This window comes from Variovorax sp. Soil_C_33 (assembly GCF_057656935.1).
Window position 1 is genome coordinate 113758 of record NZ_JBDGJK010000015.1, and the last position, 51359, is coordinate 165116.

A 51359-nucleotide genomic window follows, 5' to 3' on the forward strand; every position below is an offset into this window, starting at 1 on the left:
CTCGATGCAGTTTTGAAGAACGAACCCCGATCCAGCAGCTCGGGCACGGATCTGGGCGCAGTCGACCCTCCGCGAAGCTCCTCAATGAAGGCTCGGATTGGCCCGACACTTCCAATGATCGCGCAGTTTTGGCGCCGAGGGAGGGGCTTGGCGCATTCCGTGCATTCGCCGTGGTCGCCCCCGTGGGGAACTGGACGCCGATCCTGCGCCGAGTCGCCGAAAAATTGATCGGGTGCGGAAAGCGAGCCACGCCGTGGCCGCCTCGGCGGTTTGCAGATTTGGGCGCGTTCGACTATCAATGACCCAGGGCGTCACCCAATGCCCGGCGTTGTTCGCGCGCCACTCGCCTGCAGCGCACTTCCAAGGTGCCGAAAGGGGACGAACATCATGCTTTTCATCGGCCATTGGCGCATTTCCTCCGGCAATCGCAACGCTGTCATCGAGCGCTTCGCGAAAACGGGTGGACAGCCTCCAGTAGGCGTCAAGCTGCTCGGGCGCTGGCACGACGTGGCGAACGGCACGGGCATTAGCATCAGCGAGGCAGACGACGCTTCCGCAATAGCACGTTGGGTTCTCGAGTGGTCCGATCTGATGGACATGGAAGTGCATCCAGCCCTGAACGACGAGCAACTTGGCGTAGTGCTCGGCGGACTGCAACGCAAGTAGCGGGTTCGAGGCCCCAATGATCGAGTCCATCAGTCGATACGGCAGCTCTTTTGCTGGAGTTGGAATTCTCGAACCGGAACTCGGTTGACGCCACCTTCTGTAGCCTGCAGCTCGCTGACAGCGACCCGACAGCAGTCTTGCCGGCCACCGTATGCGAGATCTCGTACTCGCCTCCTTGCAGGGCATGAATGTGATGGTTGTGTCGCAGGTTGTTGAACCCAATCCGTAAGCAGCGTTGCCCACCCCAGGAGGGGAACTGCCGGTGCTAGCGTGGAGAGGCCCGGTCGTAGCGGCAACGACGCCCAGGACGTGAGACTTCACCTCCCTTACAAAAAGCACCTGAATACTCCGCATTCGGTTACGGGGATGAGTCTCAAAATTCGAGCGGGCGCAGAAGAAGGTGTCTCGACCAACTTGGAGGTTCCCATGAAAGCACTGGTTTCCTCACGTCTTGTACGCGCCACTGCGCTTGGACTGGCATTCGGTTTGGTCACGGCACTGGTTGCAGCTCAGGAAACTCTTCCAGCAGGAGTGGCGTGTAGTTTCCCCCTGCAGTTTCAGGTCGCCGGCACGCCTCCGGACACCAAAGTGTTCACGGACAAGGAGGGCAACCCGGTGAAGTCAATTACGGCCGGCAAGGGCGTACAACTGACATTCACCAATGTCATCAGCGGGGCCACTCTCAGCTTGAAAGCGAACGGGTCGGTAACCAAGCAGACCTTCAACCCGGACGGCACTACGACGTTTGTTACCACCGGGCATAACGTGCTCATACTTTTTCCGAGCGACGTGCCGCCCGGCCCTACAACTACGCTGTACGTGGGACGGGTCGTCTTCACAGTTGACAATGCCGGCGTTTTCACACTGTTAGGGACGAGCGGGAAGTCGACGGATATTTGTGCCGTCTTGTCAATTTGAGAGGCGATGCATTGCGCGCGCGCCGTGACGAGCCCACGCACCGAAGTTCTTGACTAAGCACGAAGGTGCCGAACGTCCGCCGGTGGTCCGCATTCAGCCCTTTGGAAGCCGTGTCGCGTAGGCCGTCTCTCCCATCAACGGGACGCGATTTCCAGCAACTGAAAAGGCGCGTCGAATTGAGCGGGCCATACCTGACCATGATCAATCGGCCGCGCGTCGTCCATGCACCTGTCACAACCTCGCCCGCTTGCAGCTCAGCACCCCGGGTGCGCTGCCGCAACTCTCGCACGAAGTGAGGCAGCGCGTGCAAGGGGCCGTCCAGCACGTTGATCCCCGTCCACTCGTCCTTGAGCTGTTAATTTCCATCTAGAAGTGATCCACTGTGGAGTATCCCCCTCGGGATGGCGAGGTCGGGCGTTGGGCATTGCGAACTGCTGTGCTTCAAGCAGCGCCTCACGCTCGGCGTCGAGCAACTGGGCCACAGCGTCTTCGGCTGCTGCTCGCGGTCCAGGTCTGACTCGAGCTGCTTCGCCGTCTGGCGCGCGCGGTCGACGTCAGCGAGCATGCGTTTTCCCTGGGCGGCATGGCGCGCCTTGCGCAGAGTTGGTGGCAAGCCCGTAGCCTTCGGGCAAGTCGAACAGCATCAGGCTGCCCACGTGCATCGGCTTCTCTGGCGTTTCCAGGTGCAGGAACGATGCGTCCATACTGCTCAGGTGGTCCGTTTGCCTTGTTTCCATTCCTGGGTGTGTTGGTTCTAGCCCTGAACATTCTTGGGCGTCTTCGCCGAACGCACCGCGAGCAGCAGGATGATTCCCGAGAGCAGGTACAGCGCAATCACCAGATACATGCTATAGACCGGGCTTCCAGTGCGCGCAGTGATCGCGCCTGTGACGGCGGGACTCGCTGCCGCACCCAGGTTGCCGAGGCTGCTGATGAGGGCAATGCCCGCGGCCGCACCGACCTTCGATAGATACTCGGTCGTGATCGTAAAGAACAGCGGCGTTGCAGCAGCGATGCCGATCACGGCAAGCGACAGGGCGGCAAGCGACGCACCGAGGTTGCCATGCGTCAACGTCGTGATGCCAAGTCCGATCGCTGCGATGGCCACGCTGCCGGCAAAGTGCCAGCGGCGCTCGCCGTGCTTGTCGGAGTTGCGGCCGATCAGGACCATGCCGAACACGCCGATCAGGCTGGGCAACGCCGAGTACAGGCCGATTTTCATCAGATCGGCGACACCCCAGCTCTTGATGAGGGTCGGCACCCAAAAGATCATCGTGTAGGTCGCGCCGAGCAGCAAGAAGTAAACCAACGCCAGCACGTAGACCTTGCGATCGCGAAGCATCTGGCCCAGGCTCGCGTGCGAGCCGCCGGCGACCAGGCCGTGGTCGTTCTCGAGGTTGGTGCGCAGCGCGGTCTTTTCAGCAGCGTTCAGCCAGCGCGCGTCTTCGGGGCTGTCCTGCAGGTAGAAGTACGCCACGATGCCGAGCAGCGACGCGGGCAAGCCTTGAACGAGGAAGAGCCACTGCCAGCCAGCCCACCCGTTCACGCCGTCCAGGTACTTCATGATGCCGCCGCACAACGGGCCGGCAATGACGCCCGCAACGGTGGTGGCAGCCATGAAGACGGCGATCACCTGGCCGCGCCGCTTCGACGGATACCAGTACGTAAGGTACAGGATGATCCCGGGGAAGAAGCCGGCCTCGAAGACGCCGAGCAGGAAGCGCAGCACGTAGAACTGCGTCGGCGTCTGCACGAACATCATCGCCGCGGCGACGATGCCCCAGCAGAACATGATGCGCAGCAACGTTTTGCGCGCGCCAATCCTTTCGAGCAGCAAGTTACTCGGCACTTCGAACAGGAAGTAGCCGATGAAGAAGATGCCGGCGCCCAGGCCGTACACCGCATCGCTGAACGTCAGCACCTGCTTCATCTGCAGTTGCGCGTAGCCGATGTTGATGCGGTCGAGGTAGGCGACCATGTAGCAGACGATCAACAGCGGAATGATCCGCCAGCTGACCTTCGAGTACAGCGCGTCGACGACGTTGTCCTTCGGAAGCGAAGCCTGCGTTTGTGGTGCACGCGCCAAGTGGGTGTTCATCGATGTCTCCGGTGGTGTGGTCGATGGCGTGAAACTGCCATCGAGTGCCGGAGACTTTATCGACGACCCCGTATGCGCGGGTTCGGAATACCGGGCTGTCCCCGCCGGTGGCTCGCGCGCCTACTCCGCCCTGCAGAGGCTGCATCTCAAGGCGTCGCGCCGGTCGAAACTCAAGGTTATTGGCGAGGCGCTTGTTCGGATCTGGCGAGCGAGCTAGAGGCGCGCCCCGAGGGCTGGGGCTGCGACGGCGCCGACAGCGTCAACTGACACTGACGCTCGAGCTCCACGGCCCACGCCCTGGCTGTAGCCTCATCGGCATTCACCAGCAACAGATAGCGCCTTCCGCCAAAGGCCGAAAGGAACAGCGTGTGCACCGTGTGCGCCGACGGCGGCTGCGGCAAATCGGCGCAGGCGTTCAGCGCTTTCGACCAGGCCGCGAGGATCTCGTCATGCACACGCCGGTGGTGTTTGAGCTCGGCGATCTGATGCTCGAGGCCGAGCATCTTGGCGTCGTAGTAGGACACCTCGGGCGCGTCGATGCCGAGCGTCAGCCGCAACAAGTGGTGCAAGCGTTCCTGCCACGGCGCATCGACGGCCTGCACGACCTGCTTTTCGATTGCCGCGAGCAGCACGTCCATGCTATGGCGCACATAGCCGGACAACAGCGCCTGCTTGTTGGGAAAGTACTCGTACAGCGTGCCCACCGAGATGCCGGTCTCCAGCGCCACGGAGCGGGTGGTAAGCCGCTCCCAGCCTTGCGCCTGCCAAATCCGAACAAACGCGTCGTAAATTGCCTGCACCGTGAAGCGTGCGCGCGCCTGTGAAGGGCGCTTCAGTGGCTTGGCACGCGGTGCGCTTACCGGTGCGTGAGCGACATGGCGCATTCCGAACCCACGATGAGCCGGCCCCCACTACAGTGAAGCCACTGACCCTTGACGACGAAGTGAAGCACAACCATGAATGACACAACGATCTCCATCACGCGGCTGCTCACCGACAAGTTGGCATTGAACCACAGCCGCATCGAAGCGCGGGCTATTCCCCTGCCGCTTGCGCAGGGCGAGGCCTTGCTGAAGATCTCGCGCGTGGCGATCACCACCAACAACATTACCTACGCCGCCTTCGGCGATGCGATGCAGTACTGGGCCTTCTTTCCGACGAACGACGATGCGTGGGGCCACATGCCGGTGTGGGGTTTCGCCGATGTCGTCGCTTCCACCGTTTCGGGCGTCGCGATCGGCGAGCGCTTCTACGGCTACTTTCCGATCGCAAGCCACCTGATCGTGGCGCCGCAGCGAGTGACGGCGCGCGGCTTCTACGACGGCGCCGAACACCGCAAGCTGCTCACCTCGGCCTACAACCAATACACGCGCTGCAGTCAGGACGCGGGGTACCTGCCACAACGCGAGGACCATCAGATAGTTGTGCGGCCGCTGTTCCTCACCTCGTTCATGTTGGCCGACTTCCTGCAGGACAACGCGTACTTCGGCGCCAGGCAACTGGTCGTTTCCAGCGCGTCGAGCAAGACTGCTTATGGCACGGCGTTCTGCCTGCAAGGCGAGAGCGACATCGAGCTCTCCGCACTCACCTCCGAGCGAAACGCAGCCTTCGTCGAAGGCCTCGGTTGTTATCGGCAGACGACGACCTACGACGCGTTGGGGTCGATTCGGCGCGACGTGCCAACGCTGTATGTCGACTTTTCAGGTGACGAGTCGCTGCGCGAGCACGTGCACCACCACTTCGGAGACGCGCTGGTCTACGACTGCTTCGCCGGTTCGGCACAGAACACGAACTTCCTGCGCGACACCGACTTGCCCGGTCCGGCGCCGAAGTTCTTTTTCGCGCCGGTGCAGATCAAGAAGCGGAACGCCGATTGGGGACACGCGCTATTCAATCAGAACTTCAACACAGCACAACGCGGCTTCGTCGAGCGAATCGCCGACCGCGCACGGCCGTGGATGAGGGTGGTCGAAAGCAGGGGCTATGCAGCCGCGCAAGAGCTGATCGCCAAGCTACATGCGGGTGGCGCCGATCCACGGGAGGGACACGTGGTGGTGCTGGGGGACTAGACATTTGCCACGCACCCACGCGCGCAGCACCTGTGCGGACTTCGGCTTGAACAGCTACCTGAGGTCGCGTCGACCGCAACAGGCCTTGCTTGCAACCTGGCGCTCGATAAAGATGCCGTCAAAAACCAGGCGCGCATCGCCTTCGAGGTCGACAAAATCCACGTCTTGCTCGCGACATAGCGCCTGGGCTTCGGGCGTCAGATAGGAGGCGATGAAGACCGGCGTGGCATCTTGCGCCTGATGCGCCACGCAGCTGAAGCAGCGCGATCCGAACATGGCGCGGCGCGGCGCGGCGCGGCTGGCCATCGGACTTCACTTCGCAGAGCAGCGCATGGCGCCTGCCCGATACGTCGATGTGCGCCACGATATCGCCCTCGTGGCCCGGTGTCAGCACCTCACGTTCAATGTCCAAAAGCCTGATCGCGGCACCTGCTCCAGCACAGGCGGAGAGCGTCCGCCGCTTTGCGCTCCACGTTTTTCATTGAATCGAAGGCTTTCAGCAAAACGCTGAAATAGTCCTGATTGGTGAAATTCCGTACGCTGAGAAGCGCCGAGGCCGATCGCGCGACCTGCCTGCACCGGTCCGAAGGCGATCCTGCTCAACCCGCTTGAGCGAAGAGCGCCTGCAAAACGAAATGCGTCGGCAGGTACAGGCCGATCGGGAACGCCAGCATCAAGAATCCGAGCCAAACGAGCGGATGGACGCGCCGCTGCAACCTGCCCGGCCCGCGCACCCAGTTGATGTTCTCGTCCGAAGTCGTCGTCACCGCGTAGGTGATCGGCAGTACGAACCAGGCGAGCAGCGTCTGAGCGACAAGCGCGCGCGAGTCGTAGCCCAATTCGTGCAGCATCCAGATCAGCACGACGGACAACAACGTGTAAGAGCGACAACGCCCGCTTGAGGCTCACCTCCTCGCCCCACTCGCACAGGCGCTCAACCAGCTGGTCCTTGCGGAGCGGCCGCCTAGCGCGCTGCAGCAGCACCTCGAGCAGGCTCAGCTCCCGGGCGGACAGGTCCACCATCTTGCCGTCGAGCGTGGTCAATCGGCCAGCCTGATCGTAGACCCTGCGCGACGGGAATTTTCATAGTGGTCATTCTTCGATCCCCTGCCCCACACGCTCACGGAGTCGCACGAGCCGGCAACCAAGTGGCAGGCTGCGCCTTCGAGCTGCAGGCGAACGCGGATCGCATGGCGCGAAAGGCGCGATTTCATGCGCAGCTATTTGCGCACGGCTACTGGGCCCGGGTTCGCAGCTGCAACCTCAGGTCTACGGGCGACATGGTGAACGCCAGCCGCTCCTGCACCTCGGTGCGGTCGGGGGTGGACACATCCGCGATCTCGAATGCGCCCAGCAGCATCGCGGCCACCATCTTCATCTCCGACAGCGCGAGGTAGCGGCCGGGACATGTGCGGGGCCCCGCGCCGAAAGGCATGGCGACGCGCTTGGCCGAGCCCGCGGCCCGGGCCGGCCCATCGCCGGCGAGCCAGCGTTCCGGCCGGAAGGCCTGGGGATCGGGGAAATGCGCGGCGTCCACGGCTGCCGGGCGCATCAGGCACATCACCGGCGTGCCGGCAGGCACTGCCACACCGTCCACCACGGTATCGCGCACGGCCTCCTGGATGAGGAGCGGGGCGACCGGCTTCAGCCGCATCGTTTCGTGCGCGCAGGCTTCCACGAAATCGAGCCCGCCCAACTGCTCGTGGGTAGGATGGGATTGGTTGCCGAGCACGCGGCGAACTTCCTCGGCGGCCCGTCGCGCGGCCTCGGGATGGGCATGCAGCAGCCAGATCATCCACGCCAGCGTGTTGGCCGTCGTGTCCTCGCCGGCCAGCAGCATGGTCAACATGTTGCCCGAAACGTCCTCGTCGCTCAGCTCGGAGCCGGGCCGGTCGCGCTCGGCGATCATGGCTTCGATGAGGTTGCGGGGGCGCTCGCGCAGTTCAGGCTCGTCGGCGAGCCGTTGCCTCGCGGCGGCGATGAAGCCGTTCACGGCGCCGTGCACCGCCGCCAGATCCGCTTCCACCGCCCGGTCGCGCCGCGTCAGCCAGCGCGGCAGCGGCGACAGCACGCGCTTGGCCAACGCGGGCAGCAGCTTGTCCAGGTGCTTCTGGATAACCTCGTCGTCCGATTCCACCGTATTGATGTCGGTGCCGAAGGCGAGGCCCGCTGTCACGTCGACGGTGTAGCGCATCAGGTCTGCCTGCAGGTCGATCGCACGTCCTTCGTCAGCGGCCTGGCGCCAGCGGCGCTCGAAGCGCTGCGTGACCTTCACCAGCGTGGGATGGAAGGCCTTGATGTGGGTCGGGTCCAGGCCGCGCAGCACCATGGGGCGATGCCGCCTCCATTCGTCGCCGTTGATGGTGAACAGGCCGTTGAAGCCCAGCGAGCGGGCGGCCGTGTTGAGCTTGGCGCCGCGCTGGAATCCATCGGGCCGGTCGCGCAGCACTGCGGCGACCGTCCCCGGGTTGGAGATGACGACGAACTCACGGGAGGCGATGCGGAAGCGGTAGGTCTCGCCGTACTCGCGCGCCCACTGCTCGACCTGCTGGTGCAGGCGTTCGCGCTCGATCTGCAGGGCATTGCCCAGCAGAGGCAGGCCGCGCGGCCCCGGCAGGTCGCGAATGCGCCGCGCGGGTGCATCCGCACGCGGTCCATCGGTGGTGATCGCCATGTCGGTTCCTTCGTGCGCTGCGGCGCGCCAAAAGCGCGGCATCTTATCTCGCCGTGGGAGGCCCATCAGAAGCCGAACTGGAAGAGCTGGTTGTTCAGCCAGCGCCGCAGCACATCCACGGGTCGCAGCGCAGGCGCCTGCGGCAGCCGTGGGGCCACGCCACGTTCCATGCGAAGCACCGGCCGATCGGCGCCTTGCGCGCACGCGACGAAGCCCATGCGCTGCATGAAGCGGATCATCCGGTGGTTGGAAGAGGGTACCTCGCCGACAAGCCGACGCAGGCCGGCATCGCGCGCGGCCTCGAGCAGGCGATCGAGCAATGGCTCGGCCAGTCCCTGGCCTTGCCAGAAGTCGGCCACGACAAGCGTCAGCTCAGCGCAGTCACCATCCGTGCTGACGTCGTAGCGCGCCTCCCCGATGACCTCCTCGTCGTCGTCCAGCTTCAGCGTGGCGACGAAGGCAGCATGGCGGACGCCGTCCACGTTGACCAGGTCCAGCAGCATGGCCGGAGGGCAGGTACCGAAGCCGCGGCCGAAGCGCTCGCCGCGCGATGCGGCCGACAGCCTGGCGACGAAGCCGCCAAAGCGCTTCGCGTCGTCGGAACGCAGGGCGCGGATCTGGGCCGGCGCGCCGTTGCGCAGCCGAACCTGCCGCGGCACCCCGACGGCACGCCGCGTCGCGGCGATGGCTGCGGCCGTGGTGGTGTTCAGCTTGATCATGGCGCTCTTCCGTTGGCTTGTGAAAAAGGAGAGCCAAGCTTCTCGCGCCGCGCCCTTCCGGTCCTTAAGTAGTACTGAAGCGTGCTGAAACCCGCTTCAGGTGGCCTCCGGCCAGCCGAATTCAGGACGTTTAAGGGCTGCATTCATGACGCCGCCGCCGCCTTCGGCGACAGTCCCGGCACGGACCCGGCCGGGTCCCACCGATGCGCCCACGAACCATGGCCCTGAATGCCCCCCGTTATGTCTGCCTGTCCGACCTTCACCTCGGCGCCGCCTACAGCACCCTGACCTACGCCGACGCGCAGGGACGGCCCGATCCCCGCCGCCCCAGCGACACCCAGATCGCCTTCGGCAGCGCCTTGCGCAAGCTGCTGTCCACCATGGACGGCCCACCCCCGACACTGATCCTGCTGGGCGACGTGCTCGACATGGGCCTGTCGCCGATGGGCGACGTGGCAGCGGCGTTCCAGTGCTTCGTCGAGACGGTGATGCAGGATGGGGGCCGGCCCGTGTTCGCCCCGCGCGTGCTGTACGTGCCCGGCAACCACGACCACCATCTCTGGCGCATCGCGCAGGACCAGCAGTTCCAGGACGCGCTGCAGCAGGGCCGCGTCGAGGACGACCTGATCAAGCACACCGCACTTTTCGAGCCTGCGGGCGAGGAGGCCGGGGCCGCCCGGATCGGCTCGGCGATGCTGACGCGGCTCGCGGCCGGCTGTCCGGGCCTGGCTGACGCGCGGGTGGACATCGCCTACCCGAATCTCGGCCTGCTCGATGACGCGCGCCGCCGCTGCGTGGTGCTGCACCATGGGCACTACATCGACCCGATGTACCGCGTGATGAGGATCCTGAATGCGCAAGCCCCCGGCCGCAGCGCGGGACGCAACCCCGGCGCCGTAACGGTCTCGGACCTGGAGGGCCAGAACGGCGCCTGGGTCGATTTCATGTGGTCCGACCTCGGCAGCTCCGGCTTGACCGGCGCGGGCGCCGGCAAGCTCTACGAGGTGATGCGCGATGCCGCCGCATCGCACGACTTCTCTCAACGACTGGCCACCCTGCTGGTGGCCAAGCTCGACCAGAACTTCGGCATGAGCGGGAGCATGGACGTGTTCCAGGGCGTCACGGTCAGCCAGCTCGTCCTCGGCACGCTCGATGCCACGCTCGGCCGGGGCGCCGAGTCGCAGCGCGACGGCTATGCCGAAGTGATGAGTGCCGAAGACGTGGCGGACCTGCGCTGGTACCTCTCGGGGCCGGTGAAGCTGCAGCTCGAGCAGGCCGGGCTCAAGCCATCGGAGCTGGATTTCAGCTTCGTCTTCGGCCACAGCCACAAGCCTTTCGAGGACGAGCTGCCGGTGGCGGGCTTCAACCGGCCGGTCGGCGTCTTCAACACCGGCGGCTGGGTGATGGACCAGCCCACCATGACCACCACGCAAGGCGCCTCGGCCATGTTCATCGACGATGCGCTGAACATCGCATCGCTGCGCCTGTTCAACGACCCGGTGAACGGCCGCGTGCCCCCGGTGCACGCCCGTGGCGTCGGCGGCTTCCGCGACCGCGACAACCCGATGCTGACGGCGCTGGCCGCAGGCATCGAGCGCACGGCACCGGCCTGGGAGGCGTTCTCGCGCAACGCGCAGCACGCCACGCAGAGCCGCGCCACGCTGCTGCTCGACGAGTTCTTCACCGCCTCGGTCGCGGTGATGGCGGACGCGCGGGCCGAGATGGACGCCCGGACAAAGACGATGGCAGGGGCGAAGGCATGACGATGAAGCCCATTTCCCGCTCGCTCGATGAGATCGCCCCGCACTACAAGGTGGTCGTCGTGGGCTCCGGCTATGGCGCCGGCGTGGCGGCTTCGCGCCTCGCGCGCGCCGGCCAGACGGTCTGCGTGCTCGAGCGCGGTCGCGAGATCCTGCCCGGCCAGTTCCCGAACGACCTCGCCACCGCGCAGGCCGACATGCAGATCGACGGTGCGCGCGGCAAGCTCGGCGCACCCGACGGCCTGTACAACCTGCACCTGAGCGACGACATGCTGGCGATGGTGGGCTGCGGCCTGGGCGGCACCTCGCTCATCAATGCCAACGTCACGCTGGAGATCGATCCGCGCCTGTTCGACGCGACGCCCTGGCCGGCCGAGTTCCGGCGCGACCCCAAGCTGCTCGATCCCTACATCGCACGCGCGCGGCAGATGCTCGACCCCTCGCCCTATCCCGAGGATTCGGAAGACTTCCCGCCGCTGAACAAGCTGCTGGCGCTACAGAAATCGGCCGCGGCGATGAAGAAGCCGTTCAAGCGAGCGCCGATCGCGGTGAACTTCGTCGACCAGGTGAACCCGTTCGGCGTGACGCAGCCGCGCTGCAACCTGTGCGGCGATTGCACCAGCGGCTGCAACGTGGGCGCGAAGAACACCACGCGCATGAACTACCTGCCCGACGCCCACAACCACGGCGCGCAGATCTTCACGGGCGCGCAGGTCAGCCACGTCGAGCGCGACGGCGCGCGCTGGCGCGTGTACTTCGACGAGGTCGGCCTGCGGGGGCCGGACGGTCCGGCCGCGCAGGCGAGCGCCGGCCGGCGCAGCGTCAGCGCCGACGTGGTGATGCTCGGCGCAGGCGCCCTGGGTTCGACCGAGATCCTGCTGCGCTCCAAGGCGCACGGCCTGCCCTTGACGGACCGGCTCGGCCAGCGCTTCTCCGGCAACGGCGATGTGCTCGCGCTGGGCTACAACAGCTACTGGCGGTCCGGCACCGATGCGCAGGACCAGGTCGTGCGCAGCCCGATCAACGGTGTGGGCACCGGGCGCAACCAGGTCGCGCCGGCCGATCTGCCGGGGCCGTGCATCACCGGCGTGATCGACATGCGCCAGACGCCCGAGGTGGGTGACGGGCTGGTGATCGAGGAGGGCGTGATCCCGGGCGCGCTGGCCCCACTGCTGGCGCCCGCGCTGTTCTTCTCCGACGCGATGCTGGGCGGCGAGTTCGCGTACGGCGCCACGCAGGCCAAGCCCCGCCTGCTCGATGCCCAGGTCCTGGGCGAGGCGGTGCAGAACGACCCCGGCAGCCTGACCGGGCTCGCCTACACCGGCGCGGTGGCCCGCACGCAGACCTACCTGGTGATGAGCGTGGACGACGCGGCCGGCCGCCTGCACCTGGAGGACGACCGGCTGCGCATCGACTGGCCGGACGCCGGCGCCAGCCCCACGATCGCCAGGGACGAGGCGTGGCTGCGGGCTGCCAACGACGCGGTCCAGGGCCAGTTCATCCCGAATCCGCTATCGGCCGAATCGCTCGGCCGCAAGCTGATCACCGTGCACCCGCTCGGCGGCTGCGGCATGGGCGACAGCGGGCGCGATGGCGTGGTCAATCACCAGGGCCAGGTGTTCTCGGGCAACGAAGGCGAGGCGGTTCACGAGGGCCTTTACGTCTGCGACGGCGCGGTGCTGCCGGGTGCTGCGGGCGTGAATCCGCTATTGACCATCACGGCCCTGGCCGAGCGCGCCTGCCAGAACCTGTGCGACGCGCGAGGCTGGGTGATCGAGCTCGGCCTGAATCCGCGCCAGGTCTTGCCCGCGCGCAGCGCGTCCCCGGCTCCGGCCTCCCCTGCGACCTCCCCTGCGGCCTCACCTCCTTCGGGCCTGCTGGAACGGCTGAAGCGGGAGATCTCGTCGATCGCGCATGACGCCGAAGCGCTTCTCCAAAACGTGACCGGCCATCTCGAAGCGGGCGCCGTCGAATTGGCGAAGCATGCGATCAAGCTGCTCATCGAGAAGGATCCGGCGCTGCTCAGCCCGAGCTTCCAGTTCACCGAAACCATGCAGGGCTGGATCAGCACCGACGCGGTGGTCGCGCGCCCCGACGCGGCACGCCGCATCGCAGACGACTACGAAGTCGCCTGTGCCTGGGGCCGCATGCGCAACCAGACGATGCGCTTCGAGCTGACCATCCATACCCACGACCTGCACGCGATGGTCTCGGACCCGACGCACGCCGCGACCATCTCCGGCACCGTCACCTGCCCGGCGCTGTGGCACGAGCCGATGCCGGTGGCGAGCGGCGTGTTCCACCTGCTGCCGCCCGACGCGCAGCGGGTGGAAACCTGGACCATGACCTACGAGATGATGCTGCAGCGCGGCGACTCGCGGCTGCGCTTCAAGGGCCACAAGCTGCTGCACCAGCGTCCCGGCACCTCCCCCTGGACCGACACCACCACGCTGTTCGTGCGTGTGCACGACGTCGAAAGCGTCGATCGCCCGCTGGTCGCGCAGGGCATTCTGACGCTCGACCTCGAAGACCTGCTGTGGCAGGCGTCCTCCATCCGGCTGGAGCCGCCCGCCAACCTGCTGGGCGAGGTGGAGCAGCAGGTGCCGGCCGCGCGCGACGCCATCAACGCCGTCTACCTGGCCAAGTTTGGCGGCTTCTTCGCCACGACGCTGTTCCGCGCCTACGGCGGCCTGCTGGCGAACCTGAACAACTTCCCGGCGCTCGACCTCCCCCAGCTACAGCGGCGCGCGTTGCGCGCACCGGCGCCGGTGCCGCACAGCGTGGACGTCGGCGATGGCTTCAAGATCAAACTCACCCGCTATGCCGGCGGCGCGCGCGGGCCGGTGGTGCTGGCGCCAGGCTTCTCGGTGCGGGCGTCGTCCTTCGCCACCGACACGGTGGAGCAGAACCTGGTGGAAGCGCTATGCGCGCGGGGCTGGGACGTGTGGCTGTTCGACTACCGGGCCAGCCCCGATTCCGGCAGCCCGATCGCCCCCTTCACCATCGACGACATCGCCCGCGTCGACTGGCCGGCCGCGGTGCGCTTCATCCTGGAGGCCACGGGTGCACGGGACCTGCAGGCGGTCGCGCACTGCGTCGGCTCGATGAGCCTGCTGATGGCACTGCTCGACGGCATGACCGGCGTGCGCTCGATCGTCTCCTCGCAGCTGACGCTGCATCCGGTGACCAACTGGCTCAACTACGCCAAGGCCGACCTCGGCCTGGCCCGGCTGCTGCAGGGCTATGCACCGCTGGAGGACCGCTTCGACAACGTGCCCGGCACCACCGACCTGGACCGCGAGATCGACGTGCTCGCGTGGAAGGTACCCATTCCCGCGGGCGAGGACTGCAAGAACCCGCTGTGCCGCCGAGTGTTCTCCATCTTCGGCCCCTCGTATGCCCACGCGCAACTGAATAACGCCACCCACACGGCGCTGGCGGAAATGTTCGGCTGCGTGTCGCTGCGCCCCTTCGAGCAGCTGAGCCTGATGATGCAGCAGGCCAAGGCAGTGGACAGCGAGGGGCGCGACGTCTACGTCGTGCCGCAGAACGCGCCGCGGCTGGCGCTGCCGATCAGCTTCGTGGCCGGGGCCGGCAACCAGCTTTTCTTCCCGGAAACCTGCATCCGCACGCAGCGCTGGCTGTCGACCTTCAACGATCCTGCCCTCTACACGCGCCACATCTTCGACGGCTACGCCCACATGGACCTGTTCATCGGGCGCGATGCAGCGCGCGACGTCTTCCCCTACCTGATCACGCAGCTCGAACGTGCAGACCCGCGCTGAGACCTTGGGACACCAGCGCCACGGTGGCGTCCTCGTCGAGCCCGGCCCCTTCGAGGCGCCAAGCCTCGATGCTGGCCGAAGGATGGGCAGCACCGATGTGCTTCAGGGCGGCCGCCCTCGTGCGCTCGTCGCTGGGCGTGCGCCGCTCGCCGCGCCGCTCACGCGCGGCGTCATCGCAGCCGATCAGCAGTGCGGCCTCGCGCAGCCGGCCCTGGCGCGCCGAAAGCAGCGCCAGCATGCCCGCGAAGTGGCGCAGCCCGACCGAACGGCGGCAATGCGGCAGGCTTCGAAGCACCTGGGCTTGGGCCTCCTCGAGCGCGCCCTGTCCGGCCAGCGCATGGGCGTACCAGTTCAGCGCGAAGGCCATCATCTGCGCATCGGTCAGCGGCGAGCGCTGCAAATGGTCGATGAGCCCGCGGAACTGGGCCACCGCCTCGTCCACATGCCCCAGTTCCTGATGCATGGCAGCCAGGTTGTTGAGCACATGGAAGAGCGTGCGCGCGTTGCCTTCCGAGCGCACCAGCGGCAGCGCCTGGGAGAAGGCAGACAGCGCCTGGACGGGCTGGTCCTGGTAGCGCCGCACCATGCCCGAGCAATACAGCCAGGTGCCCTTGAAGGCGCGCAGGCCGGGTTGCTCGACCAGCTCGCGGCATTGCGCCAGCCGGCGCTCGGCGCTGTCGAAATCGCCGCTCACGGCTGCCACATAGGCGTTCGAACACAGCGTGAGGGCCAGCAAGCCGTGCGGCGGCTGCCGCTCGAAGATCTCGCAGGCCCGGTCGAGCAGTTGCATCCGCCGCTGCGCGCTGATGCCGCCGTGCAGCCCGACCAGCGCCATGCCGAGGCTGAACTCGGCCACCACCTGCGCCGGCGTGGCCTCGCTGATCAGCGGCTCGGCCATCAGCATCCACCGCAGGCATTCCGGGTAGCGGCCGGCCTGGTACATCAGTATGGCGGCGATGTTCACCAGGTCGAGCGCCAGCGCAGCATCGCCGCCCGGACCGCAGGCCCATTCGATCGCGCTGCGCAGGTTGTCGATCTCGGGGCTGCAGGCCAGCACCCACTGGTCCACCGTCTCGGCGCCCAGGTGACCGGCACGCACGCGCCGGTCGAGCGCCGACTGCACGCAGCGCGCATGCCATTGGCGCAGGTGGTTCCATTCGCAGGCCGCCTCGAGCTGCTCGCGGGCGTAGACGCGGGCGGTCTCCAGCAGGCGATAGCGCGGCACCGGACCGGCATCGACCACGACCATCGACTTGTCGACCAGGTTGCCGAGATGGTCCAGCACGGCCCACACATCGATGCTCTCGTCGGACGTCACCTGTTGCGCCAGCTCGAGGCCGAAGCCGCCCACGAACACGCCGAGCCGGCGGAACACCTTCTGTTCATCCGCGCTCAGCAGCGCATAGCTCCAATCGAGCGTCGTGCGCAGCGTGCGATGGCGCGAGGGCGCATCGCGCACGCCGCTCTTGAGCACATGCAGGCGCTGGGCCAGGTGCTGCCGCACGCCCTGCACGCCCAGGAGAGGAACGCGCGCAGCGGCGAGTTCCAGCGCGAGCGGCAGGCCGTCCAGCTCGCGGCAGATGTCTACCACCGCGTCCAGATTGCCTTCGTCGAGTCGGAAGCCCGGCTGCATGGCGCCGACGCGGGCCACGAACAGGGCCACCGCGCCATGCGTCGCCGCATCGGCGAGGACGGCATGGTCCGGCACCGCCAGGGCGCCGAGCCGCACCGCCCGCTCGGTGGCCAGCTTCAAGGGTTCCTGGCTCGTGACCAGGACGTGCAGGTTCGGCACGGCTTCGAGCAGGTGGCCCACGAGCGCAGCAACGGCCTCGATCAGATGCTCGCAGTTATCCAGCACCAGCAGCTCGTGGCCGCGCAGGCGTTCGGCCAGCTCGACGCTCGCGTCAGCCCGGCCGGGCAGGTTGATGCTCAGGGCGAGCGCCACCGCGCCAGGCAGCGTGGCCGGCTCGGAGGTGGAGGCCAGTTCGACCATCCAGGCGCCGTCCCGGAAGTCGTGCGCCACCTGGCGGGCGACGGCGCGGGCGAGGCTGGTCTTGCCGATGCCGCCCGGCCCCAGCACGCTGAGCAGGCGATGCTGCTGCACCAGCTCGCGCAGCAGCGCCAGCTCGGCATCCCGCCCCAGCAGGGGAGGCAGCAAGGCCGGCAGGTTGCCGGTCTCCGAGCGCAGGGCCCGGGCGGCGGATGCCATGGGAGCGCCCCTGGGATTCGGTGCGGGCGCACCGACGCTCGCGGCGGCCGTGGCCAAAGCCGGCATAGCGTCCAGCGCTGCGGCAAAGCGATAACCGCGGCCCGGAATCGTGACGATGGCTTTGGGTCCCAGCAGCTTGCGCAGCGCACTCACATGCACCTGGAGGTTGTTTTCCTCCACCACCAGGTTGGGCCACACCATCTCGAGCAGCTCGTTCTTGCTCAGCATCCGCTCGCGGTGCGCGATCAAGGCCGAAAGCACATCGAAGGCGCGGCTCCCCAGGTTGGCGGGCTGGCCCTCTATCAGCAATTGCCGGGTCGAAGGGCGCAATTCGATGTTGTCGAAGCGGTAGATCGAATCATTCGGAAGCACGGGGACCCTCAAAGCGGATTTGACACAGGCAAAGGCAGGGTTGTAACCGTGTCGGTCGAAAGTAACAACTTCAGTAACAATTTTTATTGACGCCCGATGCCCAGAAGTTCATGCGTCGGGGTCTCTAGCATGAATGCGTTCCACGCCGATGCCTGAAGGCGCAAGTACAGGGCTCATCCAGCCGGCGCTGCGTTGTCCGGCTCCGACTCTTGGTTGTCGTCGACGGTATCGGGCCAAAGGAGCTGGTGCTTGATGAGGGACTCGTCCCAACGAACGCGCGAATGAGGGGTCTGGGAGAAAACCCTGCGCTCGACCTTCGGCACTTCCCGCCAATAGGCGGCTCGCCGTCGGCGTTAGGCCCTCCGTCAGGACCCGCTCTTCCTCATGGAACGTCCGATAGTTCAGGCAGATTGCTGAATTCTGCCGATAGTATTGGACATTTTATTAGGACGCGGAACGGACGGCGGCATCGCCTGTCCGATACTATTGACAAACTCCGATGATTTGCCTAAAGTATCAGACATCATGGGCAGAACCTTTCAGCGTCCCTTTCCCTCGGTCGCCCGCCAGATGACGGCGTTTGGCGACCGGCTGCACATGGCCCGCCGTCGCCGCAAGATTTCGACCGTCCAGATGGCTGAGCGCATGGGCGTTTCGCGCGACACGCTCAATCGACTGGAAAAAGGCGACCCGAACATCGCCTTGGGCACCTACCTTCGCGCGCTACGAGTGCTGCGCCTGGACCAGGACCTCGAAATGCTTGCAAAGGACGACGTGCTCGGCCGGAAGCTGCAGGACCTGGAGCTCGAAACACCGATTGCACGTCGTCCGCGCGCCCGAAGGACCAGATCTGATGGCAACAACTAGAGGCGAACGCACGTCGTACCAGGTCCACCTGGACGCTCGCGAGTTGGGCGTCCAAACCCTAGTCGGGACGCTCTGGCGCCATGAAAGCCGCACGGATGCGCCAGCCGCGTTCGAGTACAGCCATGCCTGGCTACAGGACGAGCGCGCATTCGTGCTCGACCCGCGCCTTGACCTTTATGGCGGCGAACAGCACCCGGCGCAGCCGGCAACGGCCTTTGGCGTGTTCATGGACTCCGCTCCCGACCGGTGGGGCCGTGTCCTGCTCGAGCGCAGAGAATCCCTTGCCGCCAAACGGGAGGGCCGCAAGCCTCGCAGACTTCAAGACATTGATTTCTTGCTGGGCGTGCATGACACCACCCGTATGGGCGCACTGCGCTTGCGCGCAACCGATGACGGCCCGTTCCTGGACAACCACGAGCTCGGCGCCCCGCCAGTGACCGACCTCGGAGCACTGGCCCGTGCAAGCCGCGCCCTGGAGGACTCCAATGGGGAAGACTTGCAGGAGCTCGAACAGTGGCTCGCGATGTTGATTGCGCCGGGGACGTCACTCGGCGGTGCCCGTCCGAAGGCCAACTTCGTCGATGCAGACGGCTCACTCTGGATTGCCAAGTTCCCTGCGAAGGACGACCGGCACGACGTGGGAGGCTGGGAGCTGCTGACGCGCGCACTCGCGCACAACGCAGGCATATGGATGCCCGAGGCCCGCGGACTGGAGCTCACCGACCAGTTCGTGACCTACTGCTCGAAGCGCTTTGACCGCGACGGGCACAGCCGCAGGATGTTCTCGTCCGCCATGACCCTGCTCGAATACACCGACGGCAAGAACGACGCCAGCTACCTCGACCTCGCTCAGTTCATCAGCGACGAAGGTGCCAGTGGCCATGTGGATGCAGACCTCGCGCAGTTGTTTCGACGGTTGCTCTTCAACATCCGCATTGGCAACACGGACGACCACCTCCGCAATCACGGATTCATCCGGGATGCCTCGGGCTGGCGGCTAGCCCCGGCGTTTGACATCAACCCGAATCCCCACAAGACGCAGCACACCCTGTCCATCGACGGGACCACGGCAGAGCCGGACATCAGCGCCGCGCTGGAATGCGCGGACTTCTACCGGCTCACGGCCGCAGAAGCTGAGCATGTACTTCAGGAGGTCGATGCTGCGGTCAAGCCGTGGCGCGATGAAGCCGCAAAGCAGGGTCTGCCTCGCAGTGACATCACCCTGATGGAGCGCGTCATCGCGCACTAAGCGGCTTCAAGAGCCGCCGGCCTCGGTGTCGACGGCGCGGGCGGGGTGAGTAGAAGTGGATTGGGCCGAAGGAACCTCAGTAGTTGAAACTGCGAACAAATCATTCGAGCATTTGCCAGAGGTCGATGGCACCGAGTAGATGTAGGCAAACGCACAAGACCACAAGGCCCGCCGCAACCTTCAGTGCGAAGATGACTACGGGAATGACAACGAATAGCGCGGCCCCCACAACGGCACCAACTACCGCCGCAACTGCCAGCCGGCTCCAGCACGGGCAAAGTCGCATCAAGGAACGAGAGGGCGTAAAGGAAATAGAGAATGGCCAACAGTCCTGCTCCGCTCCTTGCGGAGCCGCCGAATGTCGCGGGTTCGCGGTCCAGCAGTTGACCTCCCACGGCGGCTGCGCCGCCAACTTGAGCCCCTCTCTTTTCCTCGAGAGCGCGACGTGCATAGGGCCATGTTCTCCTGTCGCCCCAACCACATCGGCAACGATCTAGCATTGGATCTCAGGCGGGCGCGGCGTCCGTTGGATGCTTTGTCCTCTCAGTCTTCTTCGTCAGATGAAGGGGGTCTTATGAACTCGACAAAACTCCGAACCTTCTGCACCGTGGCGGCTGTTGCCGCTTGCGGCATGGCCTTCGTCGGCTGCACCACTACACGCCCCGACGACCGCGCAAGCACCGCTTCCTCGCGCGCGTCCATCGACGCCCAGGTCGACGCCTCCCTGTCCAAACTCTACGACTCAGTACCGGATTCACGCGAGCTGGTTGCCAAGTCCAGAGGCGTGCTGGTCTTCCCGTCGGTGGTTGGCGCGAAGCTGGGGATCGGCGCCGAGTACGGCCGCGGCGCGCTGCGTGTGGGCGGCCGCACGCAGGCCTACTACAGCACGACTGCGGGCTCGATCGGCTTCCAGGCCGGCGCGCAATCGAAGGCAGTGATCTACCTGTTCACCACTCAGGACGCCCTGGACAAGTTCCGCAACAGCAAAGGTTGGACGGCTGGGGCGGACGCCACTGTAGCCGCCGCGACCATCGGGGCCAACGGCAGAATCGATACCAACACGATTCGGCAGCCTGTGGTCGGCTTCGTGCTGACCAATGTAGGCTTGGAGGCTGGGGTCTCGCTGCAGGGTGCGAAGATCACCGAGGTCCGGCTGTAATGTAAGGCGGATCTATCGCCGCGCGCGCCTGGTCGCGCACGGCTCTGATCTGGCCGTGGTTGCGCTGGACGCCTTCCGCTTGGCGCTCGACCGAGACGGCGCACGTTGGCCGGCAGGTTCTGTTTCACGCCTTGCGGTACCGCGCGACAGCAGCGTCCACTACAAAATGTGTATGACCTTGCCGCGATGACCTGGGAGCGCCTCAACATTGAGGTAGGAATTCTCCACCGTCCCAGTGGACAAGACTGTGGAAAACGATGTGCACATCGCTCGTGACCCTTGCCACGCGGGCGTCGCCACGCTATGCCTGCAAAAGTGACACCGCACCCCTTCGAATCGCCACAGTCGCCGGCATCGACGAACCGCGCTGAAGGCCGGAGCGCCGAAGCAACGAAGCAACGTCTACCAGCACCGACTGACTGACTGTCGGTTCCAAGCGTTGGGCGGCAGACTAAGCCGGGCTTAGACGCCCTGCCAGACCTAGTAGGAGCACCGTCGGATGCTTCGCGTTTGTCATGCAACCGTCGCGCCTGCCGACCGCATCGCCATCTTGAATCCCTCATCAGCGTGGCCTACCGCTTGAACCGCTCCGCCGGAACCTGGGTCAGCCTCAGAGCGCTCATCGCCGCCGATCAAACGAATGCTGACCAGCCCGCCAGAGTTCGACTGAGCGAAGGACGAGTAGTTAAGGGCAAGCCAGACAGGAACGTTCCGCACGCCGGGCACGTGGCACAGGAGCACACGCACCACAGTGAGCCGAGGAATCCGACGCAGAGTCCCCGACGGGGCGGGGGTTGAGATGGGAACGAATCATTCTCGCATTGCGCCTACAGATAGGCCAAGTGGCGCGGATGCAGCTTGACGCAGGACGCCGGCGTCAGGCCACGCCTTCCAAGGCGGTCATCCGGCAGCTTTTCAGAGACTCGAACGAGATCAGCGCCAGTTCCCGTGAAAGCCGAACGGCACGCGATGCGGCAGCCTGGCGATTGCGGTGGGCCCGGCTGCCAGATCGGTGGCGTCGAGCACAAGAAGGTCGCTGCGCCTTTCCTGCTCTCGCCATGCCACCGTCAGCAACCAGCCGTCGCCTTCTTCAGCTTCTGAGGTGCGCGGCACGAACACCGGCTCCGACACCACGTCGCCATCTGACACCGTATACATGCAGCGCTCGCCAGTATTGAAATCGAATCGGGCCACGCTGTCGTAGAGCACACTCTCGGAATCATCGCGCGCACGCGAGGTGGCATGGCAGGTGTAGAAGCCGTAGCGGTTGCGGCGCCCCGCATAGCGCTCGTCAATGCGCGGGAACTCTGCCGCCAGATCGTCCAGATATTCGCGGCGAAATCCGGCGTCCGTGTCTGCGAGATCGAAGGTCCACCGGCACAGGCGCGCAGCCATGGCCTCGGAGTTGCCGGGCTGGCCCTCGGCATCGGGAAAGCCCGGCGCCCTCTGCGACTGCATCACATAAGCCACCAGCGTATCGCCCTCCTCCCAGGCATTCATCACGTGGAACATGTGGCACGCGTCGCACTGGAACCAGCGCAGGGTGTCCACCGAGCCGCCGCGCTGCATCACGCCGACATGCGTGCGCTTGTGCGCATCCCATGCAAGTAGAGGCTTTCCGCTCATTGCTCGCTCCACGCTGAGTGTCAGCGGGGTGACCGGAAAGAGCACATGTTTGCGCGTGACCATGAAGTCATGCGCCATGCTGGCATATGGCGCAGTGAACGACTGGATCTCGGTGACTTCGCAACTGGGATCCATCACGCCATAGAGCATGGTCGGCGAGGCAGGACCGTCGGGCGAGTAGGCAAAGAAAAGGAGCTCGCCACTTTCCGGGTCGACCTTGGGATGCGCGGTACAACGCGAGGTGAGGCGATCACCGAAACTCTGGTGCCCCTTGGAAGCCAACGTAATCGGATCGAGCTCGAAGGGTTGGTGCGACTCTTCCAGTGCAAACAGCCGGTTGCCATGCCACAGCATGCTCGTGTTGGCGGTGCCGCCGTTACGACCCTGCGCCAAAGGGTCGCTGGTGGCGGGGTTGCCGAAGGTGCCGAAGAGCGCGCGCCCGGCTTCATTCTCCAGCTGCCATTTTGGCGTGCGCGCCCAGCGATTGCTGTACGACACTTGGCCCTCGTTGATATGGAATGCGTGCACCATGCCATCGCCCGAGAACCAGTGGTAGTTGTTGTCACGCGGCGCATACTGCGGACTCGGTCCCACACGGTAGAGACTGCCTGAGAGCTCCCACGGGATCACGCCTTCCGTGTCCAGCACCGCGATGTCGTGCTCCTCGGTGATAGGCGCATAGTTGCCGGTGAAGAAATAGGGATTGGTCTGCATCTGCGGGCTCACATTCATGCTTGCGGGACTTGTTCAGGCGATCGAGGGACAACTTCATCGAGCTGCGCGACGGCTTGTTGGGCATAGGCGGCCAGGGACGCGTCGATGCCGGATCCAGTACGCAACGCCGGGTCGCTGAGAAACGCGTTCTGCAGCTTTGCCTGCAACGCCACGTCGCCGCCAGCCTTGGCCAGCGAAAGCGCCTGCCACCGACGTGCGAAGGGACGTACCTCCGCGCTGTCGGAAGCCGCGCCTTCCAGCATCAGAGATCGCATCTTTGCAATGAGCGGTGGCCATGCGTCGGTCTGCTCGACATAGTGCGCATGTAGCGTCGCCATCTCTTCGGCACTGCAGTAGCCGGCGTACAGCTGGAGGCGGGCGTACGCCATGGCGTGCGAGATGTACCGCATGTCGTTGCGATCCACGCCGGTCAACGAGTGCAGCGAAGGCTCGTTCCAATGCATGCCGTATAGCTTCATGAGCAGGCCTTCATCGCCGCCGACTTCATTGAGCAACATCTCGATCCAGCGTTGGGCCAATGCTTGGGCCTGCGGACTTTCAGGCGATACGCCAGCCGAGACGAGATCGCGAAGCGAGGCCGTCAGCTCGGCGCGTTCGGGCGCGATGGTCTCGGCGAAGCCGTCGCGCTGCGTCGCAAGCGTGCGCAGTTCGTCGTCACTGAAATACTTCGCCCCCGTGATCATGCGCTCGAGCGCGACGAGCAAGTCGTCGACAGCGGGCTCCTCGCGCGCCTGCAACTGCCCTTGCAGCGCCAGCAGATGCGCGCGCAGCGACGCTGCCCGCTGGATCTCGCGGTCAAGCTGCGCCAACTGACGAGCGACAAGCGCCGCCAATCCGCTGGCGGCGTTGTCGAGCAATGCGCCGATCTCGGTCAGCGAAAGATCGAGTCGCCGCAATGCCTGGATCCGGTACAGCCGCGCCACGTCATTGTGATCGTACAAGCGGTAGCCGCCGCTGGATCGTTCGGACGGCACCAACAGGCCAATATCGCCGTAGTGCCTCAGGGCGCGTACAGTCAGGCCGGTACGCCGGGCGAGTTCGCCAATCTTCAGAAACATGCCTTCTCTCTCCAAGTTGAAGGCATCGTAGACCGTGACGTTACGAGAGGGTCAAGTAGCTTTCCCGAGAAACACCGAGGCGCTCCAACGAATGCGACCGAACCGAAGAAGGCGCAGAACTCGATCGTTGCCATGTTGGTTTTCTTCGCTGGCAGCCCATGCTGCAGCGCTTTTGGCAGCAAGGGGCTGAGAGCAAATCCTCAAGGGGAACATCCGAATCGAGCAGCCACGGTCGCGTTGCACAGCCCCCCGTCGCATTCACCGCAGGCTTCGAGACGGTGACGAGATCGACTTGGGGATGTAAGCTGATTCGATTCGTCAGTGCGCGGGCGAATGCCCGTAGAGCGCCAATCGGCCGCCGGGGCCGGCTGGGCGAGGAGAAGATCATGTCCATGATGTCTCGTCTGTTGGCCTGCCTCATGCTTGCCTGCCACCTGAGCGCCGCCGGCGTGGACATCGTCCGCTTCCCGAGGCCCGAGTTCGAGGGCGATCGCCGCTTCGACTACCCGTTGCAGTTGCTGCAGCTCGCGCTGTCGAAGACCGGCACCGAGTATCGGATCCAGACGGCCGAGTTCCCCATGAACCAGGAGCGCCAGGTGCTGGAGATCGAAGCAGGACGCACGCTCGATGTCGGCCCGATCCCCAGCTCCGCCGAGCGCGAGGCGCGGCTGCTGCCGATCCGCATCCCCGTGAACAAGGGCATTCTCGGATGGCGCCTGGGCCTGGTCCGCAAGGGCGACAAGGACCTGGTGGCGGGCGTCAGGACGCTGGACGACCTGAAAGGCGTGCGGCTCGCGCAGGGACACGAGTGGCCCGACACGAACATCCTCCGGGCCAACGGCATCGAGGTGATCACCGCCCCGAAATACGAAGTCCTGTTCAAGATGCTCGACGGCAAGCGCTTCGACTACTTTCCGCGCAGCGTCATGGAAATCTGGGACGAGCAGGCGATCAACGCTGACACTCTCGAAGTGGAACCTCATCTCGCCTTGCACTACTTCTACGACTCCTACTTCATGGTGAACCGCAAGAACACCAAGCTGGCACAAGACATCCGCGAAGGACTCGAAAAATCGATTGCCGACGGCTCGTTCGACAAGCTCTTCCTGCAGCACTTTGGCGACCGGCTGCGCAAGGCGCGCCTGGACAAGCGCACGGTCATCGAGCTGCGAAACCCCTTGCTGACGCCCGAGACACCATCCAACCGGCCGGAACTTTGGTACGACCACAAACGGGGGCGGTGAGCCCGTCTTATCCAGCCGGAGCAGGCCACGGCCGTTGCAGCGCCGCGCTGCGTGGGCGGCCCCGCCCGTTCAGGGCAGCTGTCTTGGCCCGAGCGCCTGCAACTCGGAAATGACCGGACCGAGCAGCTGAGCCACTCTTCGAACCAGGGTCTCGACATCCGCATCGTCGGTGCCGTCGCTGCAGGCCCGTTCGAGCTCCGCCGCCGCGGGATGAACGGCGCGTACGGCGAGGGCACCGGTGACGCTCTTCAGGTTGTGCGCCATGCGCATCGCCGCCTCCTTCTGGCCCATCGCGCGCGCGGCCCGGAAGCGCTCCGGGAAGTCCGCTTCCCGATCGCGAAACATTTGCAGCAGGCGACGGTAGAGGGCCTCGTCGCCCATCGCGTCGAGGCCCGCGCGGTGGTCGATTCCGGCCACTCCTTCCAGCGAATCGGTGCGCGATGCGTCGCAGGCGGACTTCGGCGCTTGCGCGGGCTCGATCGCGGCCGGGCGAACCCAGCGGGCGAGCGTTGCGAACAACGCTTCGACCTCGATCGGCTTGGCCATGTGGTCGTTCATGCCGGCTGCCAGCACCTTGTCGCGATCGCCGACCAGCGCGTTGGCAGTCATCGCAATCACCGGCAGCTCGCGCCCCGACGGCTGCTCACGCAGCGCACGGGTGGCAGCGTAACCGTCCATGACGGGCATCTGGCAGTCCATCAGGACGCCGTCGAAACGCTGCCGCTCCAGCATGTCCAGGGCCTCCCTGCCATCGCAGGCAACGCTGACGACGATGCCGGCGCGACGCAACACGGTCGAGGCGATCTCGCGGTTGATGGGGTCGTCCTCCACAACGAGGATCCGCGCGCCGCGCAGGCGGGCTTGATGGCGCAGCAATGCCTCCTCGCTCTTGGTCGTTCGGGTCTTGCGGGGAGCCGACGGACCGAGCGCCTGGCTGCAGGCTTCAAGAAGCGTCGCCGGAATGACCGGCTTGATCAGCAGCGCGCCGACGCCGAGGTCTCGAGCCCTCAGCTGTCCCTGCACTTCGTCGCGGCCAAAGGCGGTCACCATCAGCACGGTGGATGTCCGCGGGCGCCGGCGTTCGCGCTCGCTCAGCTGGCGCGCGCACTCCACGCCGCCGAGGCCCGGCATCTTCCAATCGAGAAGAACGAGGTCGTATGCCTTGTCGCTCGAATCGGCAAGCTCCACCATGCGCAGGGCGTCCTGACCATCGGCCGCGGTGTCGGCTTGCAGTCCGAGCGCGGTGCTCATTTGGGTAAGCACGTCGCGGGCGCAGGCGTTGTCGTCCACGACCAGCACGCGGCGGCCGCGCAGGACTTCCTGGTGCAGCAAGGATTGTTTTGCCGGCTCCGGCTGCAGGTCGAAGCGCAGCGTGAAGTGGAATCGGCTGCCGAGGTTCGGCGCGCTGTCGACCTGGATGTCGCCGCCCATCATGCGCACCAGGTGACGACTGATCGACAGCCCCAGTCCGCTGCCGCCGTAGCGCCTGCTCGTCGACGAGTCGCCCTGCGAGAACGGCTGGAACAGGCGCTGCTGCACGTCGGACGCCATGCCGATGCCGGTGTCACGCACCTCGAATCGCAGTCGAACGGACTGCGCCTCGTGCTCGACGACTTCGATGGCGATGACGACCTCGCCGCGCTCGGTGAACTTGACCGCGTTGTAGCCCAGGTTGAGCAGCACCTGGCGCAGACGGGAGGGATCGCCCACCAGGGCCACCGGCAACTCCGGCGGCAGGACGAACAGCAACTCGAGGCCCTTCGCCTCGACATTCAGGCCGAGCAGGTTGCCCAGTGCGTCCATCACGTCGCCGAGGTCGAATGGAATGCACTCGATGTCGAGCTTGCCGGCCTCGATCTTGGAGAGATCGAGGATGTCGTTGATGATCCTGAGCAGCGATTCGGCAGCGCCGTGGATCTTCTGCACGTAGTCGAGCTGTTGCGGGTTGAGTCCGCTTTGCAGGGCCAGGTATGCCATGCCGAGAATGGCATTCATCGGCGTGCGGATCTCGTGGCTCATGTTGGCCAGGAACTCGCTTTTGGCCTGATTCGCTGCTTCGGCTGCCTGCCGTGCAACCCGATCCGCCTCGGCCTGCCGCCGCGCGGTGATGTCACGAGCGATGCCGACCGTACCGGCCACGCGGCCATCGCCGCCGTGCAGCGCAGTCTTGATGGTCTCGACCAGGGTGCTGCTCCCGTCGGCGTTGATGTGGTGCTCCTCGATCCGTTTGCTGCCGTTCGATGCCATCACTTCAGCGTCGTCGAGAAGATAGCTCCTGGCGAGTTCGGGGGGGTTTAGCTCGAAATCGGTCATCCCTATCATCTGGCGCGGCTCGGAAACGCCCTTGGTGGCGGCGAAAGCTCGGTTGACTGCGACCAGATGACCGCTCGCGTCCTTGACCCATGCGAGGTCAGGGATGTTGTCCAAGATCGCCGCCATGCGCGCATTGGCATTCCTGAGCTCCATGGCGTGTTGCCGCAGCCTCTCGCGCATCGCGTTGAGGGCATCCACCAGCTGGTCGAGTTCATCGCCCTTGCCCGGCACGCGCCGCAATCGCAACGGCGCGGCCTCCGCATCCGGGGTGACGCTGCCCAGCGAAACGGCCATGTCCTGCAGATGGCGCGTCGCCAGGCGGTGCACGATGAATAAGATGAAAAGTGCGACCAGGAAGGTTTTGGCAGCGTTGCTCAGGAGGATGACGACAGCCTGCGCCGCGATGTCGCGGTAGATGTCCGTGAGAGTCGCTTCGATGCGTAGCACGCCGATGACTTCTGGCCGTTCGCCGCAGCAGGTCAGCGGAAACTCCTTCACGACAACGCTGGCCGTCTGTCGCTTGCCACGAAAGACCGTTAAGGCATGGGCAGACGAAGCCACCTCCCGAACCTCCACGGCGCGCATAGAGGGCAGGCGCAAGATGCCGTCGAGTTGCTCCTGGAGTTGCTTCGAATCCAGCGTCCACAGGCTTTCGCTCAGGCTGCGCGATGTGGCCTGATCGATCTCGCCGAAGCGGCTCTCGAGGCGCGCCCTCTCGCTGCGGTAGCTCAAGGACAACTGCAAGATGGTCAGCACCAGCGTGACCACGGTGCTGAACAGCACCACACGAAGCAGCAGCGCGATCCCGATGCCGCCTCCTGGGATCCGCGAAATCGAAGCCAGCCAGCCGTTGCCCGGGGACCGTGTGCCCGACTCACGCGCTTTGAGGATCATCGGAGAACTCGCCCCGTCACCATGGATCCATCGAAATCTATGCGCTTGATGCGCCTCCGGCAAGGGGGAGATGCAGGAGTTCGCGGGGCCGACCGCTCGGGAGCCTGAGCCTTGGTCGCCACGTGCCGCTCCGGCCTGCTTTCCTTTTTCTGCTCTCCGTAGCCTAATTCGGATCAGGGCGAGAGGCATCGACAAGATGACCTCTGCAAGGAGCACTGGTCAAGGATTTTTCCCTTCGGCGAAGGATCATGACTACGACCAATGACATCCTCGTCATCGAAGACGACGAGATCATGCGCGAAGCCTTGGCGGAGTGGCTCGAGGCGGCCGGCTACGTGGTGCGCACGGCCGCGGACGGAAGCGCCGGGCTCGCAGCCGTGAGATCGGCAGCCCCGGCACTGGTGGTCACCGACATCCACATGCCGGGAACGAGTGGCGCGGACGTCATCGCCGAGTTGCAACGGCACCACCCGGACATCCCGGTGATCGCGATCTCGGGCCTCTTCCAATTCGGACGCGGACTGGACGCGGACAGCGCGGTCGCGCTGGGGGCCGCGCGCGCGCTGACCAAGCCGTTCACCCGCCGCGAGTTGCTCCAGGCGGTGACCGTGGCGGACCTCGACGCTCGAAAGCGGGCCGAGTATCTGACGCGCCAAGTGTTCGAGAGCGCCTCCGATGGCGTGGCCGTGATCGGCCGGGACTACCGCTATCAAAGAGTCAACCCGGTCTATGAGCGCAACTGGGGGATGCCGGCCGAGAAAATCGTCGGCATGCATGTCGCCGATCTTTCGGGGACCGACGTCTTCGAGCGCACCTTGAAGCCGCATCTCGACCGCTGTCTGGCCGGAGAGCACGTCACTTTCGCGGAATGGTTCACAACCGAACTGGGCCGCTTCTACCTGTCGGTGTCGTGTTCGCCGCTGCGGCTCGACTCGGAGCGCCTGGAGGCGGTGCTCGTGATCTCGCGCGATCTCACCGAACACGTCCTCGCGTCGGAAGCGCTGCGCGAGGCGCAGGCGGCGCTGGCACGGGTGAACCGAGTGACCACGCTCGGCGTGCTGGCGGCGTCAATCGCCCACGAGGTGAACCAGCCGCTCACAGCGATGGTCGCGAGCGCGGGGTCCTGCGCGCGCTGGCTCGAGGCCGAGCCGCCCCAGCTCGAGAAGGCACAGCGCTCGCTCGAACGCATCGCCAGAGACGGCCAGCGCGCGAGCGAAGTCATCGACCGCATCCGCGCCCTGGTGATGCGCCAGCCGCCGCGCCGGGATCTCGTCGATGTCAAAGAGACCATCCTCGACGTGATCGCGCTCACGCGCGACCAGATGCGCCGCAACAACATCGCGCTCAAGACGGCGCTCGCCGACGGTCTGCCGAGCGTACGCGGCGACAGGGTGCAGATCCAGCAGGTGATCCTCAACCTGATCGCCAACGCCATCGACGCGATGAGCGCGCCCGGCGATCGTCCTCGGCAGCTGGTCATCGGCTGCGCGGGCGAAGCGGCTGGCGGCGTGTGCATCGAGGTGCGCGACTCCGGCCCCGGCGTCGCGACCGAATTCGCGGACAAGCTCTTCGAGCCGTTCTGTACCTCCAAGGCGCAGGGCATCGGCATGGGGCTTTCCATCAGCCGGTCGATCGTCGAGGCCCATGGCGGCCGGCTATGGACCACGCCGAACCTGCCCCACGGCGCAGTGTTCCGGTTTTCGCTGCCGACCGGGGAGCGGGAGCCCTAGCGGGAAAACGGGGCGGCACTCCCTCCCAAGGATGAGCGCGGGTGGATCATGCGCTCACGGTTGGCGCCATGCGCGTTGCCCCTCCTGGCGCCCCAAGCTCCTTGTCCGAATAGTTCCTGACCTCGCCCGACAGAAAGAGAGTCCTCCACCGGACTCAACGCCAGGTGCACCTATACGGCCCTTTCGTGACGTACCCTCCTCCTATTACTGCCAGCCTTGAGCTCAACTCGCCAACATCAGGGCACCGAGCGGCGGTAGAAGCGAAGTGAAGCGCTCGACGAACCATGAACTCGTCGATGTTCCGACGCCGACTCCGCCGCCACTGGAGGAATGACATCCAGCCCCCCGCTCCTGCTCTGGATGAGCATGCGGGTCTCCAGCCGGCGCGTCAGGTCGACTGGTACCGAGGGAGGGATCATCAGATCTCGTTTCAGATGACGCGGCCGGCGCGGTGGCACTGGCCAGGGCGGAGAAGGAGTCGTCATTCGGAAGCTCCGCGAGGGCGCTGTCCTTCAGACGCTGCCTGTGAGCGCCTGCACGTCGAAGCTGCGGTAGTTCGGCAGGATGTTGCCAAGTTCCTCAAAGGCGACAGAGATGCGGACAGATCCCAGCACCCCAGTTTCAAACGGCCATTCCTTTGCCTACCGCGGGTTTCGGTTCTCGCTGCGAGCAGAGCCGATGAACGAGACCATGTTTCGGCCGGTCGCGCTCCTGGTCGATGGCCCGGCAGACTTGCAGGGAAGTGCGCTGCCCAACGACACCGGTGAGGTTGCCTACCGAACGGAGTCAGAAGCGCTGCGCCACGCCGAACAGCAGGCGATGAGGTGGGTGCATGACCGCACGGGCACCGGTCAGGCGCAGTTCTGAACGAGAGCGTGACATCAAGGCCGAATTGCCAAGCGAATGACTTTGCCGCCTATGTGTTGATGACCAGAGGAAGCGGCGCCGTCCTGTGGCAAAGCGCCGCCGAGTGTCACTGCGGCCTGTCACGCGCCGGCACGCGGGTTTCAAGAGCCGGCGGCGCATAGCTCGGATCGAAGGTGCAACCCGGTCCAAAGGCCGCTTCGTTGGCCGGGCACGCCGACGCAATGCTCGCAGGGGTGGGCTTGGTGCCCTGCTCCACCCAGGCCAGCAAGGCGGTCATCAGCGTGGGGTAGGTGGGGCTGCTGATGAAGCTGTGCGTTCCGCTGGTGGTGAATGTCTGCACGAGTCGATCGCCACTTCCGCCCTGCTGCATGATCGACTTGAAATAGGCGTCCAGCTCGACAAAGGCAGTCGGATCGCTAATCCACTTGACCGTGAGGACCGGCACCGGAATCTTGCCCACTGGGTCCGTGTCCGCCGCAAAGCGTTGGTAGGCCGCTGGATCCGCGCTGTAGCGCAGTACGCCTGCATTGAGCGCCACATCATCGGCAGAGCCCGCATAGGCCACGCCCGCGTTCCCGAATGGGCTCGAGCCGCCGGTGCGCCTACTCGTCACATCCTGGAAGTGGAACGTTCCCCAGTTCAGGTGCGACTGGATTGCACTGGCCGGGATCTTGATGACTTTCTCGATGGTCTCGATGCGCGCCTTCTGTTCGGCCGTACGGTCGGCCGAAGGCTTGTTCAGTGCGAGACATTCGTTCACGCGCGCTGCAAGGTTCGCCTGCGTCATGGTGACGCCTGCTGGAAGGCCAAGGTTCAATGCGTAGCCGCTCTCGGTGGGCCGAGGATGGTTGTTACACAGGTACTGGTAGACGACGCGCAGGTCGGTCCGGAAATCGTAGGAGCGCGTGCCTCCAGCCAGAACGCCGCTGGTGAGCAGTACGCCGTCGTAGGGTTGCTCACCGATGGTCTCTGCAGTGAACATCTCGGCGGCCTTCACGGCCACCCCCGCTCCCCACGACTGCCCGTGCAGGATGGTGCGCGCGGGCTTGCCGACGTACTGACGGAAGATGCCGCGCAGGCGCTCGGTGTCCTCGGCGGCGGCCCGCACTTCCACGCCGCCCTGGCGGAATGTGGAACCAGCCCAGGCGTAGCCGGCTTCCACCATCACCGCCCATCGTGTCAGATCTTCGACGGCCCGGTCTTCCGTCGGCGCATCCAGGCTTGGGCCGCCGTGCGCGTGGAGGACCAGCTTGCCGTTCCAAGCGGCAGGCTTTGCAATCAGGTAGTACGCCCCCTTGGAGTCGAGGCCAGACAGACAGCTCGCCGTCGAAGGGATAGCCGCAGGGCAGGAGACTGGTTTCGGCGCTGCCTCCACTGGCGGCTCATTGGGTGCCGGTTCCGAAGGCGCAGGTGCTGGCGCTGGCACCGCAGGCTGCGCCGACGGCGGCGGCGCAGGCTCATTGTCGGTGCCGCCGCCGCCGCAGGCGGAAAGCGTCAGGATCACGGTCGCAGCGACGGCAACGGAGCTACACAGTGCTTTCATTCTCTTGTCTCCTGGTAATTGCGGTGCATTCTGTGGAGCGCATCCTGATATAGCAAAGATGTCTAAAATCTCGACACCATACGAAATGAATATCGAGATTCGCCACTTGCGGTACTTCATGGCCGTCGCGCAAAGCGGGCATATCACCCGCGCCGCCGACACGCTCGGGATACAGCAGCCACCCCTGTCGCAGCAGATCCGTGCGCTCGAGGCGGAGCTCGGTACCCGGCTCTTCAATCGGCATCCCAAGGGAGTCGAGCTGACAGAGGCGGGTCGAATCCTGCAGAGCGAAGCCAAGCGCCTGCTCGCGGAGTTCGCCGTGGTTCAGGAACGCATGCTGGACTTCGTGCAAGGCCGACGTGGGCGCATCGCCATCGGCTTCACCACTTCGGCGGCTGCACACGCCTTCACCCCGGCTTCCTTGCGGTTGTGCCGCAGCCGCCACCCTGAAGTGCAGATCGATGTGAGCGAGAACAATGCCGCCGAGATCACCGAAGCGGTGCTCCATGGGCGCTTGAACTGCGGCTTCGTGCGCGTACCTGTCGCTCGCCCCCCGGGGCTGGCCTTCGATCAGCTGCTGCAGGAGCATTCCGTCCTTGCAATTCCGATAGGGCACCGGCTCGCAGTGTCAACGCGGAGGAAGGTCTCCTTGAAGGAACTGGAGGGCGAGCGGCTCATCCTGGTTCGACGTCCGGGCGCTCCAGGGCTTTACGCCAATCTGCTCGCGGCTTGCGAGCGGGCCCGGGTGAACGTCGAGCTGGCAATGGAGGTAGAGCACATGATGACAAACCTCAATCTGGTTGCTGCGGGCGTAGGACTGTCGATCGTGCCGGCTTCGATGCAGGGGGCGCATGCCAAGGCTGTTGTCTATCGAAAGCTCCAGGACGCGTCGCTGTTGAGCTCGCCGCTCACGCTCGTCTATCGGCACTCGGACTGCGACGGCCCCACGGGCAACTTCATCGCTCTGGTGCGTGAGCAAGCGGCCTCATATCGTGACTGATCCGAGCGCAGGTGGTGCAGCAGCTTTGACCTCTGACTGCCGCCAACACGTCCCTCTAAGCCGGCGCGCTCTAGTCTTGCTCGCGGTCTCCGGCGCACTGACGCCGCGTGGCTCGCCGGCGCTCGAGTCCACACAATCGGGGGCCGCGGTGCGCCGGGCATCCCCGTCGTGGGCAAAGCGCCCTGTGCTGCTCACGGTCGGCTATCCCGCAGGTGGCATCAGCGATCAGATCGCTCGCGCCCTCGCCGAAGTGCTGACGGCTCGCCTCGGCGTCGCGGTCGTTGTCGAAAACCGTGCCGGCGCGAGCGGCACGCTCGCACTTAACGTGCTGGCACGACGCGAGCCGGACGGTCACAGCCTGTGCTTCGTGGCGGCGACCGCTGTCGCGCTGCGTGCGCACGCCATGCAGGCCAACGTCACCGCCGCACGGGATGTGGCCCCGGTCGCCGGAGTCATGCGAACGCCCGTCCTCATCGTCGGCACGCGCAGCCTTCAGCCTCGTACCTTTCACGCGATGGTGGAATACGCAAAGGCCAGCCCCGGGCGCATACGCTGGGCGACTACAGGCGAGGGAACGACCGGGCATGCGGTCCTCGAGCGAGTGCGCCGCGCGAGCGGGGCGGAGATCGTCCACGTCCCCTACAAGGGCGGTGGCCAGCAACTCACGGATGCCCTGGCCGGCCATTTCGAAGTGCTATCAACGAACGTTGCTTCTGCACAGCTCAAGGAAGTCGCGGCCGGTCGGTTAGTAGCCCTCGCCGTCGGAGCATCTGAGAGACTGGCTGTGCTGCCAATCACACCAACGCTTGCTGAACTCGGCTTTGCCGGCGCCAATCTCGATTCGCTCTTCGGCATCTTCGGGCCGCCGGGGCTGCCTGCCGAGATTGCTGGCTCGCTGAACCGGGAGGTCAGTGCCGCCTTGCAGCACCCAGAGCTGCAACTGCGCCTTCGCAAGATGAACAACACGCCCTTCGAAGGCGGGATCGATGGCTTCGAGCGCGAGGTTGCGCGGCAGGCGCTCCGTTAGCGTGTGAGGCCCTTCGCGCGACAGCCGCTGTCCCCTATCGAAGGATGCCGCACGCTGCCTCCCACCTATTCGTCGGTGTCTGGCATGCCCTCGGCGCCGAGAAGCACGTCCGTGACTTCGTCCGCGAACTGGTAGCGCCTATCGCCGATTAGCACGATGTCCGAGCCGCTCGGGTCTGGCCGCGCACGCGGGAGGCCATGGGAGAACAAAGCCCTGGCGCATCCGACCCAGTCGCCGCCTTCCAGTGGTTCGTTCAGCGAAGCCCAGGACAGGGTGCCGTAGACGTTGTCGCCGAAGCCATGCAGCGTTCGCCAATCTGCGCCCTGCTCCAGCAGAAAGCGAGTGAGGGCCGCGTCGCCGCGGAAAACGGCCTGGTTTAGGGCGGTGGCATCAATGTCGCCGCCGCGGATCTCCAGCGGCCAGCCGCAGGCCACCATGGCCTTGACCGAGTCGTTGCAACCCTGCGCCGCGAGTTCCGGCAGCAGGCGCAGCCGGCCATCGTCCAGCCTCTCGATCACTCCTGGGTGGGCCTTCTGAATCGCGCGCGCCGAGTCGGCGTCGCCGCGTGCGCATGCCGCAACAAAGGCGTCATCCGCGGCTAACGGCTTCCGGTCTGCGCCTGCACGCTCCAGTAGTTCCGCAACGTCAGGCCGCCCGAAGCGAAGCGCCAGCGTGTGGGCCGGCACACCATCCTGTGTGCAGACGTCCGCCTTGGCACCCGCTGCGAGCAGGGCTTGGATGTGTGCGAGCGATCGGCGCCGTCGGATGGCCCACAACAACGGCGAACCCCACTCGGTCGTGGGCGGACCCATCGGCGGTTCGTTCGGATCGCCACCGTGGACCAGCAACAGTTGCAGCACGCCGACATCGTCGAGGTCGAGGGCGCGGTACATCGCGTTCGAGCCGGCGATCCGTGCACCGGCTTCGAGCAGGAGCTTGGTGCAAGCCGGCGCCTCAAGCGAGTGGTAGAGAGATTCGCCGTCGTTGGGGTCGGCGCCGGCGTCGAGCAGTAGCTGGGTCAGTTCCGGATCGAAGGCCTTTCCAGCGGCGCCATAGAGCGCCGACAGCCGCTCGGTCTCCGAAGGCGCCTCCAGCGAGGCTGGCGGCCAGCGGTTGCCGATGGACTGGTTGGGCGACGCGCCGGCGTCGAGTAGGAATCTCGCGCAATCACGCAGCCGCTCGCGAAAGCCCGGCCGACTGGCGAGCCCAGAATGGGTCACGGCCACCAGCGGGGGCAGGCGCAGTGGCCCATTCACTTTGTTGACCCACGCGGGGTCGCGCGTGGTGGCGCGACGAAGGGCCGGCTCATCGCCGAGGGCGCAGGCCAGGTATGGATCGTCGCCGTGCAGTGTTGGGTTCTCGCTCAGAAGCCGTGCCGCCACTGCCGGCCGGTTGGCGTTGTTGCCGCCGGCGACGTCGCCGGCGTAGACCATGCGCAGCCAGTGGCGCACCGTTTGGTTCGGGTCGTCGGCCAGCGTTCGGCGGGCAAGCACAAAGAGCTGCAGATCGGCCCAGGAGGGAAAGCCGTATTCGCGCGCGATGCACGACTGCGCGTCGTGCAGGCGCAAGGACCGAGCGGCCAAGTCCGCATCGTTTCCACCGCGAGCGGCTGGTAGGGCCTCGCGGAACCGCTGCATCGCCACGGGATCGCCGCCACGATAGAGGGCAAGCAACTCCTTGGCCTGCTTCTTCAATTGGCCGATGTCGGGCCGAGAGGGAATGCGCTTCATGAACACCTCCGTGCATCAGATGCCGATGACCCGCAATGTCGGCTGCACAAAAGGCGTGGATTGGTAGATAGAGGCAAGTGGGTTCAACCCTTCCCGCGGGCCCGGAGGCGTCTTGTACGCGGCCGGAATGATAGAGGATGTGGGCGGGGGCGCCCTCGGCTCCCGTCACGGTCATGCTCCGCCCAGCCATTGCACCAGCGCGCCGACACCGTCACAACGACCGGGACAACACCAAGAGCTCCGGCGCCGCGAAATGCACCGCACGGCAAGGCAAGGGTCATGTCTTCCATCGATCGGCTCTGAATTGCGAGCTGCCGCTTGATGGTTTTCTCGGGTCGCTGCGTGCCGTGATGTCCAAGCTCGGGATGACACGTAAGGCATCCGATGACTTCGACCATCCGCTCGCCCCGGCTTGTCACCAGCCGACAAGGCATGTCCTCCATCGCCTGCCCGAGGAAGCATGGCTACGGACTGGGACGCGCGGGCTGCCGCGTACCGTCGGGTGGGCGAGACGCGGACCGCTTAGGCAGATGCGGCCCAAGAGCAGTCGCTCGACCTCGTGGCACGATTGGCGCGGTAGGCAGCGCTCCCCAGCATCACCTCCACTGGAAGCAGTGATGTCAAAGCTCCTACGCCTTCGAGGCAAGCCCAAGATCACCGTGTCCTGCCCGGGCCAGACTCTGACGCTTTATCGCCAAGGTTCCCACGTTGGAACGTCCGTTGGGTTCGCGACTTTTGTAGCGTTCACCTTGCCGTGGCATCTCTTCCCTGCCGCCGGGCAGATGCTTCAACGTCTGACGGCAGGCGTCGCTTTCTACTTTGCGGCCACGCTGGTGGCATCACGAGCACCTCCCGATATGGATACGACTGACGCAGCCGCACGGTGGCTCTGAGGGCCGCGTTCGGCCAGGAGCGGTAGGTCGCCGCACCAACCACAGCCTATCCCTGCGGCAATCCGGCGCGGGGCCTACTATTTGCGCGACAACCCAAGTTTTCCGGCAAGCGTGAAAGCCTACCGTTTTCACATGAGGAGGACGAAATGATCCAGCCGTCGATTGAGATCCGCAGTGCCACGTCCGATGAGATTCCACGCGCCGTCGCAGCGATCGTGGCGGCATTCCTCACGGACCCGCCTGCGCGATTTGCGTGGCCTTCGCCGCACGACTATCTCTTGGGCCATGCCCGTGGCCACTGGCGAGTTCGCAGGCAGCAGTTTCCAGCATGGCACGGCCTATGTGTCCGTGGACTTCTGCGGCGCCGCACTCTGGCTGCCTCCCGGCGTGGAGCCGAACGGCCAGGCTCTCGAAAAGGTCTTCCGTGACACAGCAAAGCCTGAACACATGGGCGATCCGCTGGCCACCTTCGAGAAGATGGAACAGTCGCATCCTCGAGAGGCTCATTGGTACTTGCCCCAGATTGGCGTCGAGCCGAACGCACAGGGAAAAGGCATCGGGGCCGCGTTGATGCGTCACGCTCTCGCCCGTTGCGACCAGGACCGATCATTGGCATATCTCGAGGCTTCGAAGCCGCAGAACATCCCGTTCTACCAGCGCCATGGTTTCGAGGTGATAGGCGAGATCCAGGTGGGTTCGGCACCGCTCGTCACGCCCATGCTCCGTAAGCCCCGCCAACCATGACACCTGACCTCGCGCGGAACTGGGCGGCTTCTTCATCCATCCGGATTGCTGATGTGCTCGACGACGCCATCGTGCCCGCGGTCGGCCTTCGCATCCCGGAGGCCTGACACCGGATGAACCACACCCGGTGGAATGGGGAGCCATGTTGCCTCGCTCCGGCGTTGTCGTCAGCTTGGCCGGCATGGCGCTGATTGTGTTTCGGGCGCGCGACACCTCACCACAACTGACTGAACGATGAGGCCATCTTGGGAAAGAGGCGAAACGGGCTCCAAGACCTCTCCGCCGATGACGTAGCTCCAGCCCAGCGCCCTGGAAAGGCGGTAAGGGTTGTCCTTCGCGTAGCTGTGCTCGGCCGGATCGCGAAGCCTCTGCGGGGCGTGCCGGTTGCTGCGCGTCTGCTAGTTCGGCAGGCGCACGTCCGTGTGGTCGCCTGCAGCTGGACTTGGCATCGCGGTGAGCGCTCGCCGCTGCAGGAGGTAGAGCCGGCCGCCGGCGAACGCCCACTCGAGGTCGTGGCTCCCGCCGAACACCTCGTCGCAGCGAAGCGCCAGCGCATGAAGCGCCGCGAGCTGTGCATCGTCGAGGCAGAGCACGCGGGCGAGCCCCTCGGGAACCTGTGCGCTGCTTGTGCCGCCTTCCGGGTCGGTGCGTACGGCGACGTCCTTCAGTCCCGCGATTCGCGCGACGACGGCACCGTCACGCCTCAAGCGGAACCGATCTGGGATGACGAGACCGGCAACGACCGATTCCCCGAGCCCCCAGGCCGCCTCGACCACGAGCTCGTCCGACCCGTTGACGGGGTTGCGGCTGAAGAGCACGCCGGCGGAGTCCGCGTCGACGAGCTCCTGTACGACGACGGCCATTCTCGGCTCGCGCGGCAGCCGGAGGCGCTCGCGGTACGCGAACGCTGAAGGCGAGCGCGCCGAGCGCCAGATGGCGGACACGGCGTCAACGAGTTCGGGCTCGGAGCGCAGGTTCAGCTGCGTCAGGTGCTGTCCTGCGAAGCTCGCCTGCTCGGAGTCCTCGCCCACTGCGGACGAGCGCGCCACGAGCGGGGCGCCGAGCGTGCGAAAGACTGCAGCCAGCCGCTGCCTCGCATCGCGTTCGTCAGCAGCGACTGCATCCACGAACCCGTACGGAAGCGCGACGCCCGCGGGAACGGGCAGGCCCGCACGCGTGGCGGCAGCCAGCTGCGCGGCCTTGCCGCCGAACAGGCTGTCCTCGAGCTCCTCGGTGAGCGCTGCCGGTTTCATCGTCGCCTGCCCGCAATCAGGGAGCGGCCCCCGCGCCGACGTCGAGCACCTGAAGCCTCGGCTGCACGAGAAGGCCGGCTGCGTGCACGGCGCTCTGGCGGAAGAGCGCCCCGAGCTGCGCCACGCGTCTCGGATAGAGAGACTCCGCTGCCGCGGTCGTCGCTGCGTCCGCCAGCCGACTTTCGCCACGCAGTGCCGGCTGGAGGGACGCCCACGGCCTGAGTAGCTCGGCGAGCTCGGCGAGATTCGAAGACGCGGGCCGAAAGCAACTGTCGTCGCCGAGCTCGAGGAGATCTAGACCGGCGAGCGCCGAGTGGATGGCGGCGGCTACTGCGCATGCCTCTTGAAGGACGGCCGCCCGCGCAGGAGTGATGGGCAGCGCCTGATCCGGCCGTACCCGTTCGGTCGGTGCGGCTGCTTCGGTCATGCGACGACCTCGGCCTCGCCCGCGGTGCCATTGACGATGACCCTCGCACCGTCCAGGAGCACGGAGGTCGCATCGGTGCACCCGACGACTGCTGGCAGCCCGTACTCGCGCGCGACGATCGCGGCGTGCGAGAGCAGCCCGCCCCGGTCGGTCACGATCGCGCCGAGGAGAGGCAGCACGATGTTGAATGCCGTCGTCGTGGAGTTCGTGACGAGGACGTCGCCCCGCTCGATGCGACCAAACTCCTCGGTGCCGCGAATCACCCGTGCGGTGCCTTCGTACACGCCCGGGCTGACGCCGATACCGTGAACCTTTCGCTCCTCGGTGCGTGGCTTCGGCGCGGCGAAGATCGCCTGCACGGCTGCACCGATCGCGCGCTCCAGCCTTGCCGCCGAGGGCGGCAGCCACTCGGGCGGCAGCGGATCGCCCGGCTCGCCGCCGAGAAACGCCGGCGCATCCGCGTAGCGCGCCTTGAGCCGGTAGCGCGCACGCTCGGCCAGTTCCTCGCCCGATGGGCCGTCGCCGGACTCGACGAGGCTTCGCAGCTCCGCGTAGCCAGCCTCGACGAGATGGCTCGCATCGGCGAGCCGCCCCGCCGCCGTAAGGCGGCGGCCGGCCGCCAGGATCGCGCGCCGCATAATCCCGATCGCCCAGAGGTCAGCGTAGATGCCCCGCTCGTCGCGTAGCCGGTAGGTCGCCCGAGCCTCCTCGAGCAGCGCGTCGAACGCATCGCGATGCCGAGCGGGCACTGCGTCGCGCAACTCAGAGGTCTTCCGGTCCAAGTCGTTCGCCGGTGGAGCCTCGAGGCGATCGAATGCTGTGCGGATCGCTCCGACGATCAGCTCGGGAAGCTCGTGCACCGACGGGTCGCCCACGTCCTCGCCGTTTACCGGCCGGTAGGCGACACGATCGACGTATGCCGAAGCGAGCCGGCCCGTGTCGCCGGACAGCGAGCGAAGCGCGGCGACCACCTCGCCCGGCTCTCCGGCCGACCTGAGCAAGGCCGTCGCCGCCGTATCCCGTCGGAGAGCTCCGACCAGTCGCCCGAGCTCCTCGTCAGCACCGAGCGGGTCGGGGTTTGCGCCCTGGAGGAGACCGAGTAACTGGGCCGGCGAGCGGCCTGTCCACTCTTGCGCGTGCACGAGGAAGTCGCCCACAGGCAGGAGCGCCGGCACGTTGAAGAGGTGATGGATGTACGCGCCATGGATCTGGTTCTCGCGGCAGCGATCGATGTATGCGAGGAGCGCAGGCGTGTCGAGCGCCGCCGGGTCAACCGCGAGCAGCGCGAGGTGAGCTCGGATCGCCGCGGGCTTTACCTCCCGGTCCCAGCGCTCGAGGTCCTCACGCCAGAGCTTGCGCTCGAACACGGTCGCGCTCGTCTCGAGCCGGCGCCGAATCATTGGGTGACTGCGCGCGAGCTCGTCCCACACCTCTTTCGGAGGGTGACCGACCGCCTCCCTCGGCGCGCCGACGGGACGTGCGCAGTAGTACGGGAACCCGTTGACGAAGCCCGCCTCCAGGCACTCGAGCAACGATCCGTAGCGGCGGAGGCTCTCGCCGAAGCCGCGCTGGAACGCGTCGGGAAAGATCTCCACGTGGAAGCGGGTCACCGGCCGCGTCCAGTGAGTCGGGTCGAGGAACCACGATCCCGGACCGGGCGGGGCGAAGGTCTGCTCAGCGACGAGTGTCATCGTTACCAACCTCCTTCATGCTTGCCGGATTGCGGCGAAGTTCGTCCGTCAGCACGCGTACGGCCCAGGCGGCGGCCTTGCCGGCCTCCTGGCCCTCGAGGTCCCACTGGTCGCGCATCGCCTGCCAAGCGGGGGCGCTCACGAGCAGGTAGATCACCGCAAGGGCGCGTCGGCGCTCGGCCGGCCCGAGCCCGCCGGTGACCTCCCGCATCGCCTTCTCGAACGTCGCCAGTCGCCGGCGCCGCGTGCGGGCCCGGATCTCCTGTCCGCGCTTCGATAGGAGGGCGCGGATCAACGGCGCTCGCTCGTCGTACATGCGATAGAGCGCTGGCGCCATCTCGCGGACGCCCTCGAGCGTGTCCGGGTAGGAAAGGAGGACGACCCGCAGGTGCTCCTCCGCCCACTCACCGAACTCGTCGAAGAGCGCCTCCTTGGTCGGGAAGTGCCGGTAGACGGTACGGACCGACACGCGGGCGCGCATGGCGACAAGCGGAACCGTGACCTCGTTGACCTCCTCGTCCGCCAGCACATCCGCCGTCGCCTCCAGTATCCGAAGGCGCGTCTGCTCCATCTGTTCTGCGCGGAGCGGGCTCTCGTACGTGGTCGTGCTCATGACACGATAAGGATAATCACGTCATGGTGTCGTGTCAAGAAGGCATGGCGGCATGTCATCAATTGCCCGCGCCCCGGCGCGCCATCCCGGTATCGAAGGCCGATCGGTGACAAGGGTTGGGCGGGCCTGCACGGCGCTCATCAAAGACGCGTTGACGATGCGACCGCCGTTTGGAATTGGACGATAAGAGTCCCATGCTCACTATTTGTTGCGATCCTCAGTCTGTACATGGAATGTGTGCACATGGAGTCGTTCGAATGCACAGCCACGGCCGAGAAAGCCATTGAACCCAGCGCATGCCATCCCCGGCAAGCGGTCCAGCGCCACCGACGGCGTGTCAGGCAGACCAGCCGTGACCACACCAGCAGCACGCGTCGCTGACCGAAAGTGACCTGGCTGTCGTAGCGCCCTATTCAGGCGCGCGCCCTGCTGGAGCAGCAGACGGCGCCCTGTGGCCGTGTTGTAGACCGCCTGGTTTACGCTGGCGATCACCTGCCCCGGGACTTCCTAATTGATGCCCGTCACCAACGCTGCGGAAATCACCGTGCCCGCCATCACCTGGTACGGCGATGTGGGCAGCTGCAGGCTGCCCTGGTTGCGCGTGCCGCCCTCCCCCGCCTTCGTCATGAATGTCCCTTTCGCATCCTGGCGGTTCTGCGCTGTCGTCGATCTGAGGGGGTAGCCGCAGGTGGCGTGCCGGTAGCCATCGCATTGAATGGGCTCTGGCTCGAAGCGGCGATGCCTGCATCCGTGTTCACTGCCGGAGGCGTTGATGAAGGGGCGGCCATCTGCCGGGCACCACCGCCGCCGCTTCCCGCCCCTCGGAAGAACACCGAGGATCGCCGCGCCGCCTCTTCGTCCGCCAACTGCGCCGGGTCTGTGCTGCGCGGCGCCATCCGCTGATCCACTGGCTGCTGCGACTTCACGATGGCAAGGCCCACGTCGCCCGGCAGCGGGTCGCCCAGCACCGGCGGCGTTGCCTTCGGTGCCGGCGCAAGGCCGGCGTCATCCTTGGGCAGTCGGTCCAGGTTCTGCGACTTCGCAATGCGATCGACGTTGTACAGCTCAATCCCGGGCGCACGGGAACGCTGCTGCGACTGCAACGACCACAAGGTGCCCCCAGCACCAATGCACATGCATTTTTACTGTCATGCAAGCGTACTTCGATGACCAGCACGCGCTCAGGGACCTGCTCGAATAACTTGGCTGAACGAGCAATTGCTTGGCGCGCAAGCGTTGTGCGAGTTCTGATTTCACTCGAGGATCGTGCCGCTGCAACGGTCTCTTCAAGGTCATCTCATGAACTTCTCCGCACATGGCATTCAGTTCCGCCGTCGATGGATCTGCCTGGCGATGGCGTCGTGCCTCTGGGCCGGCACTGTCCAGGCCCAGGACAGCTATCGCATTGCAACGGAAGGCACCTATCCGCCCTGGAGCTTCAAGGATGCGCAGGGCACGCTGCAGGGCTGGGACGTCGACATCGCGAACGCGCTGTGCGAGGCGATGAAGGCCCGGTGCGAAATCGTTGCCCAGGACTGGGACGGGATGTTGCCGGGCCTCATGTCCCGCAAATTCGACCTGATCGTCGCCAGCATGGCGATCACCGAACAGCGCCGCCAGCGCGTGGCCTTCTCCACCAAGTACAAGGAGACCGTCTCCCGGTTCATCGCCCGCAAACACGCCCTGGCGGACGTGAGCCCGGAAGCGCTCAAGGGCAAGTCGATCGGCGTGCAACGCGGCTCGATCCAGGCCGGCTATCTGAGCCACGAGTACAAGAACTCGGAACTGCGGTTCTACGACACCCCGCAGGCAGCCGAACTCGACCTGGTCGCCGGACGCGTCGAGTACATCTTCGGCAACATGGTGACCTACTTCGTGGGCTTCATGAAGACGCCGGAAGCTCGGAACTTCGCCTTCGTCGGCCCGGAATTCAAGGGTGGGCTCCTCGGGGAAGGCAACGGTATCGCCGTGCGCAAGGACGACCCGCAGACGCTGTCCAAGGTCAACGCTGCGCTCGAAGCCATCCGCGCGGACGGGACCTACGATCGCATCACGGCGAAGTACTTCCCCTTCAAGCTGATGTAGCCCGGCGGCACGAGGTATGGGGATTCTTCATGGCTACGAAGGTCAGCTGCTCCTGGGCGCCTTGACCACTTTGAGGCTCGCGGCGGCCGCGCTCGCGCTGGGCACGCTCCTGGGCGCGGGCGGCTGCTGGCTGCAGCTCTCGGGCTACCGGCCGTTGCAGGCGTTGGGCCACGCCTACGCCGCTATCGCCCGGGGCGTCCCGGATCTGCTGATCGTCTTCGCGGTCTTCTTCGGCGGGTCGCTCACGCTGGCCACCCTGACAGGCCGGCACGTCGAGATCGACACGTTCGTGGCGGGCGCCGTCGCGCTGGCCCTGTCCTTCGGCGCCTACGCCGCGGAGATCGCGCGCGGCGCGCTGCTGTCGGTGTCCAGCGCGCAACGAGAGGCAGCGCGGACGCTGGGCTTGTCCAGGTTCCAGACGCTCTGGACGGTCGTGTTGCCGCAGGCTGCACGTGCGGCGCTGGCCCCCTTCGGCAACCAGTCGATCGTGCTGCTCAAGCAGACGTCCATCGTCTCCATCGTGGGCTGCGACGAACTCATGAGAAAGGCCGCGGAAGCTTCGGGCGCCACGCGCCAGCCGTTCACGATGTACCTGGCGACAGCGTGCATCTACCTGGCGCTAACCACCTTCCTGACGCTGTGCCTCGAATGGGCCGAACGCAGGACCTTGTCCTTGGCGGCCAGGTGATCCGACATGTTCGACCTCTCCCTTCTCAGGTCCATCCTGCCTGCGCTGTTGACGGGCGCCAAGCTCACGCTGGTGCTTACCGCACTGGTCATCCTCGTGGGCCTCGCGCTGGCATTGCCCGTCGCCCTGTGCAGGAACTCCCGTCTCCAGGGGCTGCGCGCTGCCGCCAACGCTTATATGCTGTTCTTTCGGGGCACCCCGGCGCTGGTCCAGCTGTTCCTGCTGTACTACGGCGCTGGCCAGTTCGAGTCCATCCGCGATTCGTTTCTGTGGCCCGTGCTGCGCGACCCCTTCTGGTGCGTCGTGATTGCGCTCGGTCTCAATTCGGCATCCTACGCCGGCAAGACCCTGGCCGCCGCGCTCGACGCTATTCCGAGGGGAATCCGTGAAGCCAGCTTCGTGCTCGGGCTCAGCCGGCCGCACGCGTTCTGGCGGATCGATCTGCCCCTCGCCATGCGCACGGCGCTGCCGGCCCTCGGCAACGACGTCATCCTGACCTGCAAGGCGACCTCGCTGGCCAGTACGGTGACTCTGCTTGAACTCACCGGCACCGCGCGCCTTCTCACATCCGAAACCTATGCGCCGTACGAAGTATTTTTCGGTGCCGGCCTTGTCTACCTTGCGATCAACTATCTCCTGATGTCCGGCCTGCGCAGGCTGGAACGCACTTTCAACATCCAGGGATCCCCACAGCCATCATGAAGCTCATCACCCTCGGACCCGCAGGCAGCAACCACGAATTCGTGACGCTGCGCTATATCGACTTTCATGGGCTGGGCGACCGCGCGACCGTGACACTGGCCACCGACTTCGCGCACTGTGCCGATGCCGTGTTGAAAGGCACCGCCGATTTCATGGTCCAGTGCGCGGTGCACCCGGCATGCACGGCGACGATGGCCAGGTACTTTGACGGGCTGTTCGCGGTCGACGCGTTCATCTCGCCCAGCCGAGATCTTGCGATCATTCAGCGCAACGATGCCGTGCAGCCTCGCTCGCTGGTGGTCATGCGCCCGACGCTCGACTACATCGATGCCAGCCAATGGGACCACATCGAGCTGGTGGCGACCGTGGCGGAAGTCACCAGTGGCCTGGTGGCCGGGACCTACGCCGCCGGCCTGGGCTATGCGGCGGTCGCTCAGTCGCATCCCGACATCTTGCACGTGACGCAATTCATCGGCACTGTGGACGATGCGTGGATCGTCTATGGCCGGGCCCGTGTGAGCGGAGGAAAGCTGCTGGCATGGCGCGACAGTCCCGCCAGCCGGCTCTATGGACAGGCAGCAGGATGATGGATGGACCCAACCCGCCGCTGGTGGTCAACGTCGCGAAGGTCTCGAAGCATTTCGGGGCCCATCAGGTGCTCCGCGAGGTCGACATGACCGTAAAGGCCGGCGAGCGCGTGGTCGTGTGCGGGCCTTCCGGCTCGGGCAAGTCGACGCTTGCGCGGTGCATCAGCGGGCTGGAGGCCTATGGCAGCGGCACGGTGATCGTCAACGGCACGACGATTTCACCGCAGATGCGCCACAAGGATCTTGTTGTGGCCAGCATCGGCATGGTGTTCCAGCAGTTCAACCTGTTTCCGCATCTGACGGTGCTGGAGAACTGCACGCTGGCGCAGACGTGGGTGCTGCGCCGATCAAAGAGCGAGGCGCGCGACATCGCCCTGGCGCATCTCGCGAAAGTGCGGCTGGCCGACAAGGCCTCGGCCAATCCGGCCCAGCTCTCGGGCGGTCAGCAGCAACGCGTCGCCATCGCCCGCGCGCTGTGCCTGAATCCGTCGGTGATGCTCTTCGACGAGGCGACCTCCGCGCTGGACCCCGAGATGGTCAAGGAGGTTCTGGAAACCATGATCCTCCTGGCGCGCGACGGGATGACGATGATCTGCATCACGCATGAGATGGGCTTCGCGCGTGCGGTCTCGGACAAGGTCGTGTTCATGGACGGCGGATGCATCGTGCAGCAGGCCTCGCCGGACGCGTTCTTCAGCGCGAACACCGACCCGAGGATCCACAGGTTTCTCAGCCAAGCGTTTTGAGGTGCTGCGGTTCCTGAAGCGTATTCCTCAGCAAGGACCAGGGTCAGACCTGGACGGAGATCGCGAAGGACGGGACGATCCATGAGTGACACACATGTGTCGAGGATGATGCGCCTGCGGCCGCAGCTGAAGCAGCCAGGAATTGCCGCTCAAGTAAGGCTCAAAGGCCCGACGTGGGGGCCCAGCCTCCGCCAGCACTGCAGCCATAGTGGCGCGGTCTTTCAAGCTCTCAACGAGAACTTTCTTCGTCGGACTTCGCATACACGTCCAGCAGGGCCGCTTAACCCTGAAAGAAGGTGGGGTTCGTACATGTCGGATTGACCTTCCCATGATGGGAGAGTTGATATTTCCTGAATCGGAAAACTCAGACAGGAGATGTCGATGAGCAAGAGTATGCGTCGCAGCGCTGGGATAGGAGGTGCGTGATGTGCAGCACCTTTGATGGGCCGTTCAATATCGGCGAGGCATCCGCCCGTTGCGGGGTCAATGCCAAGATGATCCGTCACTACGAATCACTTGGACTGTTGCCCAAGGTCGGCCGCACGGACTCGGGCTATCGCCAGTACACCGAGAACGATGTGCACACGCTGCGGTTCATTCGGCGCGGACGCTCTCTCGGCTTCAGCATGGCCGAGATTTCCGAGCTGTTGAAGCTGTGGCAGAACAAGCGCCGCGCAAGCTCCGACGTCAAACGCATTGCCCTGACGCGTGCCGAGGACCTCAGCCGGCGCATTGAAGAGATGGAAAGCATGAAGCGCACGCTTGAGCGGCTGGCGGACTGCTGCCAGGGAGACCAGAGGCCGGACTGCCCCATCATCGACGAACTCGCCGAGCTCACCGGATTCGCTGACTGCCATCACACATCCAAAGCTCAAGTCCTTGAGACCTAGCCTGCGGCCGATACCAGATATGGATTGACCTTCCCACGGTTGGAGGGTTGAGACTGGCGATACCGGAGATCTCAATGAAGCCACATTCTCACCATCCCGCCGCGCCCATCGCGACGCCCCAGGAAGGTTCGCACGGACACGATCATCGCCACCACGGTGCTGATGGCCAGGGTGCCGCAGCTGGTCCTGGTGCTCACCGTGGCTCTGCGAGAAAGACGGGCGGCAGTGCGGACATCGAGTACACCTGTCCCATGCACCCACAGGTTCGCCAGATGGGGCCTGGGAGTTGCCCCATCTGCGGGATGGCGCTGGAGCCGGTTGTCGCGACCGAGGCGACCGGGGAAAGCGCGGAGTTGCGGGACATGAACCGCCGGCTCTGGATCGGATTGGCGCTCAGCCTGCCCGTGGTCGCGCTCGAGATGGGTGGACACCTCATCGACCTGCATCGCTTGCTGAGCCAGCAAACGTCCAATTGGCTGCAGATGCTCTTCGGCACGCCCGTCGTGCTGTGGGCCGGCTGGCCGTTTTTCGTGCGAGGCTGGGCCTCGGTGAAAAGCCGCAATCTCAACATGTTCAGCCTCATTGCGCTCGGAACCGGCGTCGCGTGGATGTACAGCGTTGTCGGCACCGTGGCGCCCGCGCTGTTCCCGGCGGAACTGCGCATCATGGATGGCGCGGTCCCGATCTACTTCGAGGCCGCGGCAGTCATCACCGTCCTGGTCCTCCTCGGGCAGGTGCTGGAACTGCGAGCGCGTGAGAAGACATCTGGAGCGATACGCGCATTGCTCGACCTCGCGCCGAAAACGGCGGTACGGGTGAAGAGCGACGGGTCCGATGAAACGGTCGAGATCGACACCATCGCCGTGGGCGAGCATTTGCGGGTTCGACCTGGCGAAAAGGTGCCGGTGGATGGAGAGGTCGTGGAGGGCAAGGGCACGGTAGACGAATCAATGATCACCGGCGAGCCGATTCCCGTCGCCAAGGCGGCCGGCTCCAAGGTGACGGCGGGAACCCTGAATCAGACGGGCGGCTTCGTGATGCGCGCCGAAAGGGTGGGTGCGGACACCTTGCTGGCCCAGATCGTCCACATGGTCGCGTCGGCCCAGCGCAGCCGCGCGCCGATTCAGCGCATGGCAGACCAGGTCGCGGGCTGGTTCGTCCCGGTGGTGGTGATCGTGGCGGCCCTGACCTTCGTTGCCTGGCTCGTCTGGGGGCCCAGTCCGGCCCTGTCATACGCGCTGGTGTCGGCCGTTGCGGTCCTCATCATCGCCTGCCCCTGCGCACTGGGCCTGGCGACGCCGATGTCCATCATGGTCGGCGTCGGCAAAGGTGCCCAGCACGGGGTCCTCATCCGCGACGCCGAGGCGCTGGAACGCATGGAAAAGGTCGATACGCTCGTAGTCGACAAGACCGGGACGTTGACCGAAGGCAAGCCGAAGGTCGTGCATGTCGAGGCGGCGGAAGGCTTTGACGCCGACACCGTTATTCGAAAGCTCGCCAGCGTGGAACGAGCGAGCGAGCACCCCTTGGCTGCCGCCATCGTTGCAGAAGCCCAGAAGCGCGGGTTGCCGCTGCTGGCCGTCACGGACTTCGACTCTCCCGTGGGGAAGGGCGTTGTTGGGACCGTGGAGGGCGCACGTGTGGCCTCGGGCAGCGCGAAGTTTTTGGCCGAGCAAGGCATCGAAGCCGGAGCCATGAACACGGTCGCCGAAAGCGTGCGGGCGAATGCCGCGACGGTCATCTTCGTGGGCATCGATGGGCGGATGGCCGGTTTTGTCGGCATCGCGGACCCGATCAAGGACAGCACGCCCCAGGCCGTCTCCGCATTGCGGCAGGAAGGCATCCGGGTCGTCATGCTTACCGGCGACGGACGCACAACGGCACAGGCCGTTGGGCGTCAGCTTGGGATCGACGAAATAATTGCCGAGGTCTTGCCGCAGGACAAGTCGTCGGTGGTCGAGAGACTGAAGGCGGAAGGTCGCGTCGTGGCCATGGCCGGTGATGGCGTCAACGATGCCCCCGCCCTGGCTGCTGCAGACGTCGGCATCGCCATGGGAACCGGCACCGACGTGGCGATGGAGAGCTCGGGCGTGACGCTGCTGCATGGCGATCTGATGGGCATCGCACGAGCTCGTCGCCTCTCCCAGGCTACGATGAAGAACATCCGAACGAATCTGTTCTTCGCCTTCGTCTACAACGCGGCGGGCATACCTCTGGCGGCGGGCGTGCTCTACCCGTTCTTCGGCATCCTGCTGTCGCCGGTGATTGCAGCGGCGGCGATGGCGATGTCCTCTGTCAGCGTCATTGCCAACTCTCTGCGTCTGCGCACAAGCAGAGTGATCGACTGAACCGCTGGCGGCACCGAACAACACACTCGAAAGAGAGTCCACATGAAAAGACGTTCACTCCTCCTCGCGATCGCAGCGACTCCCGTCCTGCACCCAGGCCTTTCCCATGCGGCTGCGTCCATCCACGTCTACAAGAACCCGGATTGCGGCTGCTGCAGCGCCTGGGTCGACCACCTGAAGGCTGCCGGATTTGCCGTGCAAGTGACCGAAACTCCAGATACCTCGAGCGTGCGCAAGCGCTTCGGGATCCCGGAGCGCTTTGCAGGCTGCCACACCGCGACGCTGGAAGGCTATGTCCTGGAGGGCCATGTGCCTGCGGACGATATCAAGCGCTTGCTGGCCATGAAGCCGCAGGCCATCGGCCTTTCTGTCCCTGGCATGCCGGTGGGTTCGCCAGGCATGGAGTACGGCGACCGCCGCGACCCTTACAAGGTGCTACTCATTGATCGCCGTGGCGGGGAGCGTGTCTTTGCCAGTTATGCGGGCAGCCCTGGTGGAGCAGCAAGGTGAGATGGCCTTCCGTCCTCGCGATGGGACTGGTTCTCGCGACCGCCGGCGCCCAGGCGCAAACATCCCCGAATGCTCCGTCCGCGTCCAAGAAACCAGCGAGAGCCGGTCAGGCTGCCTTGCTACCCCTGGCCGACGCAACGGTCGAGCGTGTCCTTCGTGAATCCGGTGAAATCGTCCTGGATCACGGGGATTTGCCCAACCTCGCGATGCCAGCGATGACCATGGCGTTCGACGTGGGGAACAAGAAGATGCTCGATGCGGTCAAGCCTGGCGACAAGATCCTGTTTCAAGCGGAGATCGTCAAAGGCAGGCCGACCATCACGCACCTGGAACGTGCTCGCTAGCGAGTGCCGGCGCGGTCGCAGCCGGTCTCCGGGATAAGTGAATGGGCAAGGCCAGGTAACCCCTCTACAATTTCGGCAATGACCAGCTTTCGCGCAATCCTGCTGTGGCTCATGATGCTCGCGGTGCCCTTCCAGGGCTACGCGGCTGCGGCCATGGGGTTTTGCGCACCTGAGCCAGCGCAGATGGGTGCCAGCGTGGCGCACGATCACAGCCAGCACGACCATGCCTCGCCGCAAAGCGCCGAGCATCACCATTTAAACGTGAGCGGGGAGGATGGTGCAGACCCTCACGAATCGCTGGCTGCGCTAGCCGACCAGTCCGATACGTTCCACAAGTGCGGCAGCTGCGCTGCGTGCCACTCGGTCGGCATGATGCCAACGCTCGGCACGTCCGTGCTTCACGGTCTTCCTCAGGCTGATCTCGTAGAGCCCTTCTACGTCGTGGCCATCGTCTCGCCTCGCGTTCCCCACAAACCTCCTCGCGCGTAACTGCGTCCAGCGCCCGGCAGCTCGGCTGCCTGCGCGC

The 51359-nt window shown here is 65.5% G+C and carries 43 protein-coding genes and 1 pseudogene (1 of these 44 running past the window's edge); 25 read left to right on the forward strand and 19 right to left on the reverse strand.

Going from position 1 to position 51359, the window contains the following annotated elements; genetic code table 11:
• The 3 genes from AC3A6B_RS22045 to AC3A6B_RS22055 all read left to right on the forward strand — a co-directional run.
• A protein-coding gene (locus AC3A6B_RS22045) for an amylo-alpha-1,6-glucosidase (RefSeq protein ID WP_487838823.1) crosses the window boundary here: on the forward strand, window positions 1-16 show its end. Its footprint begins 2177 nt before the window's first position; the window shows 16 of its 2193 coding nt (coding positions 2178-2193); its start codon lies off the left edge, out of view; its stop codon occupies window positions 14-16.
• 371 nt (window positions 17-387) lie between these two features.
• Complete coding sequence (locus tag AC3A6B_RS22050) at window positions 388-666, forward strand: DUF3303 domain-containing protein (protein WP_487838780.1); 279 nt, start codon at window positions 388-390, stop codon at window positions 664-666.
• 426 nt (window positions 667-1092) lie between these two features.
• The gene (locus AC3A6B_RS22055; RefSeq protein WP_487838781.1) at window positions 1093-1584 is read left to right on the forward strand and encodes a hypothetical protein; all 492 of its coding nucleotides are present in this window, start codon (window positions 1093-1095) and stop codon (window positions 1582-1584) included.
• 554 nt (window positions 1585-2138) lie between these two features.
• Here AC3A6B_RS22055 and AC3A6B_RS22060 read toward each other — a convergent pair.
• The 3 genes from AC3A6B_RS22060 to AC3A6B_RS22070 form a co-directional block, all read right to left on the reverse strand.
• A complete protein-coding gene (locus AC3A6B_RS22060) occupies window positions 2139-2288 on the reverse strand; it encodes a wax ester/triacylglycerol synthase domain-containing protein (RefSeq protein ID WP_487838782.1) in 150 nt (49 codons plus the stop codon).
• A 50-nt stretch (window positions 2289-2338) separates the two neighbouring features.
• The gene (locus tag AC3A6B_RS22065) at window positions 2339-3682 is read right to left on the reverse strand and encodes an MFS transporter (RefSeq protein WP_487838783.1); all 1344 of its coding nucleotides are present in this window, start codon (window positions 3680-3682) and stop codon (window positions 2339-2341) included.
• 176 nt (window positions 3683-3858) lie between these two features.
• Window positions 3859-4566, reverse strand: a complete 708-nt coding sequence (locus AC3A6B_RS22070; protein ID WP_487838784.1) for a TetR/AcrR family transcriptional regulator — start codon at window positions 4564-4566, stop codon at window positions 3859-3861.
• Between the two features lie 72 nt (window positions 4567-4638).
• On the opposite strand from AC3A6B_RS22070, the gene AC3A6B_RS22075 reads away from it, so the two are divergent.
• A complete protein-coding gene (locus AC3A6B_RS22075; RefSeq protein ID WP_487838785.1) occupies window positions 4639-5751 on the forward strand; it encodes a DUF2855 family protein in 1113 nt (370 codons plus the stop codon).
• Window positions 5752-5805: 54 nt separating this feature from the next.
• Here AC3A6B_RS22075 and AC3A6B_RS22080 read toward each other — a convergent pair whose 3' ends face one another.
• From AC3A6B_RS22080 to AC3A6B_RS22100, 5 genes and pseudogenes are all read right to left on the reverse strand, one after another.
• The gene (locus tag AC3A6B_RS22080; RefSeq protein ID WP_487838786.1) at window positions 5806-6057 is read right to left on the reverse strand and encodes a hypothetical protein; all 252 of its coding nucleotides are present in this window, start codon (window positions 6055-6057) and stop codon (window positions 5806-5808) included.
• A 293-nt stretch (window positions 6058-6350) separates the two neighbouring features.
• Window positions 6351-6623 (reverse strand): hypothetical protein, encoded by a 273-nt coding sequence (locus tag AC3A6B_RS22085; RefSeq protein WP_487838787.1) that lies wholly within the window; start codon window positions 6621-6623, stop codon window positions 6351-6353.
• Window positions 6589-6816: pseudogene (locus tag AC3A6B_RS22090) on the reverse strand (winged helix-turn-helix domain-containing protein); the annotation flags it as partial. The pseudogene AC3A6B_RS22090 and the gene AC3A6B_RS22085, both read right to left, overlap by 35 nt.
• A 169-nt stretch (window positions 6817-6985) precedes the next feature.
• The gene (locus AC3A6B_RS22095; protein ID WP_487838788.1) at window positions 6986-8425 is read right to left on the reverse strand and encodes a cytochrome P450; all 1440 of its coding nucleotides are present in this window, start codon (window positions 8423-8425) and stop codon (window positions 6986-6988) included.
• A 65-nt stretch (window positions 8426-8490) separates the two neighbouring features.
• Window positions 8491-9144, reverse strand: coding sequence for an N-acetyltransferase family protein (locus tag AC3A6B_RS22100; protein ID WP_487838789.1), 654 nt, complete (start codon window positions 9142-9144; stop codon window positions 8491-8493).
• 218 nt (window positions 9145-9362) lie between these two features.
• On the opposite strand from AC3A6B_RS22100, the gene AC3A6B_RS22105 reads away from it, so the two are divergent.
• Together AC3A6B_RS22105 and AC3A6B_RS22110 are read left to right on the forward strand one after the other, a co-directional pair.
• A complete protein-coding gene (locus AC3A6B_RS22105; protein WP_487838790.1) occupies window positions 9363-10907 on the forward strand; it encodes a metallophosphoesterase family protein in 1545 nt (514 codons plus the stop codon).
• Window positions 10908-10909: 2 nt separating this feature from the next.
• Window positions 10910-14689, forward strand: a complete 3780-nt coding sequence (locus AC3A6B_RS22110) for an alpha/beta fold hydrolase (protein ID WP_487838791.1) — start codon at window positions 10910-10912, stop codon at window positions 14687-14689.
• On the opposite strand, the gene AC3A6B_RS22115 is transcribed toward AC3A6B_RS22110, so the two are convergent.
• Window positions 14658-17270 (reverse strand): ATP-binding protein, encoded by a 2613-nt coding sequence (locus AC3A6B_RS22115; RefSeq protein ID WP_487838792.1) that lies wholly within the window; start codon window positions 17268-17270, stop codon window positions 14658-14660. The genes AC3A6B_RS22110 and AC3A6B_RS22115 overlap by 32 nt on opposite strands.
• A 525-nt stretch (window positions 17271-17795) precedes the next feature.
• Between AC3A6B_RS22115 and AC3A6B_RS22120 the strand changes: the two genes are divergently transcribed.
• From AC3A6B_RS22120 to AC3A6B_RS22130, 3 genes are all read left to right on the forward strand, one after another.
• On the forward strand, window positions 17796-18137 hold the full coding sequence (locus AC3A6B_RS22120) for a helix-turn-helix domain-containing protein (protein WP_487838793.1): 342 nt from the start codon (window positions 17796-17798) through the stop codon (window positions 18135-18137).
• Window positions 18124-19386 (forward strand): type II toxin-antitoxin system HipA family toxin, encoded by a 1263-nt coding sequence (locus tag AC3A6B_RS22125; protein WP_487838794.1) that lies wholly within the window; start codon window positions 18124-18126, stop codon window positions 19384-19386. Before AC3A6B_RS22120 ends, AC3A6B_RS22125 begins: the two co-directional genes overlap by 14 nt.
• Before the next feature lie 574 nt (window positions 19387-19960).
• The gene (locus AC3A6B_RS22130) at window positions 19961-20545 is read left to right on the forward strand and encodes a BPSL1445 family SYLF domain-containing lipoprotein (protein WP_487838795.1); all 585 of its coding nucleotides are present in this window, start codon (window positions 19961-19963) and stop codon (window positions 20543-20545) included.
• Between the two features lie 933 nt (window positions 20546-21478).
• Here AC3A6B_RS22130 and AC3A6B_RS22135 read toward each other — a convergent pair.
• Both AC3A6B_RS22135 and AC3A6B_RS22140 read right to left on the reverse strand, forming a co-directional pair.
• Window positions 21479-22903, reverse strand: coding sequence for a carotenoid oxygenase family protein (locus AC3A6B_RS22135; RefSeq protein ID WP_487838796.1), 1425 nt, complete (start codon window positions 22901-22903; stop codon window positions 21479-21481).
• Window positions 22900-23964 (reverse strand): MerR family transcriptional regulator, encoded by a 1065-nt coding sequence (locus AC3A6B_RS22140; protein ID WP_487838797.1) that lies wholly within the window; start codon window positions 23962-23964, stop codon window positions 22900-22902. The genes AC3A6B_RS22135 and AC3A6B_RS22140 overlap by 4 nt, the downstream gene beginning before the upstream one ends.
• Before the next feature lie 158 nt (window positions 23965-24122).
• Here AC3A6B_RS22140 and AC3A6B_RS22145 point away from each other — a divergent pair, with 158 nt between their 5' ends.
• Complete coding sequence (locus AC3A6B_RS22145) at window positions 24123-25208, forward strand: substrate-binding periplasmic protein (RefSeq protein WP_487838798.1); 1086 nt, start codon at window positions 24123-24125, stop codon at window positions 25206-25208.
• 69 nt (window positions 25209-25277) lie between these two features.
• Here the strand turns inward: AC3A6B_RS22145 and AC3A6B_RS22150 are convergent, their stop codons facing one another.
• On the reverse strand, window positions 25278-28415 hold the full coding sequence (locus tag AC3A6B_RS22150) for a response regulator (protein ID WP_487838799.1): 3138 nt from the start codon (window positions 28413-28415) through the stop codon (window positions 25278-25280).
• A gap of 248 nt (window positions 28416-28663) precedes the next feature.
• On the opposite strand from AC3A6B_RS22150, the gene AC3A6B_RS22155 reads away from it, so the two are divergent.
• Window positions 28664-30145 (forward strand): sensor histidine kinase, encoded by a 1482-nt coding sequence (locus AC3A6B_RS22155; RefSeq protein WP_487838800.1) that lies wholly within the window; start codon window positions 28664-28666, stop codon window positions 30143-30145.
• Window positions 30146-30823: 678 nt separating this feature from the next.
• The gene (locus tag AC3A6B_RS22160; protein ID WP_487838801.1) at window positions 30824-31012 is read left to right on the forward strand and encodes a hypothetical protein; all 189 of its coding nucleotides are present in this window, start codon (window positions 30824-30826) and stop codon (window positions 31010-31012) included.
• A gap of 106 nt (window positions 31013-31118) precedes the next feature.
• On the opposite strand, the gene AC3A6B_RS22165 is transcribed toward AC3A6B_RS22160, so the two are convergent.
• The gene (locus AC3A6B_RS22165; protein ID WP_487838802.1) at window positions 31119-32555 is read right to left on the reverse strand and encodes a hypothetical protein; all 1437 of its coding nucleotides are present in this window, start codon (window positions 32553-32555) and stop codon (window positions 31119-31121) included.
• A 91-nt stretch (window positions 32556-32646) separates the two neighbouring features.
• Here AC3A6B_RS22165 and AC3A6B_RS22170 point away from each other — a divergent pair, with 91 nt between their 5' ends.
• On the forward strand, window positions 32647-33555 hold the full coding sequence (locus tag AC3A6B_RS22170; protein ID WP_487838824.1) for a LysR family transcriptional regulator: 909 nt from the start codon (window positions 32647-32649) through the stop codon (window positions 33553-33555).
• Between the two features lie 184 nt (window positions 33556-33739).
• Window positions 33740-34582, forward strand: a complete 843-nt coding sequence (locus AC3A6B_RS22175; RefSeq protein WP_487838803.1) for a tripartite tricarboxylate transporter substrate binding protein — start codon at window positions 33740-33742, stop codon at window positions 34580-34582.
• Between the two features lie 65 nt (window positions 34583-34647).
• Here the strand turns inward: AC3A6B_RS22175 and AC3A6B_RS22180 are convergent, their stop codons facing one another.
• Window positions 34648-36312, reverse strand: coding sequence for an ankyrin repeat domain-containing protein (locus tag AC3A6B_RS22180; protein ID WP_487838804.1), 1665 nt, complete (start codon window positions 36310-36312; stop codon window positions 34648-34650).
• Window positions 36313-37490: 1178 nt separating this feature from the next.
• Here AC3A6B_RS22180 and AC3A6B_RS22185 point away from each other — a divergent pair.
• Window positions 37491-37949 carry a GNAT family N-acetyltransferase gene (locus AC3A6B_RS22185; RefSeq protein WP_487838805.1) on the forward strand — a complete coding sequence of 153 codons (459 nt, stop codon included), beginning with the start codon at window positions 37491-37493 and terminating at the stop codon, window positions 37947-37949.
• A 398-nt stretch (window positions 37950-38347) separates the two neighbouring features.
• Here AC3A6B_RS22185 and AC3A6B_RS22190 read toward each other — a convergent pair whose 3' ends face one another.
• The 5 genes from AC3A6B_RS22190 to AC3A6B_RS22210 all read right to left on the reverse strand — a co-directional run bounded on the left by AC3A6B_RS22190 (window position 38348) and on the right by AC3A6B_RS22210 (window position 43045).
• Complete coding sequence (locus tag AC3A6B_RS22190) at window positions 38348-39202, reverse strand: PEP/pyruvate-binding domain-containing protein (protein ID WP_487838806.1); 855 nt, start codon at window positions 39200-39202, stop codon at window positions 38348-38350.
• Between the two features lie 16 nt (window positions 39203-39218).
• Window positions 39219-39629 carry a hypothetical protein gene (locus AC3A6B_RS22195; protein WP_487838807.1) on the reverse strand — a complete coding sequence of 137 codons (411 nt, stop codon included), beginning with the start codon at window positions 39627-39629 and terminating at the stop codon, window positions 39219-39221.
• Window positions 39626-41320, reverse strand: coding sequence for a PEP-utilizing enzyme (locus tag AC3A6B_RS22200; RefSeq protein WP_487838808.1), 1695 nt, complete (start codon window positions 41318-41320; stop codon window positions 39626-39628). The genes AC3A6B_RS22195 and AC3A6B_RS22200 overlap by 4 nt, the downstream gene beginning before the upstream one ends.
• Window positions 41304-41933 carry a TetR/AcrR family transcriptional regulator gene (locus AC3A6B_RS22205; protein WP_436296806.1) on the reverse strand — a complete coding sequence of 210 codons (630 nt, stop codon included), beginning with the start codon at window positions 41931-41933 and terminating at the stop codon, window positions 41304-41306. The genes AC3A6B_RS22200 and AC3A6B_RS22205 overlap by 17 nt, the downstream gene beginning before the upstream one ends.
• 623 nt (window positions 41934-42556) lie before the next feature.
• Window positions 42557-43045 carry a hypothetical protein gene (locus AC3A6B_RS22210; protein ID WP_487838809.1) on the reverse strand — a complete coding sequence of 163 codons (489 nt, stop codon included), beginning with the start codon at window positions 43043-43045 and terminating at the stop codon, window positions 42557-42559.
• A 187-nt stretch (window positions 43046-43232) separates the two neighbouring features.
• Here AC3A6B_RS22210 and AC3A6B_RS22215 point away from each other — a divergent pair, with 187 nt between their 5' ends.
• From AC3A6B_RS22215 to AC3A6B_RS22260, 10 genes are all read left to right on the forward strand, one after another.
• The gene (locus AC3A6B_RS22215; RefSeq protein WP_487838810.1) at window positions 43233-44018 is read left to right on the forward strand and encodes an ABC transporter substrate-binding protein; all 786 of its coding nucleotides are present in this window, start codon (window positions 43233-43235) and stop codon (window positions 44016-44018) included.
• Between the two features lie 16 nt (window positions 44019-44034).
• Window positions 44035-44706: an ABC transporter permease subunit gene (locus AC3A6B_RS22220; protein ID WP_487838811.1), complete on the forward strand. Its 672-nt coding sequence runs from the start codon at window positions 44035-44037 to the stop codon at window positions 44704-44706.
• Window positions 44707-44712: 6 nt separating this feature from the next.
• Window positions 44713-45408, forward strand: a complete 696-nt coding sequence (locus tag AC3A6B_RS22225) for an ABC transporter permease (RefSeq protein WP_487838812.1) — start codon at window positions 44713-44715, stop codon at window positions 45406-45408.
• Window positions 45405-45995 carry a hypothetical protein gene (locus tag AC3A6B_RS22230; protein ID WP_487838813.1) on the forward strand — a complete coding sequence of 197 codons (591 nt, stop codon included), beginning with the start codon at window positions 45405-45407 and terminating at the stop codon, window positions 45993-45995. The genes AC3A6B_RS22225 and AC3A6B_RS22230 overlap by 4 nt, the downstream gene beginning before the upstream one ends.
• A complete protein-coding gene (locus tag AC3A6B_RS22235; protein WP_487838825.1) occupies window positions 45992-46741 on the forward strand; it encodes an amino acid ABC transporter ATP-binding protein in 750 nt (249 codons plus the stop codon). Before AC3A6B_RS22230 ends, AC3A6B_RS22235 begins: the two co-directional genes overlap by 4 nt.
• Window positions 46742-47166: 425 nt before the next feature.
• Complete coding sequence (cueR, locus tag AC3A6B_RS22240) at window positions 47167-47631, forward strand: Cu(I)-responsive transcriptional regulator (protein WP_487838814.1); 465 nt, start codon at window positions 47167-47169, stop codon at window positions 47629-47631.
• Between the two features lie 251 nt (window positions 47632-47882).
• Complete coding sequence (locus AC3A6B_RS22245; protein WP_487838815.1) at window positions 47883-49979, forward strand: copper-transporting P-type ATPase; 2097 nt, start codon at window positions 47883-47885, stop codon at window positions 49977-49979.
• 42 nt (window positions 49980-50021) lie between these two features.
• Window positions 50022-50489, forward strand: coding sequence for a DUF411 domain-containing protein (locus AC3A6B_RS22250; RefSeq protein ID WP_487838816.1), 468 nt, complete (start codon window positions 50022-50024; stop codon window positions 50487-50489).
• A 20-nt stretch (window positions 50490-50509) separates the two neighbouring features.
• The gene (locus tag AC3A6B_RS22255) at window positions 50510-50833 is read left to right on the forward strand and encodes a copper-binding protein (RefSeq protein WP_487838817.1); all 324 of its coding nucleotides are present in this window, start codon (window positions 50510-50512) and stop codon (window positions 50831-50833) included.
• Between the two features lie 78 nt (window positions 50834-50911).
• On the forward strand, window positions 50912-51322 hold the full coding sequence (locus tag AC3A6B_RS22260) for a hypothetical protein (RefSeq protein WP_487838818.1): 411 nt from the start codon (window positions 50912-50914) through the stop codon (window positions 51320-51322).
• Window positions 51323-51359 lie beyond the last annotated feature (37 nt).

Bases quoted from the DNA above. Each gene is read 5' to 3' on its own strand.
- AC3A6B_RS22050 (WP_487838780.1), top strand. From the start codon at position 388: ATGCTTTTCATCGGCCATTGGCGCATTTCCTCCGGCAATCGCAACGCT.
- AC3A6B_RS22055 (WP_487838781.1), top strand. From the start codon at position 1,093: ATGAAAGCACTGGTTTCCTCACGTCTTGTACGCGCCACTGCGCTTGGA.
- AC3A6B_RS22060 (WP_487838782.1), bottom strand. From the start codon at position 2,288: ATGGACGCATCGTTCCTGCACCTGGAAACGCCAGAGAAGCCGATGCAC.
- AC3A6B_RS22065 (WP_487838783.1), bottom strand. From the start codon at position 3,682: ATGAACACCCACTTGGCGCGTGCACCACAAACGCAGGCTTCGCTTCCG.
- AC3A6B_RS22070 (WP_487838784.1), bottom strand. From the start codon at position 4,566: ATGCGCCATGTCGCTCACGCACCGGTAAGCGCACCGCGTGCCAAGCCA.
- AC3A6B_RS22075 (WP_487838785.1), top strand. From the start codon at position 4,639: ATGAATGACACAACGATCTCCATCACGCGGCTGCTCACCGACAAGTTG.
- AC3A6B_RS22080 (WP_487838786.1), bottom strand. From the start codon at position 6,057: ATGGCCAGCCGCGCCGCGCCGCGCCGCGCCATGTTCGGATCGCGCTGC.
- AC3A6B_RS22095 (WP_487838788.1), bottom strand. From the start codon at position 8,425: ATGGCGATCACCACCGATGGACCGCGTGCGGATGCACCCGCGCGGCGC.
- AC3A6B_RS22100 (WP_487838789.1), bottom strand. From the start codon at position 9,144: ATGATCAAGCTGAACACCACCACGGCCGCAGCCATCGCCGCGACGCGG.
- AC3A6B_RS22105 (WP_487838790.1), top strand. From the start codon at position 9,363: ATGGCCCTGAATGCCCCCCGTTATGTCTGCCTGTCCGACCTTCACCTC.
- AC3A6B_RS22110 (WP_487838791.1), top strand. From the start codon at position 10,910: ATGAAGCCCATTTCCCGCTCGCTCGATGAGATCGCCCCGCACTACAAG.
- AC3A6B_RS22120 (WP_487838793.1), top strand. From the start codon at position 17,796: ATGGGCAGAACCTTTCAGCGTCCCTTTCCCTCGGTCGCCCGCCAGATG.
- AC3A6B_RS22125 (WP_487838794.1), top strand. From the start codon at position 18,124: ATGGCAACAACTAGAGGCGAACGCACGTCGTACCAGGTCCACCTGGAC.
- AC3A6B_RS22130 (WP_487838795.1), top strand. From the start codon at position 19,961: ATGAACTCGACAAAACTCCGAACCTTCTGCACCGTGGCGGCTGTTGCC.
- AC3A6B_RS22135 (WP_487838796.1), bottom strand. From the start codon at position 22,903: ATGAATGTGAGCCCGCAGATGCAGACCAATCCCTATTTCTTCACCGGC.
- AC3A6B_RS22140 (WP_487838797.1), bottom strand. From the start codon at position 23,964: ATGTTTCTGAAGATTGGCGAACTCGCCCGGCGTACCGGCCTGACTGTA.
- AC3A6B_RS22145 (WP_487838798.1), top strand. From the start codon at position 24,123: ATGCTGCAGCGCTTTTGGCAGCAAGGGGCTGAGAGCAAATCCTCAAGG.
- AC3A6B_RS22150 (WP_487838799.1), bottom strand. From the start codon at position 28,415: ATGATCCTCAAAGCGCGTGAGTCGGGCACACGGTCCCCGGGCAACGGC.
- AC3A6B_RS22155 (WP_487838800.1), top strand. From the start codon at position 28,664: ATGACTACGACCAATGACATCCTCGTCATCGAAGACGACGAGATCATG.
- AC3A6B_RS22160 (WP_487838801.1), top strand. From the start codon at position 30,824: ATGAACGAGACCATGTTTCGGCCGGTCGCGCTCCTGGTCGATGGCCCG.
- AC3A6B_RS22165 (WP_487838802.1), bottom strand. From the start codon at position 32,555: ATGAAAGCACTGTGTAGCTCCGTTGCCGTCGCTGCGACCGTGATCCTG.
- AC3A6B_RS22180 (WP_487838804.1), bottom strand. From the start codon at position 36,312: ATGAAGCGCATTCCCTCTCGGCCCGACATCGGCCAATTGAAGAAGCAG.
- AC3A6B_RS22185 (WP_487838805.1), top strand. From the start codon at position 37,491: ATGCCCGTGGCCACTGGCGAGTTCGCAGGCAGCAGTTTCCAGCATGGC.
- AC3A6B_RS22190 (WP_487838806.1), bottom strand. From the start codon at position 39,202: ATGAAACCGGCAGCGCTCACCGAGGAGCTCGAGGACAGCCTGTTCGGC.
- AC3A6B_RS22195 (WP_487838807.1), bottom strand. From the start codon at position 39,629: ATGACCGAAGCAGCCGCACCGACCGAACGGGTACGGCCGGATCAGGCG.
- AC3A6B_RS22200 (WP_487838808.1), bottom strand. From the start codon at position 41,320: ATGACACTCGTCGCTGAGCAGACCTTCGCCCCGCCCGGTCCGGGATCG.
- AC3A6B_RS22205 (WP_436296806.1), bottom strand. From the start codon at position 41,933: ATGAGCACGACCACGTACGAGAGCCCGCTCCGCGCAGAACAGATGGAG.
- AC3A6B_RS22215 (WP_487838810.1), top strand. From the start codon at position 43,233: ATGAACTTCTCCGCACATGGCATTCAGTTCCGCCGTCGATGGATCTGC.
- AC3A6B_RS22220 (WP_487838811.1), top strand. From the start codon at position 44,035: ATGGGGATTCTTCATGGCTACGAAGGTCAGCTGCTCCTGGGCGCCTTG.
- AC3A6B_RS22225 (WP_487838812.1), top strand. From the start codon at position 44,713: ATGTTCGACCTCTCCCTTCTCAGGTCCATCCTGCCTGCGCTGTTGACG.
- AC3A6B_RS22230 (WP_487838813.1), top strand. From the start codon at position 45,405: ATGAAGCTCATCACCCTCGGACCCGCAGGCAGCAACCACGAATTCGTG.
- AC3A6B_RS22235 (WP_487838825.1), top strand. From the start codon at position 45,992: ATGATGGATGGACCCAACCCGCCGCTGGTGGTCAACGTCGCGAAGGTC.
- cueR (WP_487838814.1), top strand. From the start codon at position 47,167: ATGTGCAGCACCTTTGATGGGCCGTTCAATATCGGCGAGGCATCCGCC.
- AC3A6B_RS22245 (WP_487838815.1), top strand. From the start codon at position 47,883: ATGCACCCACAGGTTCGCCAGATGGGGCCTGGGAGTTGCCCCATCTGC.
- AC3A6B_RS22250 (WP_487838816.1), top strand. From the start codon at position 50,022: ATGAAAAGACGTTCACTCCTCCTCGCGATCGCAGCGACTCCCGTCCTG.
- AC3A6B_RS22255 (WP_487838817.1), top strand. From the start codon at position 50,510: ATGGGACTGGTTCTCGCGACCGCCGGCGCCCAGGCGCAAACATCCCCG.
- AC3A6B_RS22260 (WP_487838818.1), top strand. From the start codon at position 50,912: ATGACCAGCTTTCGCGCAATCCTGCTGTGGCTCATGATGCTCGCGGTG.